Origin of the sequence: Butyrivibrio sp. TB (assembly GCF_900110805.1) — a bacterium.
GTDB classification, from domain to species: Bacteria; Bacillota; Clostridia; order Lachnospirales; family Lachnospiraceae; genus Butyrivibrio; species Butyrivibrio fibrisolvens_C.
In genome coordinates, this window is record NZ_FOER01000009.1 from 115,343 (window position 1) to 158,214 (window position 42,872).

36 protein-coding genes, 3 tRNA genes and 1 rRNA gene (1 of these 40 cut by a window edge) are annotated in these 42,872 nt (G+C 40.4%); 6 read left to right on the top strand and 34 right to left on the bottom strand.

The window, feature by feature from the left end; genetic code table 11:
• The 13 genes from BMX21_RS07925 to BMX21_RS07985 form a co-directional block, all read right to left on the bottom strand.
• Positions 1-1,238, bottom strand: the 5' portion of a protein-coding gene (locus tag BMX21_RS07925) for a hypothetical protein (protein WP_092043160.1). 445 nt of this gene lie to the left of the window's left edge; only the first 1,238 of its 1,683 coding nucleotides appear in the window; it begins with the start codon at positions 1,236-1,238; its stop codon lies beyond the left edge, outside the window.
• A 91-nt stretch (positions 1,239-1,329) separates the two neighbouring features.
• A complete protein-coding gene (locus BMX21_RS07930; protein WP_092043162.1) occupies positions 1,330-2,502 on the bottom strand; it encodes a glycosyltransferase family 2 protein in 1,173 nt (390 codons plus the stop codon).
• Between the two features lie 31 nt (positions 2,503-2,533).
• Complete coding sequence (locus BMX21_RS07935; protein WP_143057224.1) at positions 2,534-3,955, bottom strand: hypothetical protein; 1,422 nt, start codon at positions 3,953-3,955, stop codon at positions 2,534-2,536.
• Positions 3,956-3,963: 8 nt separating this feature from the next.
• Complete coding sequence (locus BMX21_RS07940; RefSeq protein WP_092043165.1) at positions 3,964-5,295, bottom strand: glycosyltransferase family 4 protein; 1,332 nt, start codon at positions 5,293-5,295, stop codon at positions 3,964-3,966.
• Between the two features lie 29 nt (positions 5,296-5,324).
• Positions 5,325-6,275, bottom strand: coding sequence for a glycosyltransferase (locus BMX21_RS07945; protein WP_092043168.1), 951 nt, complete (start codon positions 6,273-6,275; stop codon positions 5,325-5,327).
• 11 nt (positions 6,276-6,286) lie between these two features.
• Positions 6,287-7,432: an EpsG family protein gene (locus BMX21_RS07950; RefSeq protein WP_092043171.1), complete on the bottom strand. Its 1,146-nt coding sequence runs from the start codon at positions 7,430-7,432 to the stop codon at positions 6,287-6,289.
• Positions 7,433-7,522: 90 nt separating this feature from the next.
• Positions 7,523-8,320, bottom strand: a complete 798-nt coding sequence (locus BMX21_RS07955; RefSeq protein ID WP_027203292.1) for a glycosyltransferase family A protein — start codon at positions 8,318-8,320, stop codon at positions 7,523-7,525.
• 8 nt (positions 8,321-8,328) lie between these two features.
• Positions 8,329-9,465 (bottom strand): YveK family protein, encoded by a 1,137-nt coding sequence (locus BMX21_RS07960; RefSeq protein WP_027206149.1) that lies wholly within the window; start codon positions 9,463-9,465, stop codon positions 8,329-8,331.
• Positions 9,465-10,904 carry a sugar transferase gene (locus tag BMX21_RS07965; protein WP_022754830.1) on the bottom strand — a complete coding sequence of 480 codons (1,440 nt, stop codon included), beginning with the start codon at positions 10,902-10,904 and terminating at the stop codon, positions 9,465-9,467. Before BMX21_RS07965 ends, BMX21_RS07960 begins: the two co-directional genes overlap by 1 nt.
• A gap of 75 nt (positions 10,905-10,979) precedes the next feature.
• Positions 10,980-11,912, bottom strand: coding sequence for a glycosyltransferase family 2 protein (locus BMX21_RS07970; protein WP_092043174.1), 933 nt, complete (start codon positions 11,910-11,912; stop codon positions 10,980-10,982).
• A gap of 276 nt (positions 11,913-12,188) precedes the next feature.
• Positions 12,189-12,497 carry a septation regulator SpoVG gene (spoVG, locus tag BMX21_RS07975; protein WP_022754828.1) on the bottom strand — a complete coding sequence of 103 codons (309 nt, stop codon included), beginning with the start codon at positions 12,495-12,497 and terminating at the stop codon, positions 12,189-12,191.
• A gap of 70 nt (positions 12,498-12,567) precedes the next feature.
• Positions 12,568-13,686 carry a glucose-1-phosphate adenylyltransferase subunit GlgD gene (gene glgD / locus BMX21_RS07980; protein ID WP_022754827.1) on the bottom strand — a complete coding sequence of 373 codons (1,119 nt, stop codon included), beginning with the start codon at positions 13,684-13,686 and terminating at the stop codon, positions 12,568-12,570.
• Positions 13,683-14,957, bottom strand: coding sequence for a glucose-1-phosphate adenylyltransferase (locus tag BMX21_RS07985; protein ID WP_022754826.1), 1,275 nt, complete (start codon positions 14,955-14,957; stop codon positions 13,683-13,685). The genes glgD and BMX21_RS07985 overlap by 4 nt, the downstream gene beginning before the upstream one ends.
• A 748-nt stretch (positions 14,958-15,705) precedes the next feature.
• Between BMX21_RS07985 and BMX21_RS07990 the strand changes: the two genes are divergently transcribed.
• The 3 genes from BMX21_RS07990 to BMX21_RS08000 are packed head-to-tail and all read left to right on the top strand — an operon-like array spanning position 15,706 to position 18,975.
• Positions 15,706-16,734, top strand: coding sequence for a DnaD domain protein (locus tag BMX21_RS07990; protein WP_242952894.1), 1,029 nt, complete (start codon positions 15,706-15,708; stop codon positions 16,732-16,734).
• Between the two features lie 27 nt (positions 16,735-16,761).
• A complete protein-coding gene (locus tag BMX21_RS07995) occupies positions 16,762-17,721 on the top strand; it encodes an ATP-binding protein (RefSeq protein WP_092043177.1) in 960 nt (319 codons plus the stop codon).
• A gap of 45 nt (positions 17,722-17,766) precedes the next feature.
• Positions 17,767-18,975 (top strand): ribose-phosphate pyrophosphokinase, encoded by a 1,209-nt coding sequence (locus BMX21_RS08000; protein ID WP_022754823.1) that lies wholly within the window; start codon positions 17,767-17,769, stop codon positions 18,973-18,975.
• A gap of 148 nt (positions 18,976-19,123) precedes the next feature.
• On the opposite strand, the gene BMX21_RS08005 is transcribed toward BMX21_RS08000, so the two are convergent.
• Complete coding sequence (locus BMX21_RS08005; RefSeq protein ID WP_143057225.1) at positions 19,124-21,640, bottom strand: hypothetical protein; 2,517 nt, start codon at positions 21,638-21,640, stop codon at positions 19,124-19,126.
• A 186-nt stretch (positions 21,641-21,826) separates the two neighbouring features.
• Between BMX21_RS08005 and BMX21_RS08010 the strand changes: the two genes are divergently transcribed.
• Positions 21,827-22,351, top strand: coding sequence for a ribonuclease FAU-1 family protein (locus BMX21_RS08010; RefSeq protein ID WP_092043183.1), 525 nt, complete (start codon positions 21,827-21,829; stop codon positions 22,349-22,351).
• A gap of 243 nt (positions 22,352-22,594) precedes the next feature.
• Here BMX21_RS08010 and BMX21_RS08015 read toward each other — a convergent pair whose 3' ends face one another.
• The 5 genes from BMX21_RS08015 to BMX21_RS08035 form a co-directional block, all read right to left on the bottom strand.
• Positions 22,595-23,077 carry a deoxycytidylate deaminase gene (locus BMX21_RS08015; RefSeq protein WP_022754820.1) on the bottom strand — a complete coding sequence of 161 codons (483 nt, stop codon included), beginning with the start codon at positions 23,075-23,077 and terminating at the stop codon, positions 22,595-22,597.
• 41 nt (positions 23,078-23,118) lie between these two features.
• Positions 23,119-23,748, bottom strand: a complete 630-nt coding sequence (gene upp, locus BMX21_RS08020; RefSeq protein WP_022754819.1) for a uracil phosphoribosyltransferase — start codon at positions 23,746-23,748, stop codon at positions 23,119-23,121.
• Between the two features lie 189 nt (positions 23,749-23,937).
• Positions 23,938-24,375: a ribose 5-phosphate isomerase B gene (rpiB, locus tag BMX21_RS08025; RefSeq protein ID WP_022754818.1), complete on the bottom strand. Its 438-nt coding sequence runs from the start codon at positions 24,373-24,375 to the stop codon at positions 23,938-23,940.
• A 210-nt stretch (positions 24,376-24,585) separates the two neighbouring features.
• Positions 24,586-25,644 (bottom strand): L-threonylcarbamoyladenylate synthase, encoded by a 1,059-nt coding sequence (locus tag BMX21_RS08030; protein WP_092043185.1) that lies wholly within the window; start codon positions 25,642-25,644, stop codon positions 24,586-24,588.
• A 12-nt stretch (positions 25,645-25,656) separates the two neighbouring features.
• Positions 25,657-27,393 (bottom strand): glycosyl hydrolase family 18 protein, encoded by a 1,737-nt coding sequence (locus BMX21_RS08035; RefSeq protein WP_022754816.1) that lies wholly within the window; start codon positions 27,391-27,393, stop codon positions 25,657-25,659.
• A gap of 1,036 nt (positions 27,394-28,429) precedes the next feature.
• On the opposite strand from BMX21_RS08035, the gene BMX21_RS08045 reads away from it, so the two are divergent.
• Positions 28,430-29,221 carry an adaptor protein MecA gene (locus BMX21_RS08045; RefSeq protein ID WP_022754814.1) on the top strand — a complete coding sequence of 264 codons (792 nt, stop codon included), beginning with the start codon at positions 28,430-28,432 and terminating at the stop codon, positions 29,219-29,221.
• A gap of 135 nt (positions 29,222-29,356) precedes the next feature.
• Here BMX21_RS08045 and nifJ read toward each other — a convergent pair whose 3' ends face one another.
• A complete protein-coding gene (gene nifJ / locus BMX21_RS08050) occupies positions 29,357-32,893 on the bottom strand; it encodes a pyruvate:ferredoxin (flavodoxin) oxidoreductase (RefSeq protein ID WP_092043188.1) in 3,537 nt (1,178 codons plus the stop codon).
• Positions 32,894-33,333: 440 nt separating this feature from the next.
• On the opposite strand from nifJ, the gene BMX21_RS08055 reads away from it, so the two are divergent.
• Positions 33,334-33,504, top strand: a complete 171-nt coding sequence (locus tag BMX21_RS08055) for a DUF362 domain-containing protein (RefSeq protein ID WP_022754812.1) — start codon at positions 33,334-33,336, stop codon at positions 33,502-33,504.
• Between the two features lie 307 nt (positions 33,505-33,811).
• Here BMX21_RS08055 and dnaB read toward each other — a convergent pair whose 3' ends face one another.
• The 14 genes from dnaB to BMX21_RS08130 form a co-directional block, all read right to left on the bottom strand.
• The gene (gene dnaB, locus BMX21_RS08060) at positions 33,812-35,155 is read right to left on the bottom strand and encodes a replicative DNA helicase (protein WP_022754811.1); all 1,344 of its coding nucleotides are present in this window, start codon (positions 35,153-35,155) and stop codon (positions 33,812-33,814) included.
• A 38-nt stretch (positions 35,156-35,193) separates the two neighbouring features.
• Positions 35,194-35,640, bottom strand: a complete 447-nt coding sequence (rplI, locus tag BMX21_RS08065) for a 50S ribosomal protein L9 (RefSeq protein ID WP_022754810.1) — start codon at positions 35,638-35,640, stop codon at positions 35,194-35,196.
• Positions 35,637-37,694, bottom strand: a complete 2,058-nt coding sequence (locus BMX21_RS08070; protein WP_027203282.1) for a DHH family phosphoesterase — start codon at positions 37,692-37,694, stop codon at positions 35,637-35,639. Before BMX21_RS08070 ends, rplI begins: the two co-directional genes overlap by 4 nt.
• A 163-nt stretch (positions 37,695-37,857) precedes the next feature.
• Positions 37,858-38,115 carry a 30S ribosomal protein S18 gene (gene rpsR / locus BMX21_RS08075; protein WP_022754808.1) on the bottom strand — a complete coding sequence of 86 codons (258 nt, stop codon included), beginning with the start codon at positions 38,113-38,115 and terminating at the stop codon, positions 37,858-37,860.
• Between the two features lie 46 nt (positions 38,116-38,161).
• Positions 38,162-38,611 (bottom strand): single-stranded DNA-binding protein, encoded by a 450-nt coding sequence (locus BMX21_RS08080; RefSeq protein ID WP_022754807.1) that lies wholly within the window; start codon positions 38,609-38,611, stop codon positions 38,162-38,164.
• Between the two features lie 17 nt (positions 38,612-38,628).
• Entirely contained in the window at positions 38,629-38,919 is a 291-nt protein-coding gene (gene rpsF / locus BMX21_RS08085; protein ID WP_027203281.1) for a 30S ribosomal protein S6, read from the bottom strand.
• 384 nt (positions 38,920-39,303) lie between these two features.
• Positions 39,304-39,486, bottom strand: coding sequence for a DUF951 domain-containing protein (locus tag BMX21_RS08095; RefSeq protein ID WP_022754805.1), 183 nt, complete (start codon positions 39,484-39,486; stop codon positions 39,304-39,306).
• 125 nt (positions 39,487-39,611) lie between these two features.
• Positions 39,612-40,334 carry an NAD-dependent protein deacylase gene (locus tag BMX21_RS08100; protein ID WP_022754804.1) on the bottom strand — a complete coding sequence of 241 codons (723 nt, stop codon included), beginning with the start codon at positions 40,332-40,334 and terminating at the stop codon, positions 39,612-39,614.
• Positions 40,335-40,448: 114 nt separating this feature from the next.
• On the bottom strand, positions 40,449-41,390 hold the full coding sequence (locus tag BMX21_RS08105; protein WP_051199284.1) for a S1 RNA-binding domain-containing protein: 942 nt from the start codon (positions 41,388-41,390) through the stop codon (positions 40,449-40,451).
• Between the two features lie 117 nt (positions 41,391-41,507).
• Complete coding sequence (locus tag BMX21_RS08110; protein WP_022754802.1) at positions 41,508-42,188, bottom strand: hypothetical protein; 681 nt, start codon at positions 42,186-42,188, stop codon at positions 41,508-41,510.
• 106 nt (positions 42,189-42,294) lie between these two features.
• Positions 42,295-42,365, bottom strand: a tRNA-Cys gene (locus tag BMX21_RS08115).
• Positions 42,366-42,374: 9 nt separating this feature from the next.
• A tRNA-Glu gene (locus BMX21_RS08120) sits at positions 42,375-42,446 on the bottom strand.
• Between the two features lie 41 nt (positions 42,447-42,487).
• Positions 42,488-42,560, bottom strand: a tRNA-Asn gene (locus tag BMX21_RS08125).
• A gap of 57 nt (positions 42,561-42,617) precedes the next feature.
• Positions 42,618-42,872 (bottom strand): 23S ribosomal RNA (locus tag BMX21_RS08130); the annotation flags it as partial.

Below are 42,872 nucleotides of genomic sequence, written 5' to 3' on the forward strand. Positions count from 1 at the left end.
TTAATATTTAGGGAAAAGAGCTTGCCGGTCTCAATTCTTGCTGCCAGTTCGCCCAAAAGAAGCTCAAGTGCTGTAATTATAACCAGGACGAAGAGCCAGTAAACAGGCATTTCATACCTGTTGGAGGTATCTCCCAGTAAAAGGCCTGTCTTGGCAACTACCATGAAGTAAACTACGCCTGTTATTACCAGCATCATATATTCAGAGCTTACTCTTATCTTAAGAACTATAAATCCTACAAGAAGGAGTACTGCAATAATGACAAATGATCCCGCAAATACTCCATTATTCATAAGTCCTGTATAAAATAAAAGCCTTGACGGAAAGTTAGCTATATCCTGAAACTCGCTTATAGCTTCCGTCCCTCTATACCCGGCAAAAATATGTGCTGCTGCCGATGGATATGTGACTACTGCAAGCCCTAGTGAGACAGCACAGCTGCATACATAGATCACCGCTTCAATAAGCCTTTTTGAAAATCTGTTGCCGCGTCCTGATCTTCTAAACAGGAGCCATATGGTAAAGCATATGCCCATAAATACGAAGAATATCAGATAATAGTAGTGTGTCAGAAATCCAAGATAAGAACATACCATCACAGGCAGCATATACCTAAGCCAGAACACCAGCATGGACTTACTGTCTGATAAGAGAATGGTATTCTCGACTGCCCTTGCTGCTCTAAGGAGCATTATGTGAAGTAGGGCGCAGCCTATTACAAAGACATTCATCCACATGTACATCCTTGTGAACATGACGAATGATACTGTCATAGGATTAAAGCCCCAGATTGCCAGGACCAAGAGCTTTGTAATATCGCTGACTCTTAAGATATCCATAAGTTTTGATAACAAAAGCCATGCTATTACAAATGCGATCATATTGACCACAATTCCTATCCATTTTGAAAAAAGTCTTGGAACGATGGAACATGCTGTATGCAGGATGTCGTAGTAAAGGGGCGGATGTACATCCCAGGACTGAACAGTAGATACAAGGCCGTAGTTAAAACCCTGTCCCGGGATAACTACGAATTCATCCTTTATGGTATCAGTATCCTGCCACTGCCTGTCTGTTACGAAAAGTCCCGCTGTCCTGTTGGATGAATAGTAAGAATAGTATTCATCTTCGTGGAAGCCTTGTTTTCTGATTCCTACGACAATGCAGATAATAAGCTGCAGGATTAGAAGTATATATCCAATTGTCTTAAATAGTGTCTTTGAACTATCCTGACCCATGAGTTAATTGCCTTTCTTACCGATATTCTCTTAGCCTTCATTCTATTTATGAAGACAATTTTTGTACGGGATTGCCGCTCGTTGCCAACTATTATATGCGTCTTACAAAAGCGTGCACTTTCCTTATGGTTCTTGGGTTATGTGTAAAGAGACACAAGTACAGGCGCTGCCTTCTGGACAGGTAGGGATTTTCCTTAATTTCAGCCTTATGCTCTTTTACAAATCTGCACACGCCTTGATAGAACCCGTTGTCATCCGTCATCTTTGATATCGGGATGTGAAGCAGGTAATCGAGTCTTTGTACCAGCGAGAATCTCATGGTATATTCCGCAAGATCAGGATATCTGTCTTTGGCAAAAGAGGTTACGTCATCAGCATTTACAACTATGTCTGTAAATACAGGAGGGAAATAGTCTTTGTCAGCAGCTTTCTTCCTTGAATTAGAACCGCTTCTGTAATAGACATGATAGCCTGTGTCTGTTGTAACTACCACTTCTCCTGCGTCAGGGAGCATATGATATAAAAGCCAAAAGTCCTCGTTAAGAACTCCTTCCGGGAAAAGTCGTACTTCCCTGTTCATAGTATCTTTATTCAAAGTACCTTCATTCACAGTATCTCTATTCAAAGTACCTTCATTCACAGTACCTTCATTCACATTTTTGTTATCTACTGTATTTTCAATAACATGAGAGAAGCTACTATCTTCAGAACTTCCACAAAATCTTCTCACCGCTTCATCTATATCGAAAAGTTTCCTCGATGTAAGCTTGGTACAAAAGGACGCATCGCCTCTATGCATAAGGAGTTCTTTTAAGAATCCCTTATCCGTGTAGATTGTCTCCCACTCAGGAACCTGCACTACATCAGGAAGCCTTGATCCGTCTTCTGCGATCTCGTCTCTTCCTGTCTGAGCCATAAGAGCATTATTCCTGATAAGAGCATCTACAAGTTTTTCATACATGAAGGGAGAGATATAGTCATCACTGTCAACAAAGCCTATATAGTCGCCTTCTGCCTTTGAAAGGGCATAGTTTCTGGCTCTTGAAGAACCTCCATTTGGTTCATGAAGAGCAGTAACGTTTGAATATTTTTCTGCAAGTTCGTCAATGATCCTGCCTGTATTATCTGTAGACCCATCATCAACTACAAGGATCTGTATAAGTTCCTCGGGATAAGTCTGCTTTACAACTGACTCAACACATCTTGTTATTAGATTTTCAATATTGTAAGCCGGTATAATGACCGTTATCTTAGGTCTTTCCATTATTAGCTTTTCCCTTATTTTCAATCATTTATTAAGACAGAAGTTTTTCTTCCGCCTTTTCTATTTTTAGTTCCTTCTTATGTACCTGTGAATAAAGGTCTTTTGCTAAAAGAAGGATAATGCCAAGAAGCATAAACGCAAACACTACAAGATTGGCAGTAGTAAGCGACGATGATGCTCCCCACAAGAATCTTGTATAAGTCACAAGGGTTATAAACTGCAGCACTATCGCAAGGATAAGGCGCCTGAATCCGAACATTCCATAGATGAAAGCAAAAACTTCTGCAACATATCCGTATCTTTCATGCATGCATGGAAGGCAGTATACTACAAGCTGGCTTACAAATACAACCAGTGTCAGGTAGAAGAGCTTGTCATCCTTGAACTTCTTGTTGTACAGGTAATAGGCAAGTATTCCAAGGAGCATTACTGTAAATACTTCGCCGCAGGTTATGATCATCTGCCTAAGCGTTTTGTCAATATCAGAATAGATGATGGTATATATGTTTGGATAGTTCATTGTAAGTCGCGAAAACATCGATACCTGATGTCCGTATATACCAAGAAGTGATCCAAAGCTTCTTCCTACAGGCTCTAACACGAGGCTTTCACCATTAACCGCAAAGTCGCTTATCCAGGATACATTGCCTGTATCAGCAAGAGATGCTATATCTACTGTAACTTTAGAAGGAACCAGCGCTCCAGCTATAGCTGCAGGTATTATGACAAGCACATACATTACAGGTACGCAGAGTATATAGCGGATCTTCGTCTTATTCCGCAGCCAGGCGATTATAAGAACAGGAGCCAAAAAGATTGCCTGCTGCTTCCAGCAAAAAGCTATGGCAAAATACAGCCAGGTCCTAAGATCTTTTTTCCTAAGAAAAGATAAAAAGCTCAGCATTAGAAATGATGTATAGATAGCATCATTCTGGGCCCACGCAGCAGAATTAAGGAGCACTGTTGGAACCACCATCATAACCCCCATTGCCATCATGGACTTATGAGAATCCCTGGTCATCTCATATATGATCCTGAAAGTCGTAACAGCCAGAACTACGTCAAATATACAGTCAGACATTTTCACAAGGAACATATCATTGCCACCGCCGTTATTAAAAAGGTTCAAAAAGACGATCAGGTACTGATACAGGCAGTTATAATCAAAGGTTGAAAGGTGGTCTGCTCCGCCTGGTTCAACGCCTATATAAGGAACCCCCGCTGCATGACAGTTTCTTATCTCTTTCATCCAGTCAGCAAATGCCAGTTCATAATCTCCGGACATCATTCCAAAGACAGCAAATCTTGCCACAAGTCCCAGCATTATGATAGCTACCGCAAAGAAGATATCGATGAACTCCAAAGTGATACCAAGAATATTTATTTTTTCATGTAAAAATCTGTCAATCGTCCTCATCTGATCCTCCGTGCCGGCTTTTTGTTTTTTACCCAAAATTCAAATCATCTCTCAAGCGCATGATATATTTCAAGAAGTCTTGCGTAGTTAATATCTGCGTCGTGGGTCATAAGGGCATGTTTTCTTGCATTCTCACTATATACGCCTGTTATGACTCTCTCTTCCCATATCTGAAGTATAGCTTCTGTAAGCCCTGCCACATCTCCCGGTTCAAACAGTACTCCGTCTCTGCCATCATCAAGCATACTGGGGATTCCGCCTGTCCTTGCTGCAACGATCGGAACTCCTAGGAGCATGGCTTCTCCTACGCTATTTGGCGAATTCTCTACTATAGACGGGCATACAAATACGCTCGCCTTAAGATACTGCTCTTTCATCTGGGCTGCAGATAGCTTTCCAAGTATAGTCACGTTATTCTTAAGACGTCCTTTTGCTATCAAGAATCTTAGATACTTGCCATAGGCTGATATTCTCATAAAAAGAGGATACCTGCTACCCCTTATCTGTGCTCCGTTTTCATTAGGAATTGTTACAGTCTTTCTGTCAATTGCGCCTATGATACTGTTCCCTGCTACATATACGTGAGTATCCGGATACTTCTCCATAAGCTTTGGAAGCGCCTCTAATACGAAGTGGAAGCCCTTAAGAGGATAATCTCCTTGTGACAGGAAGATGGAATGAGGCACTGCTTCTTGCTCTCTCCACTCTCCTTCGTAGAAATCCTCCCTCATAGTCTCGTTCATCGCATGATACTTGGCATCCGGATTGATAGTAAGAACTGCACTTCTGTCAAAAGAGGTACGGCCTGTAATATGACCAACCCTTTTTATCATCTCTCTTTCGTTTTCTGCACGAAGTCTGAACTTGGCCTGCTGTTCTAATAAAGAGTCATGCTTTAACTTATCTCTTATCGTAGCATCTTTCCTTACATGTTCGGGGAGTTCTGCCATATACTCATCTGCTATTGCGCAGCATAATCCCTGAATTCCAAGAAGGGTCTGGGAAGGCTTGTCATAAGCCTTGATCATGGCAAGAGAATGTGGGAACTCTGTTCCGAAGATGTGGACAACATCAGGGTTATAATCTTCTATTATCTCCTTGAATCTTGTCTCAAGTTCAGGTTTATAGATTTCAGGTGTATTCAGGTTTTCATGAAAGCTATAGAAGACAATTCCGTCAATTTCTTTTTTGTCCCATTTATCATGTTCTGGCACAGGGAAGCAGACAGCAAGGTCTATGTCACACTTTCCGTCTTTTCTCCTTGCGCGTATCTTGTCAAAAGAGCCTGAGAGCCAGCCCTCACGATTTGTATATTCAATTCCTTCATGCCTGGCAAATGCCGGAAGCATAATATTACAAAGCCATAAAACTTTCATACGATCACCGTTTCTTTTTATTTACTGACTTACTTACGATTATATATCAAGCTCTTTAGAGCATTATAGATGCCTGCTGTCTTAGGACTTCTGGCGATTTTGGTGCGGAGGGGAGCCAGGGTTATCAGCATTATGAGGTCGTATTTTAAGACTTTACCTTTGGGAAGGTAGCGGGATACGATCTGCTTTCGTTCACGTTCTGAGACGACCTTGGCATTGCCGCTTTCTGAGTAGCCGCCGCCTTCATAGTCTGCTACTGTCACGGGGACGTAGGTAGTAACTGCCTTATCTATGTATACGCAGCGAAGGAAGTGCTCGTAGTCAGCCCTTATATGCCAGGTTGTATCGAAGTGCTCAGCCATCATAAGCCTGATATCATAGAAGCATGCCTGATGGCACGGTACGTTACGATAGCATGCAAAATCGTCCATCTTAGGATTAGAAGCAACTACCTGGCCGGTGATCCTTTCGTAGATATCACCATAGAATATATGCTTTTTAGATGCTTCAGGAGTGCTATCTACTATCGCATCATGAACCCTTTTAAGCGTATCCTTGTCCTTAAGATAATCGCCGCAGTTAAGGAAGTATACATATGAACCTTCGGCTTGAGCAGCACCATTATTGGTAACTTCTGTCTTATTTTCACCAGTACCTGTACTAACACCAGTCATAATATCAGGAGCTTTTTTCCTATCATCCATCTCAAAAGACAGGATATTAAGCGCCGTATTCATCGCATCATAGATACCTGTATCTTTTTCAGATACGAACCTAAACTTCCCATCCTTGGACATCCCTGTATCAGCATCTATCATAAGTTCATCTCTAAGCTTATCAATAGATCCATCTGTCGATAATCCATCCTTAACGATCACTTCCCAAGAATCAAAAGTCTGCTCTTTTATACTATTTATAGTCTTTATTAGATTCTCACCAGCATTAAAGCTAACTACAATAATCTTAAAAAAAGTTTCCATATTGCAATCTCCTAATCAAGAATCTGATATTCCAGCGGTACCATGTCATGGAGAAGGAACGTTTCGTAAGGAAGAATTCTTACCCCGTCTGCAGGTGCCTGCTTCCACATGAATATCAGAAAATACAGAAGACATGCTATAAGTACCACCAGCTTGTATAGCTTTTTTCTGGTCACATCTTCAATACTCTCAAGTATCGCAGGTACTAAAAGGATCTGCGTCACAGTAAGATAATAGCCGATCCTTGATATAACAGGAATGAAACTGCAGAAAACATATAATAGTAGAGCCAGCGTATTGCATTTAACATAGATGACATTCATCTTGTCATTTACTATCTTATCTTTATACATAAAGGCAAGTGCAAGCACTGCTATACACCTTGCTATAGAGATAATGCTGGTGCCGCCTTCCAATAGGTCTGTATCCTGATAAGAAGGATATACCACCAGAAGAAGCTTTAAATAATAGTCCTGAAGGAACAGAAAGCTAAGACATACTATACCGGCTGTAAGCCCCATCCACCTCTTCCACTTGATACAGCAAAGAGGATACAGGATCAGTATCACCAGCACCGACTTATGGAAACAGGCTGCAAGAAGGATTATAAATACAAACCTTGGCCAGTCACCTCTTTTTATAAAAGACAGAGACAAAAGCGCTGCTCCAAGTGCCAAATAGTATCTGACTGTTGACAGCGACTGGAAATAATATGTCAGAAGCATGAACATAAGAAATGTCCATCTGAAGGACTTACTTAAGTCCTTCATCGCATACAGAAACAGAAGTACTGTAACAAAAGAAAATACTGCAAATACAAGTATATAATTCTCGTATCCGCTCAGAAAGTACAAAACCCACACCAGTATGTTGAATCCAACCTCAGTTGGCACATATGCATGTGAATATATCAAATGCATAAAATTGGTGTATTTAGCATAGTCATTGCCCACATTGAGCCTAAGTGCAGATACCGCAAAAAGCATGATGAAAATACTCATCATGCTAATGATATTCAGCACATGCTGCCTGCTATAACCACCATATTTAAAAACATAGCTACCGCTATTATCAGAAAGTGCCTTATCTAAGCCAATACTCCTTACATTAAAGGCAAGTCCTATAGTAACAACCGTTACAAGGAGATATATCAGCATTTATTATCTCCTCCTTACATATTTAACTTCATGTCGCGAGCAATGAAAGTGACTAATGGTTCAAATTGGCGGAGCCAGCGACAGCAGATCTTATTTTTCTGCGTTCCTGACCCCTTTTGCAAAGATCTTAAAGCACTGGGCAAAGGTCTTGTCCTTGACCATCTGTCCCCTGTTCTTATAGATGAATCTGAATCCAAAAGCAAGAGCCATAAACCCGTACAGATAATGGTACAATACTCCTCTGTCATAGAAGAACTTGTCCGTATATCCCTCAAACCAGGTGGATTTACGCTGTATTTCTTTGCCTAGAGTTACATTGGTACGATAGATGCGGATCTTTTTATCAAGACACTGTTTTAGGAAAAGAGAATCTTCTCCGTTAGAATATCTTGCTCCTCCGCCAAAAAGCTGTGAAAAGGTCACACCACTTCTAAGGAGCTTGTCTCTTCTTACAGCTATACTGTATGCAGGATATCTTCCATAGTTGTACCAGCGAACGCGGCCATAGTTCTTGTTGTAATAGGTCTCACGTCCCTCTGACTGCTTGATATTAAAAAGAATCATATCAGCCTCAGGATGCGCTGCAAATTCCTTAAGAACATCATCTTTATATCCTTCACGATATAAGATATCTTCATCAGAAAAAAGAATTATGTCAGCCTTGGCATGAGTTATCGTGATATTACGGGACTTACCTACACCTCTTTCATCACAGTGGAAACATCTTATAAGATGAGTCCTGTAGGTATACTCCGAATAAGCAAATTCATTGCACTGATTGACTATGATAGCATCGCATTGAAGATTCATGGCAGCTGCAAGAGTAGTAGTATTCTGATCTACCGCCGACACCATAACTTCAAGTTCAGGTACTTTATTATCATCCATATATTAGCCTACCTCAAATAATACCAGTTCAAAAACTTCATATCTGTATCTGTCATGATGATTCCAAGAACAGGGCAATCGTGCTTATGAAGCTGACTTATAATATGTTCTACAGATGTCCCTTTTCTGGCTCCCTGCGGGATAGCTATGACCACGCCTTCACACTCACTTATATCTCTGTAAGATTCAAGTGTCGTTCCGGGAAGTGGCAGAGCCTTGATCTGTGTTCTGTCAAAATTAAAGGTACTCTTGACTATGTTCTTAAAACTATCTACAACTTCAGCAGCAGTATCATTTTCATCAGTATCAGCCACAGATATCACTGCTATGCTTGTATGCGCTCCAAGGATCTTCTTACTGCAGGCTATCAGCTCATTCTTGAACCTGACCGGAAGTTCCTGGTCCTTTTTTGGCATCACGCCAAGTACAGGAAGATGATATCGTCTCTCGCCGTCTTCAGGAACATAGATAGCATCATCCATAGCATCAAGGAGCATCATAGCGATAATCACAAGTATTATAAAAATCCCTGCTCCAAGCGCCGTCGCTACTCCTGTTCTGTCTGTTATGGTCTCAAGCTTTGCTACATCATCTTCTCTTTCAAGCTTTATGGAGATGAATTCATCTCTTTTATCCCCATAAGATATAAGTGACTTGTCTGTAGCTATGAGTATCGCCTGTGCGAGGTCCTTATCTGTATTGCCTACCGTGATCACCAGATATCTAAGATCTGATGGTACAGATGCTGTGACACTTCCAAGTACTTCATCTCTTGTAACGCCGCCTTCTACAGATCCCGGGGTTTCACTTCCTGATGCAAGCTCGGTGATCCCCATTTCTTTGAGATAATCCATAGTAGTATTGATGATCTCATCAGACGACATAAGTGTATTCCAGGTATATCCGTTATAGTAATCGTATACTTCTCCGGTATCATCCGGTGCAAATATCAGATACAGCATCGAAGATGTCTCATAGTTCCTGGCAGGTCCATATACTACATGCGCTGCAAAATATATTGCAAAGCCTGCCAAAGCTCCTATTACTCCGGCAAGAGGCAGTAGCCATATCTTTCTTAAAAGCCTTCCATAAAAGCTCTTGATATTCAGGTTTTCACTTCTGTGACCGGTATCTTCAAGTGCCATCAGTTCTCATTCTCCTGTGATTGTTTTTTCATGGCTGTGATCTGGTTCTCATCTATACCTTCTGTAGCATCAGGTGTGAAGAGGATCTTGGCTGTAAGGAGCATAAGCTTTATATCAAGCCATACAGAGTAGTTCTGTATATAGAAAAGATCCAGCTTTAACTTATCATAAGGTGTTGTATTATACTTGCCATAAACCTGTGCATATCCGGCAAGGCCTGCCTTAACCTTCATTCTGTATGCAAATTCAGGCATCTCTTCCATATACTGCTCTATGATCTCAGGTCTTTCAGGACGAGGTCCGATAAAAGACATTTCGCCCTTAAGTATGTTAAAAAGCTGCGGAAGCTCATCTATTCTTACTGCACGGATGAAGTTACCAATAGGAGTTATCCTTGAATCATTCTTGGATGCAAGGCGGGCAACTCCGTCTTTTTCTGCATCCTGCCTCATACTCCTGAACTTGATGATCTTAAAAGGCTTCTGGCCTACTGTACATCTGACCTGCTTATAAAATACAGGACCTCTGTCATAGAGATGGACACATATAGCCGTTATCAGCATGATAGGGCTTGAAAGCACTATCAAAATAAGTGAACATACAATATCGATAAATCTCTTTATGATCCTCTGCTCGATCTTAATAGAATACTCTCTAAGAAGCAGGATCGGTGTATCAAACAGGTGAAGCTGATCAGATCCTCTGACTAGTACGTCAGTTATCTTAGGCATGATATACATTCTGATCGAATGTGCATAACAGAATTTGACAAGTTCATTTCTCTTCTGAGTCGGTATATCCCAGATGATAACTCCGCCGTAATCTTTGCTAAGGCACTCTTTTTTCAGAATATCCATATCAGAAGTGATATTGAGCCTCTTGGTGATATGGAATCTGTCAGGTCTTGAACCGAATTTACGTTCTATATCATCTGTAGGATGATCTCCTGATATGAGAAGGAGCTCTCTTGGCATCTGTATAAATCTCTTGTACAGATAATCCACCACATATGTCCATATGAATGACAGAACAAGCTCATAGAAAAGGACTCTTACAATAGGTCCCACTGATACAAGCCAGTTCCTCATAAGTGAGAGCTGGAAATAAGATATAAGATTAACAATTAGAAGTGTGAATATCTGTGACAAGAATACGTCCAAAGGCTTGTCATAGCCTACTCTCAGACCTCCGTATGTACGGGAAAAGAAAAAGAGCAGCATAAAATAGATGAGCAGGACTACAATATGTCCGTTCATCGTGTATTTGATACCATTACCAAGTACGTAGCCATCCTGGCTTATACGAACAGAAGACAGCTCAGGATAATATCTTTTAAACCAGAACCATCCGTATACAAAAGTTTCCAGGATCAGCTCGCACAAGCCTATTATAAGTGTGATGATTCTTTTTGATGATTCAGAATAACGTCTGCGTGCCATATAATGCCCCTATTAAATCTGGAGTAATTTATTAAAAAATCTCTTGGAGATAATTACCTTAGATAATTAACTCTCTTATATATCCTCTTTCACAAGATACAGAGGTCTCTTCTTAACTTCAAGGTATGTCTTGGACAAGTACTGTCCTACAACGCCAAGGCAGAAGAGCTGCACTCCGCTTACAAGCATTATGATACATACCATTGAAGGCCATCCGCTTGTAGGATCCTGCCAAAACAGGCTTCTTATAAGGATAAACAGTATGCCTATAAATGCGATCACACAAAACAGTGTTCCTATTATAGATGCGATTGCAAGCGGTACTGTTGAAAAGGCGATGATGCCGTCGATAGCATATACAAAAAGTTTCCAGAAGGACCACTTAGTCTCTCCCTTCTTCCTTTCTATGTTCTCAAACTCGATCCACTTGGTGTTAAAGCCTACCCATCCGAATATGCCCTTGGAGAAGCGGTTGTACTCTTCCATGGACAAGATAGCATCAACAAATCTCCTTGTCATAAGACGATAATCTCTTGCTCCGTCTACTATCTCAGTCTTGGACATCTTGTTGATAAGATGATAGAACCTTCTTGCAAAAAATGACCTTATCGGAGGTTCACCTTTTCTGTCAACTCGCCTTGTTGCTACAGAATCATATCCTTCATTAACTATATAAGAGTACATCTGTGGCAGAAGAGCCGGCGGATCCTGAAGATCTGCATCAAGCATTACCACATAATCTCCCTTGGCATGCTGAAGACCTGCATAGATCGCAGCTTCCTTACCAAAATTTCTTGAAAAGCTTACAAAATGTACTCTTTTATCCTTATCTATAAGCTTGTGAACTTCTAATGCTGTATTATCTTTAGATCCGTCATCAATATATATGATCTCAAAATCAACTTCTTTACTTTTAAAGAATTCTTCAGTCTTCATAAGTTCATCATAGAAGTCTGAAACATTCTCTTCTTCGTTATAGCATGGGACAATCACACTAAGTATTTTCATCTTAACCTCATGTGTCTACTGCTTTATACAATAGTACTTTGTTATATTTATCATTTTAATATAGCTGTTATGATGGCTACTTGGTCAGGACTACTGACATCAAAAAGATCATGAAGACATAACCCTTTTAAAAAAGCCCCCTTCCAGCCTATCATATTATATCACACATATTCAAATCGCGCCCCATAACGCACAGAGGCAGGGCTAAATGTTGCCTAAGTGGCAAACTTTAGCCCCGCCCCTGCGTGAGAGTTATGTATCGTTCCTGAGTTTTAGTTAAACAAAAGGAGTTTCCGGCATTTCATCTGCCGGCTGTGCTGTATCATCTTCTACAGCTGCTTTCTCGTATGCATCAAGGATCATCGTTTGAATCTGCTGGCGTGTGTCGGAATTAATCGGATGAGCTATGTCACGGTATTCACCATCCGCCGACTTCTTGGATGGCATAGCAATGAACAATCCTTTTTCGCCTTCGATTACCTTGATATCATGAACTACAAATTCATTATCAAAAGTAATTGAAACCACTGCTTTCATTTTGCCCTGTTTCAGAACCTTACGAACACGTACATCTGTAATCTTCATTTGTTTGCCCCCTCGTAGGCACTTTTGGCAGGCATGCAATCAAATTGTCATGTGCCGGATGAATTTACACTCAGATGACATATCTCTCGTTATTCTCTACTACCACCTTGACTTTGTCCTCTCCCTTACAATAGGAGTTGGCCTGTATCGTGCCGTGACTTTCCACGATGCAGTTTTCAATATGAGTATTGTCGCCAATATAAACATCGTTCAAGATGATAGAGTTCTTAATATAACAGTTATTACCGATGAAAGATTCTTTGAAGATAAGAGAATCTTCAACCGTTCCATTAATGATACATCCACTTGATATAAGACTGTTCTTGACTCTTACTCCAACATTGTACTTGGCCGGAGGAAGGTCAATGACCTTAGTATAAATATTTGGATATTCATTAAAGAAATAGTTTCTGACTTCCGGTTTAAGGAAATCCATGTTGGTCTTGTAATAATCTTCTACTGTTGCGATATTGGACCAGTATTCTTTGATCTTATATCCGTAGATTCTCTTCATATCCTTGTATCTTACAAGGATATCACGTACAAAATCGAACCTTTCTTCTGCTTCAGCCTTCTCGATAAGCTCTATAAGCTGTCTTCTTCTTATTACATAGATACCGCAGGATACTGTATTTGATTTTGCAACAACAGGCTTTTCCTCGAATTCATCGATACGGCTCTCTTCGTTCATTCTGATGGTTCCGTATCTGTCTGTATTAACATCTGCTGGCATATCCTTGCATACTACTGTGATATCTGCCTGCTTGCTGATGTGATATTCAAGGAGCTTGTTGTAATCCATCTTGTAGACACAGTCACCTGATGTGATTATTACATAAGGCTCATGACATTTCCTGAGAAAATCAAGGTTCTGTCCGATGGCATCTGCTGTTCCTCGGTACCATCTTGAATTGTTGGCTGTCTGAGTAGGAGTGAATATGAACATTCCTCCCTGCTTACGACCAAAATCCCACCATTTACTTGATGATAGATGCTCATTAAGAGAACCTGCATTATATTGTGTTATAACTCCAACTGTCTGAATATGAGAGTTGGACATATTTGAAAGTGCGAAGTCAATGCTGCGGTAATGTCCTGCGATAGGCATTGCGCATACAGCTCTTTTCTCAGAGAGCTCGCCCATCTTGTTGCTGTTACCACCTGCCAGTATAATTCCTATCGCTCTCATGTTTCGTCACCTGCCTTATCCAGAGTCTTGCCACTTGCAAGCTTACCATTCTTATAGTCGTGCGCATCAGTAACGCCGTTGATCATTACATTCTTGCCGATGGTTATCTTGTCCGGAATAACAGATCCTTCACCGAGAGTTACAAGTCCTTCTCTGTAGATATCAGGTCTTGTCTCGTTAGGAACCTCCTCTCCATCACCAAGCTTAACGTTAGAACCAACACGGCACTGCTCAGCGATGATAGCCTTTTCTATATTACTGTTCTCTCCAATCTGAGTACCATTCATTATGATTGAATGGCTGACAACGGTTCCTTTACCGATCTTAACACCGCTGCCTATTACGGAGTTGTAGACTTCACCTTCGATCTCAGATCCTTCACCTATGATACTTCTTTCTATAGTACTATCAGGTCCGAGGTACTGCGGAGGCTGAACATCATTCTTGGTATAGATTTTCCAGTATTCTTCATAGAGGTTGAACTCAGGAACTATATCTATAAGTTCCATATTAGCTTCCCAATATGAAGTAAGTGTTCCTACGTCCTTCCAGTAACTGTCAAACTCGTAAGCAAAGAGTCTTTCTCCTTTGCCATGGCAATACGGAATTACATGCTTACCAAAATCAAGTCCCGGCTGATCACGATTAACTGTGAGAGCCTCTTTGAGTGCTTCCCAGGAAAAGATATAAATACCCATTGAAGCCAGGTTGGAACGAGGATGTTCAGGCTTTTCCTCAAAATCTACGATCTGATTCTGTTCATCAGTTATCATGATTCCGAATCTGCTGGCTTCTTCCATCGGAACAGGCATAACTGCGATTGTTACATCTGCGTTATTGGCCTTATGGAAATCGAGCATTGTCTCATAATCCATCTTATATATATGGTCACCGGACAGTATCAGGACATAATCCGGATGATACGCTTCCATATATTCCATATTCTGATAGATTGCATTAGCTGTACCTGTGTACCACTCACTGTTTCCAACCTTCTCATAAGGAGGAAGAACAGTAACGCCACCAATATTACGGTCGAGGTCCCAGGATATTCCGATTCCGATATGTGAATTGAGCTTTAAAGGTCTGTACTGTGTCAGTACGCCTACTGTATCAATTCCAGAATTAATACAATTACTGAGTGGGAAATCTATAATCCTATACTTTCCCCCAAATGAAACTGCCGGTTTGGCCATCCTATCCGTCAGGACGCCAAGTCTGCTACCCTGCCCTCCAGCGAGCAGCATGGCTATCATTTCCTTTTTAATCATCTTGCCACCTCGCGAATGATGTCGTTTTTTGAACATTTCTGTTCATTGTAGATATTGTGCCGTAGCACGTGTAAAAAAATACGGAACTTTGTTTGCAGCCTGATATTGCAGATAGCAGCTGCCTTTGTAGAACATTGGTAAAACGTAAAGAAACGGAGAAGCGAAATATCTCCGATTACAAGTATATCACACAATCCCGAGTTATGAAACGAAAAATCGCAATTATTCACACAAAAGAAAAAAGAAAGACGAAAGAAAAATCTTCTGAAAAATTGCACTAAGGTTTTTTTGTTGATAACAAAAGGTGTCTTAGACTGTTATAAAATCGACAATCTTTTGCACTAATGATATTTTTTCCACAAAGTCCACATTTTAAACCGGATTTTCGCTTTCGAAAACCTTTAAGATAACAACCGTTACACACCTATCCCCAAAACCTTGTATATTCTGTGGTTTATTTTGTCCCCTTCCACATTATCCACTATCTCCACATAGATTTTATAAAATCAGTTAGCATGCTACAGATATATGGCAAATCGTCTTTTTGCCTATTTGCATCAAAAAATCCCTGTGCTATACTCGGAATTGTTCAAAAGAAAAACCCAAACAATTCTTTTACAAAATGATCTATCTTAATGTTTTTTTCGCAGTATGAGGCTCTTGTTTTGACACACAGATCGAAATGTCTGGCTTTATAGGGAGGAAGACATTTCGAAATACAATGTGACACCAAAGGGGACACTAGCTTATGATGGGGAAAGTGACGATGAGTCAAAGTGCGGCATCAAGCAAGACTTATATTACCAACAATTTTATCGACTATTATATGTCAGATGCCAATGATGCACAGATCAAAGTTTACCTTTATCTGCTTCGCATGATGCAGGCAGGACTATCAACCAGCGTATGTGATATCGCTGACAAATTCAATGATACAGAAAAAGATATAATGAGAGCCCTTACCTATTGGGAAAAGAAAGGACTCATAGGACTTGAATATGACGAGGCAGGTCACCTTCAAAGTATATCATTAGAAGATATACCTGAAGTCCCTGATTCATCCAAGGTTACAGTGATGCCCGGATCAAGGGCTTACAAAAGCACTGCAGTGCCTGCTCCTATAGCTTCTCATCGCCCTAAAAAAACAGATGAGAAAGAAAATCAGCAGCTTGTATTTCTTGCTGAACAGTACTTTGGAAGGACTCTTAATCCTGCTGATATTCAGAAGATCTTCTATATACATAATGATCTTGAGTTTTCTATGGATCTTATGGATTATCTGATGCAGTACTGTGCAGAGCTTGGCAAAAAAGACTTCCGTTATATGGAAAAAGTTGCCCAGAGCTGGAATGAAGCAGGTATCAAGACCGCCCGTCAGGCCAAAGCAAGATCAAGAAAATATAATAAGAACGTATATACTGTTATGAAGGAGCTTGGATATGATAATTCTCCCGCTCCTGCAGAAGCTGCATATATAGAACGCTGGTTTTCAGAATACGGATTTTCTCTTGATATAGTCGTAGAAGCCTGCTCCAGAACAGTTCTTTCTACCCAGAAGAACAGACTTCAGTATGCAGAAGGTATATTAAAAAGCTGGCATGACAGAAACGTATCTACTAAAGAAGATATTGTAAAGCTTGATAAGGATCATGCAGTAGAGTCCATTGACAATTCCAAGTCATCCAAGAAGTCTTCCGGCAAGAACAACTTATATCTTCAGTTCCAGCAGAACACCTATGACTTCGATGCTTTGGAAAAAGAACTTTTAAAAAATTAAAAATAATACATCTCAGGGAGCAGACCATTGGCACTTAATAACGCGCAATATAATGAAATAATGCACGAGTACGAAACAAAACAGCTCAAAAGCCGCGCAGAGGCAGATAAAAGACGCGACTATGTTTACGCTCATGTCCCGGGATTCAAGGAACTTGATCAGATGATTCCAAGTATCTCGGTTGATTTTGAGATAGGGAGGCTTTCAGGTGACAATCAGAGCATGGATGTTCTGAGGCAAAAGCTGGCTGCTGTCACCATGCGCAAGAAATCTCTTCTTAAGGAGGCCGGTCTTCCGGAAGACTACCTCGAACCCATTTTTGAGTGTCCTGATTGCAAGGATACCGGTTATATAGGGAATGAGAAATGTCATTGCTTCATGCAGCGCACGATAAAGCTTCTCTATGCTAGCTCCAATCTGGAACTGTTGACAAGTACCAACAACTTCGGCAGATTGTCGGAAAGCTATTATGGAGGTGATGATCTCACACATTTTCAGGCAGCGGAGAAAATCTCAAAAACCTTCGTCAAAAACTTTAGAACAGACTACCAAAATATTATTTTCTATGGTACAGTAGGTACCGGCAAGACCTTTTTGTCGATTTGTATCGCCAAGGAACTGCTTGACAGGGGCACTTCTGTAATCTATTTCAGTTCAAGTGATCTTTTCAGGCAACTTTCGGATTATTCTTTTGATTACAATTCCAAATCCGAACTTGAAAACCTTAGCGATTACCTTTACAATTGTGAATTGCTGATAATAGATGATTTAGGTACAGAACTTACAAACTCCTTTGTTATCGCACAGCTGTTTACCATCCTTAATGAAAGAGATTTACGACACAGATCTACTATCATTTCAACCAATCTCAATCCTCAGGAGATACATAGCAGATATCAGGACAGAGTATTTTCACGTATCATGAGTCATTTCCAGCTTCTTAAATTAACGGGTTCAGACATACGTCTGCAGAAAGCAAAAAGGTAAATTTTGGGAATACTGTTTTAAATTTGAAAGTGAGGATTTTTTTCGATGCCAAGAAGAGAAGAAAAACGTGATCTGGAAACCATTCCGGTAGGTTCCCTGGGAGTTATCCCGCTTAAAGGTGTCAGGAAACTGGCTGAACAGGTAGATTATTACCTTGTTAAGTGGAGAGCTGAACGTGAGAACGAGCACAAGGGGAGTCTCGCATTCTCCGGTTATGAACGCCCTTCATACCTTCTGGATTGTGACCTTCCAAGATTCGGAACCGGTGAAGCTAAAGGTGTAATCAAGACCTCTGTACGAGGTGATGACCTTTATATTCTGGTAGATGTTGTTAACCATAGTCTGACTTATAAACTTTTTGGCAGAGAAAATCATATGTCTCCTGATGATCATTATCAGGATTTAAAGAGAATCATTGCAGCTGTTGGCGGTAAAGCACGCAGAATCACTGTGATCATGCCATTCCTCTATGAGTCTCGTCAGCACAAGAGATCGGGACGTGAATCCCTCGACTGTGCTATCGCGCTTCAGGAACTGACATCAATGGGTGTAGATAACATCATCACCTTTGATGCACATGATCCTCGTGTTCAGAACGCTATTCCGCTCAATGGATTCGAAACTGTTCGTACAACTTATCAGTTTATAAAAGCACTCCTGCGCAATGTGAGCGGCCTCAAGATTGATTCGGATCATATGATGGTAATAAGCCCAGATGAGGGAGGCATGGGCCGTGCTATATATCTGGCCAGCGTACTTGGCCTTGATGTCGGCATGTTCTACAAGCGTCGTGACTACACTCAGGTAGTTGACGGACGTAACCCGATACTGTCCCACGAATTCCTTGGTTCTTCAGTAGAAGGTAAGACAGTTATCATCATAGACGATATGATCTCTTCCGGGGAAAGCATGCTTGATGTTGCCGCAGAGCTGAAAGAGCGCAAGGCCGCCAGGATCTACGTATTCTCGACCTTTGGACTCTTCACTTCAGGACTCGAGAAGTTTGATGAAGCTTATGAGAAGGGCATCATCGACAGAATCCTGACGACCAATCTGATCTATCAGACACCGGAACTTCTCTCACGTGAATGGTACATCAGTACTGATATGAGTAAGTACATTGCTTATATCATCGATACTCTTAACCATGATGCTTCTATCAGTGATCTTCTTAATCCTGTAGAACGTATCAATTCAATTATCACTCGTTACAATAACGGAGAGTTAGAAGAGTTTGCAACACTCAAAAATTAAAGTTACGAAATTGTAGGATGATTGCAAGATACTTGGGGGTTCTTCAATTATCCAAAAACACCAAATACACCAAAAAACAGGTCTTCACCGGGGAGTGAGGGCCTGTTTTTTATTACATGTTATATCCAACTTGGATGGACCGACAAAGTCATTTATAAAGATAAGTCAGGAAGTGGTTACCGTTTTCTTCGAACAGGGAATAACTATCGTTCATCCCGTTCTTGTATACGTTGGTGGTCCCTTTTTTAGGATTAAAGAGTACTATGTTCTGGGTATTAAAGCCTATAAGGAGCATGGAACTTCCATCGGAGAGTCTTACCATAACAGGTATATCCTGGTTTAGATAATAGAGCATGGCATTCATGTCGCATCCATCGTATTCAAGGATTGTAGCTCCCGGAAGGCTTTGTTTTAATATCTCTTCTGCTGTATAGCCTTCTTCAAGCATCTTTCCAACGTCAACATTTATTCCTTCAAATTCAAGCATTGCTCTAAGACACACTTCTGTAGAGTTTTCGCTGCTATAATCGGTTTTTTCTACATTATTGGTAATGCTCATTATCTGGTTACTTGTAAGAAGGTTGCCTGAGTACCATACATAGTCATTAGAATCGTCCATGACAACGCCCTTACAGGTATATGCATCTGTTAGAGCATCTGCACTGTTTACAGTGATATTGATAACTTTATCTTTGTAATATACGAAGAATATATTATTGTCTGTTTCTTCGCTATTATCTACTGCTACTTCTCTGCTGCCTTCATACAAAGTAAGCGAAGGAGTCAGTACTTTAAGTGAAGATGCTGTGATAGAATTCTTAAGGCTTATCTGCGCTGTATATTTGTAAGCATCAGTATTTACATACGAAAGCGTATTAGATCCTTCTTCTACTTCAAGGGTGCTCATGATCTGATCCTGAGTAGTATCTTCATAAAAGCCGGTGCTTTCATTCCATTTAACCCTGGACAGTATTATCTGATTATCTTTGATCAAAGTCCCTACTGTATAATTACCATCAGACTTATAATTCTCAAGAATTCTTCCTTCTTTATCCTGTATTCTTATAGAGTACATTGCATATACAGGATTACCCATCTGATCATTATGTATATCTTCTTCTCTGACAAGGCCGTATACAAGATCCTCATCCATATATCCAAGAAGTATAATATATTCGCCGCTTTCCGGCTCAACACTTGTAACTGCCTGAGTTGCAAAATTCATGACACTTATCGACTTAAGGCCATCCCTGCTTGTAACATCCTGCCATGCTATCATCTCGCCTGATTCCGGCATTTCATATTTGCAGCCCAGCATGTTATCAATTATAGGTTCGTAGGTTCTTCCTTCAAGATCCACTGCAAGAAGGTCACTTCCAAGGATCATATAAAACTGACTGCTGTTACCAAGAGTTGCAATCTTAGAAGCATATGCCATTATTATCTCTTCAGACTGGCTACTTGGTATAAAGACCTGTTCCTCTACAGTATTGGTGGAAGCGTTATAATAATATACCGCGATTCCGACTTTTCCTTCATGAATTCCTCTGTTCATATATCCTGCTACGCTGAAGTCCACATTGCCGGCTTCGTCTATGTTCAGGATTTTTATGGAATTGTCCGTATGAGTGCATCTTGGATCATCACTTGCTTCATCATAGAAACCAAATATATATGCAAGCTTATTATTGGTTACATTATATGAAAAAAGCCTTCCCTGACTTACAAATGCAAAGGCTGAACCGCCCTCATTTTCTGTGAATTCTATATTGTCCGTATCAGCAATCTTAAGATCTATAGCACCGCTATCAAACTCTGACTTATCTCCCATAAATATATTATTCATGGTACGTTCGTAGTTAAGAAGATAGATTCTGTCTTTGGTATAGCGGATTCTGAAATACTCCTCGACGTTGCAGGTAAAATCCTTGTCACCACCAACAGTCACCTGATACTTAAGCAAAAAGCTTCCTGTCTGCTCATGAAGATCCACCGTCAGTACTTCAGGTTCTGTGTGAGATTTGATCTCTAGATCTCCCCAGGTAACCTGATTAAAACTGGAATTTATATTAACTTTGGCATAAGATGAGTTATCTCCGGATGAATTGGACTCTAGATAGGTTTTGATCTGCTGGGCAGCTTTTTCTTTATCAAAAGTTGTCTGAGAAAAGCCTCTTACAAAGTCAAGCTTTTCATCAAAATAGTAACGCTCTTCATCTGCAGTCCACACTATTCTTGATATATATCTGACACTCCTGCCATCAACATCTGCGATTATGATAAGTGCATATTCTTTATTTGCATCTATAAGATCCTTGATCTGGAAATTAAGTGTAACTGTATCATCTGCACTTTTGGCAGATACATCTGTGATCTGAGTGCTTTCAACAAGGCTGCTTCCATCAAGTGTTCTGACTTCAAACTTAAAATTGTCCGCCTCCTGACCATACAGATTCATAATAGCAGATATCTCTCTTTCTGCTCCTGTAGGGAATACCGTTCCATGAATATGAGTTACATCCATCTCCTGTGTATAACCATAAAGAGTAGCAAGGGCCTTACCATCTTCAAGAAGTGACAGCGTTGGAAGTGTTGCCTCTGACATCTTGGCAGTCATATCACTACTTTGATGATTGTTGAACCTGCTTATAATAATTATGCTCAATATGAAAACTGCAATTATATATATGATCTTTATTATCGTTTTTTTCATGACGGATCACCGATTGTATTTATCATTTGACTTATCACCTGTCACAATGTAAGCTTAAGTAAACTACTTATAGCGAAAATATATTCTTGACGTTCTTGAATTTAATATTCAGGAACGAATCAGACCGTGAGGTGGAATATGGACAACCCAATTCTGTACCGTAAGCGGATAATACCAGATGAATGTATTAAATTAAAGGATGATGTCATTCTCTATCATGATTCGAACATGATCATGACATCATGGCGCGCTTTTCGCCCAAAAGATTATCTTTCTTACGGATATTCCTGTTATTTCCTTGATCATGGCTTTAAAATGAGTAAGTTCTACAGATCTGACGATACCTTCTCAAGATGGTATTTTGATATAGTCTCTTTTCAGGAAGGACCCGAAAAAGGTTCTATCATGGTAGTTGATCTTCTTGCGGATGTAATCGTCTATCCTGATCACAGTTTCAAGGTCGTGGATCTTGATGAGCTTGCTGATGCTCTTAATAAAAATCTTATAACATCAGGTCAGATGCAGGAATGTCTTGAAAACCTCGATCGTCTTTTAAAAATCATCTATGAAGGTAAACTATCTGACCTTATCATGCCTCTCGAACTTCAGATATCCAGATCCCAAAGCGCATCAAATGCTACTTCAAAACCTTTGTCACTATAAGTACTTATCACAATAATACAATTAATACTCTATAGCAAAAAGTCCGTGACACTACCCGTGGCTGATGCTTGTACGATCGGATAGTTGAACTATATAAATCGAAGTCATGACACATAGTGTCATGACTTACCATCTTCAAGCTCAATCATATAGCTTATCTTTAAATTAGAAGATAAATAAATATATATTCCTGATCACAAAAATTAAGAATCCATATATTTTATTTATCTTAAATAATACTTTTTAAATAGAAATATGAATGTTACGGCCTGTTCTCTGATACTGATAATATCTTACTCCTGCAGCATTGAACATCTTCTTGGATGCTCTGGTAGAAGCTGTATTTTCATATTTATCACTATCGTAGATAACAGTTCTGATACCTGCCTGAATTATAGCCTTGGCACATTCATTACAAGGAAATAGTGATACATAGATCTTGGCACCTTCTAATGAACCACCTCGATAATTCAAGATGGCATTAAGTTCAGAGTGAGTAACAAAGGGATATTTGGTCGCAAGTTCATCTTCGCCATCCCTCTCCCATGGGAACTCTTCATCAGAACACCCTGTAGGAAAACCATTATAACCCATGGATAATATCTTATTATCTTCACTTACTATGCATGATCCAACCTGAGTATTAGGATCCTTGGATCTCATTCCTGCAAGTTTTGCAACTCCCATAAAATACTCGTCCCAGGTTATATAATCTTCTCTTTTCATATTACTCCTTAATGCCACAATGAATTTTTGAAAGGGTTCTATTATTTGGTTCCGAAGATTCTGTCGCCAGCATCACCAAGTCCCGGTACGATGTAACCGTTCTCGTTGAGCTTCTCATCAACAGTTCCGATAAAGATATCAATATCAGGATGAGCTTCCTGAACAGCCTTGATTCCTTCAGGAGCAGCGATAATGCACATGAAATGGATGTGCTTGCAGCCCTTATCCTTGAGCATCTGGATAGCTGCAGCAGAAGATCCGCCTGTTGCGAGCATAGGATCTACTACGAAAATCTCTCTTTCTGTAACATCTGCTGGAAGTTTGCAATAATACTCTACAGGCTTAAGAGTTTCCGGGTCACGATAAAGACCTATGTGACCAACCTTAGCAGCCGGGATAAGCTCAAGCATACCATCAACCATACCAAGACCAGCACGAAGGATCGGTACTACGCAGAGCTTTCTTCCCTTAAGTTCCTGAACTACTGTCTTAGTAATAGGTGTCTCGATCTCAACATCCTGAAGCTCAAGATCTCTTGTTGCTTCATAGCAGATAAGCTCTGCTATCTCACTGATGATTCTTCTGAACTCATTAGTACCTGTTGTTTTTCTTCTGATAAGACCAATCTTGTGTTTAATAAGTGGGTGATCCATTACTACTACTTTAGACATTTTAAATCTCCTTAAATATAAATCATTAAAATCTGTCAAAATATGATATAACCAGGCTTGGTACATCATCAATTTTGACATTTTATTGTTAACTGATTGCTACCAGTGTACTGACTCATTCCTATTTGATCAAATATGAACAAGTCACCACTCCAGGCCTATATTGCAAACTTTGATTTTTATCTTTTATCAGGCTTCCATATCCATCATCTTCTTGATCCTGCGGCTGTGCTTCTCAAGACCGGAAAACTCTGTATCAAGGAAAGTATCTACAATCTCGCATCCAAGAACAGGGCCTACGAATCCGCCTCCCATAGCAAGTACATTGGCATCATTGTGCTCTCTTGTAAGTCTTGCTGAGGATACTTCTGAGCAAAGTGCGCAGCGAACACCCTTTACCTTATTAGCTACCATAGAGATTCCGATTCCTGTTGTGCAGATCACGATACCTTTCTCGCACTCTCCGCTTGCTACAGCCTTAGCTGCTGCCAGTCCGAAATCAGGATAATCGCAGGAATTCTTGTCATAAGTACCAAAATCCTTGTACTCGATTCCTCTTTCTTTGAGATGCTCCATTACTGCGACTTTAAGATCATAGCCGCCATGATCGCTACCAAGTGCTATCATTTACAATACTTCCTTCCAATTTATAAATTTAAATAATGATCATCATCTTAAGTTATGACCATATATTTACAGTTACCGTTTTTTAAGTCATGCAGACTTTAAACATATTCTGCGCGCCATCCTACTGCAGCTAACTTAGCTTTTTTATACATGCGCTAAATGCTATCCTGAAGGAATTACGCGTCCTCTTTTAAAACTGTCATTCAACCGTTATACATGCTCTACATGCTGTCCTGCAGCCTTTAAGAGCCTGTTCATAATAGCCTGGCCTATACCATTTGTATCAAAGGATTCTGAATACATGACATCAACATCTTCGTCATCAAATTCACGAAGAATGCGGAAAAGCCCATGTGCAACGCTCCTCTCGTCTTCCCTTGGCCCTACGCTTTTTACAACATCAGCTTTATAGAATGTAGCCGTTGCATCTGTTGCGATCACTCCGACTTTGTGACCTTGCTCCTGCATTTTGGCTGCATGCTCATTTATATATTTTAGCACATGTTCCTGTGAACCTTCCACTATTGTTAATTCGCCCTTAGGCGCATAATGGCGATATTTCATTCCCGGTGCCTTAGGCTTTAACTTTGAGTTTGAATCAATAATTGTCTTATCGATACTAACCTCAGGAAGTACCTCTTTTAACATCTCATAGGTTATATATCCGGGGCGCAGTATCATAGGAACATCAACTGTAAGATCTACTATTGTAGATTCAAGTCCTATTCCGACCTGACCTCCGTCTATTATCATCTCAACCTTACCATCAAGGTCTTCAATGCAGTATTTGGCCATAGTAGGTGATGGTCTTCCTGATGTGTTGGCACTTGGCGCTGCTATAAATCCGCCACCTTCTTTGATCATAGCTGCAGCAATCTTATTGCTTGGCATACGGACAGCTACCGTTTCAAGTCCGCCTGTTGTCTCTAGCGGAATAAGATCTGACTTGTTAAGGATCATAGTAAGTGGTCCCGGCCAGAAAGCCTTTGCAAGCTTAATAGCAGCTTCAGGCACATCGGATGCAACCTTGTACAGATCCTCAACCTGCCAGATATGCACGATCAGCGGATTATCAGAAGGTCTTCCTTTAGCAGCGTATATTTTCTTTGAAGAGTCAGGATTTCTTCCATCTCCTCCAAGTCCGTATACAGTCTCTGTAGGAAAAGCAACAAGACCGCCGTCAAGAAGGATCTGCCCTGCTTTTTTCAAAGCTTCCTTTGCCTTTTCATCAATATTGTTTTCATCAATTACTACTACTTGTGTATCCACTTTTATTTCCTCTTATTTGTTAACATAAGCCTCTATTACAGGCCATATATCACTTGTCTCATATCCAAGCTGCCATGCGGCTACTCCGGCGCAGCCATTGACATCCATTACATTAAGCTTGGTCTGGATGGATTCTGCATCCTCTAGCCATATCTCAACTACTGTTCCGTCAGATTGAGTATATGTTCCATAATACTGACAGGTCTCCTGATCCCAGTTCATGTCGATGCCATTGGAACTAATATAGCTGTTAGCCCAGGACATACCGCCTGCCTGACTTTTTACAGTACCATCTGTAGACGTGAACCAGATTCTTGTATAGAACGGGATTCCATTTACAAGCTTATCTGCAGGAACATCCTCAAGAGTATTCTTTATACCGTTTTCAACATAAGATATAGATGCTACAGATCCCGCTTCTGCACTTCCTTCATAGTGCTCATCGTAGGCCATGATGATCACATAGTCACATACCACTCCAAGCTCTTTTCTATGGAAGAAGCTATTGCCCATAGGAACTGGGATATCAACTGAAAGGATAGTTCCTTCTGCCCTGCAGGCTATAGAAAGCTCTCTTATGAATTCTATATAATCTTCGCCGCCGTCAGCTGTTATATCTTCAAGACTTGATCCTGTGAACTCCAGATCCACATTGATACCATCTATTCCATAGGTTCTGACTTCGCTCATAAGGCTGTCGATAAGTCTCTTTCTGGAAGTGCTGCTTGCAAGAACTTTGGCTGTACTTCCTTCGCCATTATGGAAGTTTGAATTGTTGAAGTTATCAAGAGCTGCCCACACCTGCATACCATTTGCATGCGCTGTATCTACATAACCCTGTGTGGCAAAAGACTCTATGCTTCCCTCATTGTCACTAAGAGAAAACCATGTTGGTGATATTACATTAAGTCCGGATGTATTTGAAATAGCAGATGAAAGTGTGTCATTACCTGCCTTACCGCCTATCGAATGCCATACCAGATTGACCTTGCCATCAAGATGAACAGATGTATATTCAGGTTCTGCATAATCAGATGGAGCCAGAAGATCAACTGTCTGGATATTTTCAAGGAACTTGTTCTCAACATAACCTATATAGCCATCAGGACTGACAACCTTGGACCAATCCTCAAGTTTTTCAAGAAGTACGACTGTATCACCCTTTTCAAGTCCGACAAGGATCTCACTTTTTACACCACCTCTAAGTCTGAGCTTGGTATTTTTTTTGATGACAGCGCGGATCTCCTGATCGAACTGCGTATACATTGTGATATGGTTTGGATCCGTATAAGCTGTGTAGTTAAAATTGGTATATTTTTTTACATAATCTATAGCAACATAAAGGGTATCATTGTCATAAACTGCTGCCTTATATCCAAGATCTTCACAGGACCCGTCTGTAGATGATGTTGTGGTAGAGTCTACACCGACTGTTATTATGGCACTTGGAGTTGTATATACAAGGATTCCTTCCTCCTGGCCGTAATAGAAGCGGTCGTTTAGAATATTCTGTACATCAGAAAAAGTCATATAATAAACGCCGTCGATAAGTCTTGCATGAAGATCTGACTTTTCATTTTGGAGAATTATCGGAACATCATTTTCATCTTCTATTCCGAAATAGCTCTTAGTATCTGCCTGCTCATTGCTGTAAGAATACTTGTCATACAAATACTTACCTGCATATCCTCCCCCGAGGACAAGTATCAGGACTACGATTACAACTACAGGTATTACCTTATGTTTCATAAATAACCTCATGTCGCGAGCAAATCTAGTGACTAATGGTCCAAATTGGCGGAGCTCGCGGCACCAATCCGGGTTTGAAAATGGAAGATTTTCAAACTTTTCAATTCCCTCAGATTCATATATTTTTGACCGGGTACTATTTTACCACAATACTTGGTGTAGTGCCATCTATAGCAGCACTCCGCTTTATCATTGCCATATCAGCGGCTATGCAATATAAAAACTGGCTCCTTGATCTGCGATCAAGGAACCAGGCATTTTGGCTTGGCGACAGCTATTCATATATGCAAGTGGCGGGATCCTCTTGTTAATTATGTTTATTTGTCGCGTTTTTTTATTACAAGGTTATATCTGCGCCAAAAGGCATCCGTGATATAAATCGCAGATAAGTGGCAATGGGCGTCTCCTTGATATATCTTTCAAAAAGACGGTTGCCTTCCCCTTGTTCTAAAAGCTGCCATATTCACTTATGAGATGCCATCCCGTATCCTTTAGTCAAAATAGCTTGAAATCCTGTAGCGAGATGCTACTACTGATTGCCGGTATCTGCATATACGATCAAGCAGCTGTCTTCTATATTGCAAAATGGGATGAAATCTTTATGCCATAATTTAAAGAAATGCAGCTCTTAACAACAGATACGACAAGTATGATCATTTCAGACTTAGTACGTTGTTTAATAAAAAAATGTTTTTTGTTATTACTTTTCAAAAATGGGTAATCCCTCAGACTAATATGTCTGTAAGGCGTTCTGACTGATGCAGAACTGATTACGATATTCTAGAAAACATGTCCCCTTCCCGGATAAATATTTGGGAAAGACATCTCACGAATAAACATTATAATTCATAGGGATGCTTTTCGCAAGTCCCCTTTTAATAAAATCTTTTTTATTTTTTGGGAAATACTCTCTTAAATTTAGGGCTTTAGACCGATACATATATTGACATTGCGCAAAGTATACTTTAGTATCAGTGTAATCAATTTTTACAGCTAAGTATTCAAGGATGAAATAACAAAAGCAGGAGGTAAGTTTATGAAAATTGAGAAGGTGAATGATCACCAGATCCGTTGCACACTTACCAGAGAGGATCTAACAAAAAGACAGCTCAAAGTCAGCGAGCTTGCTTATGGTACAGATAAAGCACGTGAACTTTTTCAGGAAATGATGCATCAGGCCAACACTCGTTTTGGTTTTAATGCAGAAGATGTTCCGCTTATGATAGAAGCTATTCCTGTTAACTCAGAGTGTATTATTTTGGTTATCACTAAGTCAGAAGATCCCGAAGAACTAGATACACGTTTTTCAGAATTTGGTCCTTCTGTGCAGGATGATAATGCGTCCTATGAAAAAGGTAATATTGACTTCTCTGAGAATACAGAAGAAAGCGAAGACGAAGAGGTTATGGATCTGTTCCATCGTCTCCAGGACGGTGACTTCTCAGGTTTCCTTGACGGAGTAACCAATCACGAGTCCAAGAGACTTAAAACAGGACATAATGCCGCTATTAGAAGAGCTTCTAGAAGCAGCGAGAATTCTTTCTGCTGTTTTAAACTCGGATCCATGCATGATGTTTTGAAATTGCCAGCTCTTCTTCCTCCGGGATTCCAAAGCCGCAACACCTTATTCCGTAACGAAGACGAAGGCGGATACCTTCTTTGCATATATGGCAATCAGAATGATAAGAGATTCAACAACCTCTGCAACCTCTTTGGCGAATACGCCAAGATGGAAGATACAGGAACGTACAGTGCAGACTTCCTCGAAGAACATTATCCGGTCGTTATAGCTGACAGAGCCCTCCAGAAGCTCGCAGCAGCCAACTAAATGATCTTAAAAAGCATAAGCTCATCGGTAGAATTTCTATCGATGAGCTTTTTATAACCTTCCAACTATATCAGTGCAGTATCTTGTTCCATAAAAACAGCCCCTGCGCATAACGCAGGGGCCGTTGTCTTATTTTTATTCGTTAGTAGAATCGTACATTGAAACGAGTCTTTCAAGATATGCAAGGTGATCCTTAGCATTCTGAGCGTTCTCAGCGTACATTCTGTCAGCATTAGCAGGATTACTCTTCTTCAGTGACATGTAACGAACCTCACCATCAAGGAATTCCTGATAGTTTTCAGGCTTTGTATTCTTGAAGTCGAGTGTGAACTTCTTGCCCTGTGCTGCAGGATTATATCTGAAGAGGTTCCAGTAACCGCACTCTACGGCTCTCTTTTCCTCTGTCATACATCCTGTCATACCGCCGTTAACCTTGATACCATGGTTGATACAAGGAGCATATGCGATGATAAGTGAAGGACCCGGATAAGCCTCAGCCTCTCTTATAGCATCGATAGTCTGCTTCATGTTAGCACCCATAGCAATCTGTGCTACATATACGTAGCCATAGCTCATAGCGATAGATGCAAGGTCTTTCTGCTTGATAGCCTTACCACCTGCAGCGAACTGTGCGACAGCGCCGACAGGAGTAGCCTTAGAAGCCTGTCCACCTGTATTGGAGTAAACCTCAGTGTTGACAACAAGAACGTTTACATCCTTACCGGAAGCAAGTACGTGGTCAAGACCACCAAATCCGATATCGAATGCCCATCCATCACCACCGAAGATCCACTGTGACTTCTTAGCAGCAAAGTCTGCATTCTTCTTGATGAATGTAGCAGCTTCGGAATTATCACCGGCAAGTGCTGCGATCATCTCTTCTGTAGCAGCTGTGTTGGTAGCACCATCGTTGAATGTATCGAGATACTTCTTGACTGCTGCATTATCTGCAAGTTTCTCTGCCTGTTCCTTAACTTCATCACGAAGTGCATTCTGAGCAAGGAGCATACCGAAACCGAACTCAGCATTGTCTTCGAACAATGAGTTATCCCATGCAGGACCATGACCCTTCTCGTTTACTGTATAAGGTGTAGAAGGTGAAGAGTTACCCCAGATAGAGGTACATCCTGTAGCATTAGCTACATACATTCTGTCACCAAACAGCTGTGTTACGAGCTTGATATAAGGTGTCTCACCGCAGCCTGCGCAAGCGCCTGAGAACTCAAGGAGAGGTTTCAGGAACTGTGATCCCTTAACAGTAGCTGAGTTGAACTTCTCAACAACTTCTGTCTTAGTAGGAAGTGTTACAGCATAGTTGAAGCCTTCCTGCTGCCACTCGTTCTTAGCAAGCGCACCCATAACAAGAGTGACTTTCTCCTGCATATTGCCAGGACATACATTTGCACAAGAACCGCAACCTGTACAGTCAAGAGCTGATACAGTGATACCAAACTTGTATCCGTCCATACCCTTGAGATCTACAAGCTTCATATCCTTAGGAGCATTAGCAGCTTCATCAGCTGTCATAGCTACAGGACGGATTGCTGCATGAGGACATACGAGTGAACAGAATGTACACTGTATACACTTCTCAGGATTCCATTCAGGAACATTGACAGCAATACCACGCTTCTCATATGCAGATGATCCGGAAGGTGTAGAACCATCAGTATAAGGAGCTACATCTGAAACCTTAAGGCTGTTACCTTCCTGAGCATTAACCTTAGCCTGGATATTATTAACAAAGTCGATAACATCCTTACGATCACCCTTAGCTACTGTGAAATCAAGACCTTCATCCTGTGCATCCTTCCATGACTCAGGAATCTCAACCTTGATAAGGTTCTTAGGATCTGCACCGGCATCAATAGCCTTCCAGTTCTTCTCAACGACATCCTGACCTTTACGTCCGTATGTCTTCTGAGCAGCGTCCTTCATGAATTTAAGAGCATCTTCCTTAGGAATGATCTCTGTAATTGTGAAGAATGCAGACTGAAGGATTGTGTTGATCCTTGTAGGTCCCATTCCAACTTCAACACCGATCTTTGAACCATTCATGATGTAGAAGTTGATCTTGTGATCATAAATATATTTCTTAACCTGTCCAGGAATTTCTTTTTCCAGATCTTCTACAGACCATGGGCAGTTAAGAAGGAATGAACCGCCATCAACGATCTCCTGTACCATGTTGAACTTACGGATATAGGAAGGATTGTGGCAAGCTACGAAGTTTGCTGTCTTGATCAGGTATGTTGACTTGATAGGCTTCTTACCAAATCTAAGGTGAGACATGGTAACACCACCGGACTTCTTGGAGTCATAGTCAAAATATGCCTGAGCATACATGTCTGTGTTATCACCGATGATCTTGATGGAGTTCTTGTTGGCACCTACAGTACCATCAGCTCCAAGACCCCAGAACTTACAGTTGGTTGTTCCTTCAGGTGTTGTAACCAGAGGAGCACCGGCATCAAGTGAGAGGTTAGTAACATCATCTGTGATACCGATTGTGAATTCAGGCTTAGAATCATTGTGGAATACAGCAACGATCTGGTTAGGTGTTGTATCCTTTGATCCAAGACCATAACGGCCACAGAATACAGGAACTGTTTCAAACTTAGTTCCTTTAAGAGCTGCGATTACATCAAGAGCAAGAGGCTCATGAAGTGATCCAGGCTCTTTAGTTCTATCGAGAACTTCGATCTTCTTAACAGATGCAGGAAGCGCATCAACAAGTGCCTTAGCAGCAAAAGGACGATACAGTCTTACTTTAACTACGCCGACCTTTTCTCCCTTAGCTTCAAGATAATCGATTGTCTCTTCGATTGTATCGTTAACTGAACCCATCGCTACGATTACAGTTTCAGCATCTGCTGCACCGTAATAGTTGAAGAGCTTGTAGTCAGTACCGATCTTAGCATTAACCTTATCCATGTACTTCTGAACGATCTCAGGAATAGCTAAATAAGCGTTATTGCATGATTCTCTTGTCTGGAAGAAGATATCAGGGTTCTGAGCTGAGCCCATCTGACGAGGGTGATTAGGATTGAGTGCATTCTTCTTGAAATCGTCGATTGCATCGAAAGGAGCAAGATCTTTAAGATCCTCATCACTCCAAACCTCGATCTTCTGGATTTCATGGGATGTACGGAAACCATCAAAGAAGTTAATGAAAGGAAGTTTTCCTTCAAGTGCTGCACAATAAGCAACAGGAGTAAGATCCATAACTTCCTGAACTGATGATTCACAAAGCATTGCAGCACCGGTCTGACGGCATGCATATACGTCGGAGTGATCACCAAAAATGTTCAGTGCGTGTGAAGCTACGCAACGAGCTGATACGTTGAAAACACCGGGGAGACGCTCACCAGCAACCTTATAAAGATCAGGGATCATCAACAAAAGGCCCTGAGATGCTGTATAAGTCGATGTGAGGGCACCGGCTACAAGTGATCCGTGAACAGCGCCGGCTGCGCCGCTCTCTGCCTGCATTTCTGTAATCTGTACTGTACGTCCGAAGATGTTCTTCTTTCCTGCAGTTGCCCATTCATCTACATGCTCAGGCATAACAGATGATGGTGTGATCGGGTACATGGCAGCAACTTCGGTATAAGCATATGATGCATATGCAGCAGCTTCATTGCCATCCATGGTTTTCATGTTTCTTGCCATTATTATTCCTCCTACCTTATTTTTACAATACAGATCCGGTATGTTGATCTGTATCTACAGTTTCCGGAAATGAGAAAAATTTATAGTAAAAAATTCCACATTTCTATGCAAATTAACTGATACAACGATTCGTGCAAAAATCATTTTGCCTGAAATGAGCACAAAAATAGACGTTAATATCATATATTACTGCAAATATCATAGTAACATTTGACCCAGCCAATGTCAACGTGGGTGATTATTAACAATTCTTAAACTTTTACAATGTATCTATATGTGCAATATCTATAAGGATTATTTGCAGCATCATTAGCCTGTGCTAACAAACTTGCTAAATTCATAATTTTGATATACTATTATGATTGCAACAAAGTAAATAATGAGAAGGCAAACTCATTAGTAATTATTACTTATTCATTCGTAAGGAAGGAGATTTTACTATGGCATACGTTATTGGTGATTCTTGCATCAGCTGCGGTTCATGTGCTGCTCAGTGCCCTGTTTCAGCTATTTCTCAGGGAGCTTCTCAGTACGAGATCGATCCTAACACATGTATCGACTGCGGTTCTTGCGCAGCTCAGTGCCCTGTTTCAGCTATTTCTCAGGGATAATTCAATTTAATTTTATCTTTGATAAAATCCGGATTGGATTATAATCAAAACTGATCGATAATAATTTGAACTAAGCAGGTAGGCATTTTGCTTACCTGTTTTTTTATCGGTCTTTTTTACAAAATCGAAACAATATTTTCAGATAAAAAAAAGCGGATTGTAAACTCACTACAATCCGCCAAAAAACTTGATGCATATTAACATATTGTTTTAATCCATCAATTCTTTATTCTTTTATATCTTTGTCTGAATCTTTACGGGTAATAATCGTTCTCTTTTATTACAACTTATAAATCTTATCTGCCTTCTAATGCCTCTCCAGATTTGCAAACTTTGTAAACTGAGGCATCCAAAGAAGTTCAACCGTTCCGATAGGGCCATTTCTCTGTTTTGCTATGATGATCTCTGCGATACCTTTTTTCTCAGTATCATGGTTATAGTAATCATCACGATAGATGAACATAACCATATCCGCATCCTGCTCGATAGCTCCGGATTCTCGAAGGTCAGATAGCATGGGTCTGTGATCAGGTCTCTGCTCTACAGCTCGTGACAGCTGTGACAGTGCAACAACAGGAACATTGATCTCTCTGGCAAGAGCTTTAAGTGATCTTGATATATCTGAAATCTCCTGCTGTCTTGATTCCGATCCTCTTGTTCCACCTCCTGACATAAGCTGTAAGTAGTCAATGAATATAATTCCAAGATTATGCTCCATCTTGTACTTACGACACTTGGATCTCATCTCCTGTACAGATATACCAGGAGTATCATCTATTATGAGGTTAGAACCGCCTATAAGATCAGCACTGTCAATCAGAGCTTCCCAGTCACCGTCAGACATCTTACCTGTTCTTAGATTCTGAGCTTCGACATGGGATTCCATGGCAAAAAGTCTGTTTACAAGCTGTTCTTTACTCATTTCCAGCGAGAATATGGCCGCAGTAACATTATTTCTAAAAGCCATATATTCTGCAATATTAAGTGCAAAAGCTGTCTTACCCATTGAAGGTCTTGCCGCTATAAGAATAAGATCCGATGGTTGAAATCCCGAAGTATCATAGTCAAGATCTGTAAATCCTGTTGCGATACCTGTAACTGTTCCAGTATTACGGCTTGCAGTTGCTATCTTATTAAGGGCATTGACAACAATCTGCCTGATCGGAACGAACTCTCCGCTGTCCCTTCTTTGCGTTACATTAAAAACGTCTTTCTCGACATTATTCAGAATAGTTTCCAGATTATCAGTTCCTGCGTAGCAGTTACTTGATGTCTCTTCGCATACTTTGATAAGTTTTCGAAGTGTAGACTTCTCTGCAACTATCTGTGCATAATACTTGACGTTGGCCGAAGTCGGAACCGCTGCTACAAGATTGACAATATACTCAGTCGAAGCGTACTCCGGCGGAACATTCTTGTCCTTGAGCCTTTCCTGAAGTGTTACCTGGTCAACAGGTCTTCCCTCTTTATTAAGTTCTACACATGCATCAAAAAAGGTTCCAAGCTGGCGATCATAGAAATCTTCACCCGTTATGTACTCGGTTGCAACTTCTATCGCCTCCCTGTCCATAAGCATAGCGCCTACAACAGACTGCTCTGCCTCACGGCTTTGCGGAGGAACCCTTTTAACCATAAACTGTTCGTCTGCCATAATTATCCTTTGATCCGAGAATTAGTTTTGTCGTAAACTTAAGCTTCTGTTACAGATACTCTGATCTTAGCTGTTACCTGTGGATGAAGCTTTACAGGGATCTCATAAGTTCCACATGCCTTGATAGGCTCTGAGAGAACAAGTTTCTTTTTGTCTATATCAAAACCAAACTGAGTTTTTGCTGCCTGAGCGATTTCCTTAGTAGAAACTGAGCCGAATACTTTACCACCTTCTCCTGTTTTGATAGTAACCTTGATCAGTTCCTTCTCGATTTTTTCTCCAAATGCCTTAGCATCTTCAAGCTTCTCCTCTGCTACCTTGGCATCATGTTTCTGCTCAGCCTTAAGTCTTGCAAGATTTGCATTGGTTGCTTCTACTCCAAGCTTTTGCTTAAAGAGCATATTGTTAGCATATCCATCACTTACTTTTACAATATCTCCCTTTTTTCCAAGAGATTTAACATCTTCCAAAAGAATTACTTTCATTTAAGTTCACCTTCCTCAATCATTGTATCTATTGTTTTCTTGATAATTCCTATAGCTTCTGTAACTGTCATGCCTTCCATCTGGCATCCGGCCATAGTCATATGACCACCACCGCCAAGTCTCTCCATGACAAGCTGAACGTTGACTTCATCAATCGATCTTGCACTTACATATACCATATTCTGATATTCGGTACATACGAAGCTAGCTTTGATTCCCTTTATATTAAGAAGTTCATTGGCTGCCTGAGCTCCAATGATAGTAGGACTTACGATATCTTCACTGTTACATATGGATATTGCATAGGCTCCTTTATAGATCTCAGCCTGGCTGACTGCATCTGCTTTGGTCTTGTATTCATTGGCGTCTTCTCTAAAGAGTTTTCTGACTCTGGTAACATCAGCACCGTTACGACGAAGGAATGCTGCAGCCTCAAAGGTTCTGACACCGGTTTTTTGCATAAAGTTATTGGTATCAACCATGATACCGGAATACATGCTGTCTGCTTCTTCGGTGTTGACTTTTACGTTCTCACCGATATACTGAAGTATCTCAGATACCATCTCACATGTCGATGAAGCATAAGGCTCAACATATGAAAGAGTTGCATTCTCTATAGTCTCTGTTCCCTGTCTGTGATGATCCAGCACTACTATATTCTTACAAAATCTAAGAAGCTCAGGACATTCTGTAATAGACGGCTTATTGACATCTACAACAACCAGAACTACATTGCCGCTAGCCATATCAATCGCAGTCTGAGAGCCTATGATCATATCATCTTCATATTCCGGATTGTTCTTAAAAAGATCTACCAGAGGCTGCATGGATTTGGTCACATCATTAAGAACTATATGACATTTTCTGTCAAGATACTTACTGATCCTGTTAATACCAACAGAAGCTCCAAAGCTATCTACATCGCCAAGTCTGTGACCCATGACAAGCACTGTATCATTAGCTGTGATGATCTCCTTTAGAGCATGAGCCTTAACTCTGGCTTTAACTCTTGTATTCTTCTCAATTTGCTGACTCTTACCGCCATAATAGATGGTATTATCAGGAGTCTTGACTACAGCCTGATCGCCGCCTCTGCCAAGAGCCAGATCTATAGCATTACGGGCAAATTCATAGTTCTGCGAATATGATAGACCATCTATACCCATACCTATACTGAGGGTAACAGCCATCTCATTACCTATATTGACTGTCTTGACCTCTTCAAGTATGTCAAATCTGGCTTCCTGCATCACCTTGCAATACCTCTTGGGCATTACAACAAAATATTTATCCTTCTCAGTCTTACGCACTATTCCGTTACAACTTGCAACATATTTATTGATCTTACGATCTATAAGTGCGATAAGAAGTGACCTTCGAACCTCTTCTACACTTTCAAGTGCCTCTTCATAGTTATCAAGGTAGATAAGACCTGCGGCCATAGACTGGTCATCGACTTCCTGAACAGCAAGACGAAGTGCTGTCTGATCGAAAAGGTATACTATGATAAGATATCCGTCATAGCTTCCGGCTTCAATGATATCACTGTTACTTGCCATCTCTTCAAGAGATATTTTGCGCATTCTAAGAGAATAGTAGTTATTTTCATATTCAAGATCATACTGGACTTCCTCATCATCCATAGCCGGAAACTTATCGGCTGTAACTGATGGGAAAACAGCAGTTATCTGCTTATGAAAATTCTTTTTCTCATGAACAGTCTTCTCAAATGCAATATTAGACCAAATAACTTTGCCTGTATCATCCAAAAGACAGCTTGGCAGATCCATCTCCCTAAGTAAAGTCTTCTGAATCTGTCCATACTGCGTAGCAAAACTAATAAGCTCATTGATAACAATAGGCCGGGTCATAAAATACATAAGAAAAACAATTACGGTATATAAAATAGTGAAAATCGTAAGGATAATCCCTGCCTGAATGCCACCAAACAAAAACACAAGAAATGTGACAAGAATTAATATAATATCCAGGTAAAGAAATGTCGTTAGAAAAGTACGCAGACGTCCCTTTAATCTGATTCTATTTTTCTTCATTTGAATAACCCTCCACGGCTCCTATAAAATGGATTATAACATTTATTGTAAGAGCCTGCCACCTGACGATACAGTAATTTTAATATAATACCAAGAAGAAAAAAGGCACTTCTTAGAATCTCTTCTAAAAAGTGCCTTGAATTATATACCTTATTGCTGACTATTAGTCTGCTACGTATGGCATAATAGCAAGATGTCTAGCACGCTTGATAGCAACAGTGATCTCTCTCTGGTGCTTTGCGCAGTTTCCTGTGATTCTTCTAGGAAGAATCTTTCCGCTCTCAGAAACATACTTCTTAAGAGTTGCTGCATCTTTATAATCAATTGCATGATCCTTACCACAGAATACGCAAACTTTCTTTCTTCTGTGCATGCCACCTTTTCTACGAGGTGCTTCGGATCTTTCTTTATTGAAAGCCATTTGGTTTGCCTCCTATCAAATTCTAGTCAGCCTAAACTGCTGACCATTAGTTGAACGGCAGTTCTTCATCAATTCCATCAGGAATGTTCATGAAACCATCAGCTGCCGCTACAGGTGCTGCAGATCCAGATGCTGCGGGCTGAGAGAAATCTCCGCTTCCGCTGTTCTTGCTCTCTGCGAACTCCTGATCTTCTACAACGACTTCTGTAGTGTATACTTTGACGCCATCCTTATTGGTGTATGAACCAGTTTCGATTCTGCCTGTTACGCAGATCTTGGTTCCCTTGCGGAAATACTTTTCTGCAAATTCACCGGATCTTCCAAAAGCTTTGCAGGAAATAAAATCTGCAGTCTGCTGTCCGTCACCACTATCTTTTCTAGAAAATCTGCGGTCAACAGCCAGTGTATATCTTGCAATTGCAAGTGGGTTCTCACCCTGACTATATCTTACATCCGGATCTCTTGTTAAACGTCCCATAAGTATAACTTTATTCATCTGTCTTGTCCTCTTTCTTATGCCTCGTCGTTTCTAACGCATAAGTATCTGATGACGTTGTCCACGATGCGAACACGTGACTCGAGCTCAGCTGGAACTGATGCCTCAGCGTCGAACTGGATGAAGTAGTAGAAACCTTCAGTCTGCTTCTGAATCTCATAAGCAAGCTTCTTCTTACCCCAATCGTCTACGTTCGTAACTGTGCCTCCGAAACGCTCGATCAGTGCCTTGCACTTGTCAACGGCCTTTGTTTTTGCTTCATCATCAACATTTGCGCTGACAACAACGGCTAATTCGTACTTGTTCATGCTGTTGTTACCTCCTTTTGGTCTCTGGCTTCCGCCTGCATGTGCAGCGTGTGATACGTAAAAGTGCTGCAGCAGAAGCAAGGAATTTATATCACGGAGTTTCATCATAGCATGAACAGCCTTTATTTGCAAGTTTTTTAACGTAAAATTGCTTTTTTCATTCAATAAATCGAATTGTCAGATAAATCAAAATCCTAATCTATACAGACTTCCCACTTGAACATACCGACATCCCCAAGATCTTTACATAGGCTGGTAGCGCATCAGATCAGGAAGTATTAGTAGTTTATCCTTTATGCTTTATACTTTATTCTTTATGCTTTATTCTTTATGCTTTATTCTTTATTCTTTATGCTTTATTCTTTATGCTTTATTCTTTATGCTTTATTCTTTATGCTTTATTCTTTTTATATTCTTCTCAAGTGCTGTTCTTGCTATCATTATCTGATGAGCACATCCTACACATTTGAGTCTGAAGTCAGCACCGGATCTTAATACTTCCCACTCAAAAGATCCGCATGGATGCTTCTTCTTAAGTGTGACTATGTCTCCTACTTCTATTTGCATATATTACCTCATGTTGCGAAAGAATATGTCTAAAGATCCTAATATGAATATTAAGGCTTAGTCAGTAGCCTGATATATTGCCTCTTTGATCTTGTACTGCGAACATAACTCTGGATACTTCTATCTCATGGAAGCTGATCAAATATTTCGCCAATACTTCCCTGAACCACCAGATCTGCCTGTGAATCTCTGGGAGTTGCCGACTTATTGACTACAACAAGCTTATCGCCTGTATAGTAATCGATAAGGCCTGCAGCAGGATATACAGCCAGTGAGGTCCCGCCTATTATAAGAACATCTGCATTTTTGATATAAGAGACAGCAGATTCTATCACATCCATATCAAGGCCTTCTTCATACAATACAACATCAGGTCTGACCATCCCGCCGCATTCACAGTAAGGAATTGTCTCTTTTGAATTTATGACATAATCGATATCATATCTTCTGCCACATTTAAGGCAATAATTCCTAAGCGTACTTCCGTGAAGTTCAAGTACATTCTTAGAACCTGCCGCCTGATGTAGTCCGTCAATGTTCTGGGTTATTACAGCTTTTAATTTGCCTTCCTTTTCCCACTGCGCAAGCTTAAGATGGGCTTTATTGGGCTTTGCATCCTGATAGATCATTCTGTCTTTATAGAATTCAAAAAACTCCTGAGGTTTTTTCGTAAGAAAAGTATGACTTACGATCTGTTCCGGAGGATACTTATATTTCTGATTATAAAGACCATCCTGACTTCTAAAATCAGGAATTCCGCTTTCAGTTGATACTCCTGCGCCGCCAAAAAATACTATATTATCAGTTGATTCAACAAGCTCTTTTAATCTTTCAACAGCATCACTCATCAGTAAGCTCCTTTCTATATCAGTTGTATATATACCTCTTTAAAATAATAATAAGCTACATTCCGGAATAACCTCTCTTGGTACTTATCTTAAACATTTTTTGTGTTACCAAGATCAGAATCCTGCTTTTTTCAAAAGGTCTGCAAGTGTAGTAGTAGCTTCACCTTCACTCTTATATTCAATCTCTTCTTCTGTTATCTCCTTTGCCATAACATCATCAAGTGCTTTCATAGATAGAGATAATTTACCATCCTTAATAGCTATGACTTTAACCTTTACCTTCTGACCCACTTTGAGAACTGAGCTTGGATGAGCGATTCTCTGATTTGCAATCTGAGATATGTGACATAGTCCTGAAATTCCATTTCCAAGATCTATAAAAGCTCCGTAACTCTGAAGACTTTCCACAGTACCTTCTGTTACAAGACCGACTTCTACATTCGAGATCTTATTCTTTCTCTCTTCATTGGCCTTTTCTCTTAATATCTCCTTAGCAGACAGTACTAACTTATCATCCTCCTCATCAGCTGTGATAACCTGTACATCTAATGTCTTTCCTACATAGCTCTGAAGATCAGCCTCTTCTACAAATGAAAGTGCAAGCTTGGATGCAGGAATAAATGCTCTTATACCTTCAAGATAAGCTACAACGCCTGCTTTTACTGCTTCAGATACCTTTACGCTCACTACTTCTTTAGACTCTAGAAGTTCCTTCAGTTTATCCCATGCAAGGACTTTATTAGCTTCCTTCCTAGAAAGAAGTATATTGCCCCTTCCATCATCCATGCGCTTAATTGTTGCAGATATCTTATCTCCTGCATGGATATCATTTCTTATTGAAAAATGCGGATCATCAGACAGATCTTCCAGTAAAATGATACCCGGAGCATAATAATCAAGATCAACAGTCACTTTGGTATCTTCAACGCCGGATACTATGCCCTCTACAACATCTCCAACATTTAACTTTCTAAATGACCTCTCAAGTACATCAGCATAATCCTCCATGGATTCTACCTTCTGATCTTCATTTACATTAACGTTTCTTTCTTCCATAACCCTTTACCTTCCTCAGTATATATTATTTTATTGTAGGCTTTGTTGCTAACATTCTATTTTCCGATTACTCATCTGTATTCAAATTTATTTAAAAAGATCGTATTTCCAATACACTTACATTATTATGTTTTTTATTCTGGTAATCCTATCTCCAATCTCATCATCCTGTGTCAGATCATAAACCATCATATAACAGTCATTGGCCTGTATATAATTGCCGCTATCTTCAGCTTCTTCGCCTGCTTTTATCAATAGCGCCAACGTTATATTAGAAGGACCTGTAGGAATATTGTTTTGCTTAAGTATTTCTATAATCTCTTCAGAATTTTCACGTCCCATAGGCTTGTTCAAAGCCGTTTCAAGATATTTGATCTCCTGCTCAGCAGCTTCACTTTCAACCAAAAAAGTACTAAATCTATACAGAGCAGCAGAAAGGTCCGGATCATACTTTTCCAGATAATACCATCCCATATTCCTGTAATAAGTCGCTAGTTCAGCTCTGGTACAGCAAATATTATACATCTCTTTCGTATATTTATATGCACCTTCAATATCTCCCAGGCGCTTACAACAGATGATGATTCCAGATACAGCTTCAAAACTTACAGGATTTTCCATAACAGCAGCAAGATACTCCTGTAAAGCTTCATTATTCCTTTGCTCTGATAGAAGCATATTGGCCTTATCAATGTGAGGGCGTGCAAGATCTGTATCAGATATTTCATATTCATCGGGATTTTTATAATATTCATAAAGATATACTTCTGATATATGTCTAAGACTTAATCTAAGCATGCTAACCGGCTCCACCTTACAGAAAATATGTAATATTAGTATAACACATTAGAAAACGAGAAAATTTAGAGAATAAAAAAAGAATCCATAAAATGGATTCTTAAAGAGGTGACAGACGGATTTGAACCGACGCTCAAGGTGTTGCAGACCTATGCCTTACCACTTGGCTATGTCACCATATATATATGACCCCTAGCAGGTTCGAACTGCTGTTACCGCCGTGAAAGGGCGATGTCTTAACCGCTTGACCAAGGGGCCTCGCTCTTCGCCTATCGGCGAATTAACAGATTATTCTGTAGCTCCCCAAGTAGGACTCGAACCTACGACACTTCGGTTAACAGCCGAATGCTCTACCGACTGAGCTATTGAGGAATGTTTTAATTGTTCCTTCAAAACCGAACACTGAATCTCCAAACTTTTCTTGACTTTTTGGTTAAGTCCTCGACCTATTAGTACACATCAGCTGAGAATGTTACCACTCTTACACCTTGTGCCTATCAACCTCGTACTCTCCAAGGGGTCTTACCACTTGCGTGGGGATATCTCATCTTGAGGGGGGCTTCACGCTTAGATGCCTTCAGCGTTTATCCCTGCCAGACTTGGCTACCCTGCCTTATGCGATTGCCTTCGCAGCAGATACACCAGCGGTCCGTCCATCCCGGTCCTCTCGTACTAAGGACAGCT

What these genes read in the sequence shown, in the direction of transcription:
- BMX21_RS07930 (WP_092043162.1), bottom strand. Translation starts at nt 2,502, where the DNA reads ATGGAAAGACCTAAGATAACGGTCATTATACCGGCTTACAATATTGAA.
- BMX21_RS07940 (WP_092043165.1), bottom strand. Translation starts at nt 5,295, where the DNA reads ATGAAAGTTTTATGGCTTTGTAATATTATGCTTCCGGCATTTGCCAGG.
- BMX21_RS07945 (WP_092043168.1), bottom strand. Translation starts at nt 6,275, where the DNA reads ATGGAAACTTTTTTTAAGATTATTGTAGTTAGCTTTAATGCTGGTGAG.
- BMX21_RS07950 (WP_092043171.1), bottom strand. Translation starts at nt 7,432, where the DNA reads ATGCTGATATATCTCCTTGTAACGGTTGTTACTATAGGACTTGCCTTT.
- BMX21_RS07955 (WP_027203292.1), bottom strand. Translation starts at nt 8,320, where the DNA reads ATGGATGATAATAAAGTACCTGAACTTGAAGTTATGGTGTCGGCGGTA.
- BMX21_RS07960 (WP_027206149.1), bottom strand. Translation starts at nt 9,465, where the DNA reads ATGGCACTTGAAGATACCGGTCACAGAAGTGAAAACCTGAATATCAAG.
- BMX21_RS07965 (WP_022754830.1), bottom strand. Translation starts at nt 10,904, where the DNA reads ATGGCACGCAGACGTTATTCTGAATCATCAAAAAGAATCATCACACTT.
- BMX21_RS07970 (WP_092043174.1), bottom strand. Translation starts at nt 11,912, where the DNA reads ATGAAAATACTTAGTGTGATTGTCCCATGCTATAACGAAGAAGAGAAT.
- spoVG (WP_022754828.1), bottom strand. Translation starts at nt 12,497, where the DNA reads ATGAAGATTACAGATGTACGTGTTCGTAAGGTTCTGAAACAGGGCAAA.
- glgD (WP_022754827.1), bottom strand. Translation starts at nt 13,686, where the DNA reads ATGAGAGCGATAGGAATTATACTGGCAGGTGGTAACAGCAACAAGATG.
- BMX21_RS07985 (WP_022754826.1), bottom strand. Translation starts at nt 14,957, where the DNA reads ATGATTAAAAAGGAAATGATAGCCATGCTGCTCGCTGGAGGGCAGGGT.
- BMX21_RS07990 (WP_242952894.1), top strand. Translation starts at nt 15,706, where the DNA reads ATGATGGGGAAAGTGACGATGAGTCAAAGTGCGGCATCAAGCAAGACT.
- BMX21_RS08000 (WP_022754823.1), top strand. Translation starts at nt 17,767, where the DNA reads ATGCCAAGAAGAGAAGAAAAACGTGATCTGGAAACCATTCCGGTAGGT.
- BMX21_RS08010 (WP_092043183.1), top strand. Translation starts at nt 21,827, where the DNA reads ATGGACAACCCAATTCTGTACCGTAAGCGGATAATACCAGATGAATGT.
- BMX21_RS08015 (WP_022754820.1), bottom strand. Translation starts at nt 23,077, where the DNA reads ATGAAAAGAGAAGATTATATAACCTGGGACGAGTATTTTATGGGAGTT.
- upp (WP_022754819.1), bottom strand. Translation starts at nt 23,748, where the DNA reads ATGTCTAAAGTAGTAGTAATGGATCACCCACTTATTAAACACAAGATT.
- rpiB (WP_022754818.1), bottom strand. Translation starts at nt 24,375, where the DNA reads ATGATAGCACTTGGTAGCGATCATGGCGGCTATGATCTTAAAGTCGCA.
- BMX21_RS08035 (WP_022754816.1), bottom strand. Translation starts at nt 27,393, where the DNA reads ATGAAACATAAGGTAATACCTGTAGTTGTAATCGTAGTCCTGATACTT.
- BMX21_RS08045 (WP_022754814.1), top strand. Translation starts at nt 28,430, where the DNA reads ATGAAAATTGAGAAGGTGAATGATCACCAGATCCGTTGCACACTTACC.
- nifJ (WP_092043188.1), bottom strand. Translation starts at nt 32,893, where the DNA reads ATGGCAAGAAACATGAAAACCATGGATGGCAATGAAGCTGCTGCATAT.
- BMX21_RS08055 (WP_022754812.1), top strand. Translation starts at nt 33,334, where the DNA reads ATGGCATACGTTATTGGTGATTCTTGCATCAGCTGCGGTTCATGTGCT.
- dnaB (WP_022754811.1), bottom strand. Translation starts at nt 35,155, where the DNA reads ATGGCAGACGAACAGTTTATGGTTAAAAGGGTTCCTCCGCAAAGCCGT.
- rplI (WP_022754810.1), bottom strand. Translation starts at nt 35,640, where the DNA reads ATGAAAGTAATTCTTTTGGAAGATGTTAAATCTCTTGGAAAAAAGGGA.
- BMX21_RS08070 (WP_027203282.1), bottom strand. Translation starts at nt 37,694, where the DNA reads ATGAAGAAAAATAGAATCAGATTAAAGGGACGTCTGCGTACTTTTCTA.
- rpsR (WP_022754808.1), bottom strand. Translation starts at nt 38,115, where the DNA reads ATGGCTTTCAATAAAGAAAGATCCGAAGCACCTCGTAGAAAAGGTGGC.
- BMX21_RS08080 (WP_022754807.1), bottom strand. Translation starts at nt 38,611, where the DNA reads ATGAATAAAGTTATACTTATGGGACGTTTAACAAGAGATCCGGATGTA.
- rpsF (WP_027203281.1), bottom strand. Translation starts at nt 38,919, where the DNA reads ATGAACAAGTACGAATTAGCCGTTGTTGTCAGCGCAAATGTTGATGAT.
- BMX21_RS08095 (WP_022754805.1), bottom strand. Translation starts at nt 39,486, where the DNA reads ATGCAAATAGAAGTAGGAGACATAGTCACACTTAAGAAGAAGCATCCA.
- BMX21_RS08100 (WP_022754804.1), bottom strand. Translation starts at nt 40,334, where the DNA reads ATGAGTGATGCTGTTGAAAGATTAAAAGAGCTTGTTGAATCAACTGAT.
- BMX21_RS08105 (WP_051199284.1), bottom strand. Translation starts at nt 41,390, where the DNA reads ATGGAAGAAAGAAACGTTAATGTAAATGAAGATCAGAAGGTAGAATCC.
- BMX21_RS08110 (WP_022754802.1), bottom strand. Translation starts at nt 42,188, where the DNA reads ATGCTTAGATTAAGTCTTAGACATATATCAGAAGTATATCTTTATGAA.